Here is a 56,104-nt window from a genome sequence, read left to right as displayed (position 1 = left end):
AGGTCCCTTCCTGCGATGTTCTAATCTCTACTTCCTTAGACATTCCCCTCACCTCCTTCACCTGCTGACGAGATCGGCAGGCTCTTTGCTTTTGCTTTCTGAATCTCGTCCATCAAATCAATGTTCACATAGTTTAAACTCATGTAACGGTTGTCCCCATTTGGTATTGGCTCGTAACCATACTCAGCCAGGGCATTATTGAGAGAGAAAATACCGTTTTGCAGCAAGGCAATAACGTTCTCACGCTTTGTTTTCGCATCTGTTTCTCTAAATCGCCGTGTGTCGAATTGAAATTTCAGTTGTAGGTTTAAAGGATACGGCAGCATTTTGAAATTCAGTTCTGAGGCAATGGCCGTGAAATAGTTTGATAATGTATTTGTCAGATAGTCCAGGTTAGCTTGTTCCAGCGATGTATTGACTTGTTCAATACCCAGCTTATGGGCGGGCAGGCCAAACACTTTGGCGATCTGCTTTGTTGAATGCGTGTAATTATTAACAACCTCAAGCACTTTCGTATTAATTTCTAACTGGCTGAACTCCATATTTTCGTCGAGCACAACCACGCGCTGCTGATTTTTTATCCCTGAGTTTGCTTTTTCAAATTCATCACGAATCTTGTCCTTTGCTTGAGGAGACAAATGACCTTTTTTCATGTTGACAATACCGCTTAAATTGACGCCTCTTCTAAAAAAATCCGTAACAAGCCGTTTTCCAGCCTCTTGGCTTTCAATCTCATGCTTTAGACTGGAAAGAGGGCTCATCCCCGTTATACCGTCCAGGCTGAAAAATTTAATGTGCAGTACATTTTCAGGCTTCAAAACTCTTTCTTTGCCGCCAGACGGATAATACCGGTACAGTATTTCATTCCGGTCCTGCAGCTGCTCGGCATAGACTTCACTGTTCCGCATATGGATAAGCTCCAAGGGCGTTCCTTCTTTGTCCCGGATGATTTCGGCGTATGATTGTCCATTCATTAGTGCGTTAGCCACAAGAATGAATTTGAAAAAGTACCCCGAATAATAATCATTGGGTTTCTCATTCAGCAGCCTGAATAGATCAGAGTTCTTTTCTTCTACACCATTATGAGAAACCATAATTGGAGACGCCGCAATATCAGAAGATAGTGTAAGAATCGCAGTGAACACATCGCTGTTTTTTATTGCACTTACAGACGTGTAAGACAGGCCGTCCAAACCAACAATAATTTCATTGAACTCTCGTGCTCCTGGGCTCTGCTTATCTAACGATCGAAAGAATGCCACTTAATCACCTCCCTTCCTCTTCTTTTGGATTCAGTAAGAAGGCAATAAGAACGAGAAAAAGACCTGCCACAATAAAGCCGGCTACTGGATGGAGAAAGAAAACTCCATAGTCGATAACAAACAAGCCTGCCAAAAATAAAAGAGTATGCAAGTTCAACTTAATAAACTGACATACTCCCAACAAAAAGGTATTTATTTTTCCGATTTTCATGGCGCCCCCTCCTTCCCTAAAGAGTAAATTCTTCGCTTTCGTAATAAGAGTTCCAATCAAATTCCTCTTGTTTGTAATGGTACATAGCGCCCGTGTGTGCGTTCATCATTGCCGCTGCAGGGTCAATCTTTTCCCTGTATAGCGCTTTGTCAATTTGAATCGTATCATTCACTTTTTTCAGCATTGCATTGTGCATCGCCGTATCAAGTAATGGGTTCTTGCTGTGTATGATTTTTCCGTCGAATACATTCAAACGAAAATCTTTTGTTGGTTCAGATAATGTGCGAGGACCTTGACGAACTTCAATCAGCACATCTTCATAGCCATATTTCTCAATTTCATTTAAGAATAAAGAGATATTGTAAGGGTCAAAGAAGATTCCCTTTACTTGTAAATCAAATTCTTTAATATGATTGATCATATAATCCACAACCTGCTGCAGATTAATGATTCCAGACTTTTTGTCCGTAATTGTACAGTATCCGGCTTTCGCAAGAGTGCGATAATCCAGTTTGTCCCGCTCAATTTTATTATCTAGTCCGCCTTTTGTTCCAACAAACGAGTGACTGTCCACATAAAACGTCTCATTTTCATCCTCTAACGGATAAATGAAACTGAGAGCAGATAAATCATCTGTTCGTGATAAGTCAACCCCTATGTAGACCGGCTTTCCTGTAATGTCTGGGACCTCATCTACACCGCGCTTTTTCCAATCGTTCCCGTTGATAAAACTTTCAGAGGAAGCAGACTGCCATATATTAAAGTTTTTTACGAGTGTGCCGTTTAAATCATCTTTATCAAGAGCCTCTTTTAGTTTTTTGCGCAGATTGGTCAGAAGTTTCTTTTGAAGGCCCTCGACCTCAAGTAAAGGATTGCTTTTTATCCAAGTGCTTTCGTCGTAAATTTCTTCTTCGTCATCTTGTTCATAGACAATTGCAAAATAGTTTTCATTTTCCTTACGGCCACTTAAAATATCGTCAACATAAGGGTACTCCTGCGAATACATGGGGCCGTTCAGCTTAAAGCCGGCTGTACTAATGATTAAGATAAGCCCCTGGTCCTGCTGCCCTTGTGAAGACTCCAGGACTTCCATCATTTTTGTGTTGGACGCTGTGTGGTACTCGTCGAGAATTCCAATCAGAACGTTCAAACTGTCCAGGTTATCAGTATCCCTTGATAAAGGCATAATGACGCAGTCATCTTTCAGGTACCGGATTTCATTTTGTATGATCTTTGTCCATTTTCTAATTGCCTTTGACTGGCTTCTTATCTTTTTCAATTGCATGGAGATCATTTTAAAAACAGTTTTTGCTTGGCCTCTTGAGTTAGCTGTCGCATAAATTTGCCTGTCAAACTTAGGGGATTCTCCGTAAATCAATTCGTACAACGCAAGACCTGCTACAAGGACGGATTTTCCGCCCTTCCTTGCCATGCTTATATAGGCTTTTGTGAAACGGCGAAATCCTGTCTCCTTATTTCTCCAAGCGTAAAGCATGTATACGATGAATTTTTGAAATAGGGCCAGTTTCGTGGGCTTCCCCGTTGATATGTCCGGCAGTATTTCAAGAAATTTGATGACCTTTTTTGCCTTTTCAGGTCTGTACTCATACTCAAAAGACGGGTCAGCCGCCCTTTCTAAATCTCTAAGATGACGCTGACAGGCTTTTTTTACTTTCTTACACGCCGTTATCTCTCCGTTTACTACCTTTTTTGCATAAAGCGTGCCTGGATCAATTCTCTCAGTCGTCATCATTCATCATGGCACCTAAGAGGTCCTCCTCATCGTCATCGCCGTCAAGCCCTACAATTCGCAGACGTGAATCCAGAGATAAACCGAGCTGACCCGCAATCCCGCGAATTTCCTTTGACATGCTGTTCATGATATCGACGGACGGGTTTTTCTTTTTTACCTCAAACCCTTTACTATTAATTTCAATAATAGTTTGCCCGTCTGTCATTATGTCTTTGAGAGCCATTCTATATTGAGCGTAGCTGTTGCAATAAATGGCTAGTAACGTCGAATCCAGTTCAGAGATTGGCATTTTAATAATATGCGGGTAGATTCGCCTCCACTCATTTTTAGCCATCGTGGACAGCCAGTATGGTGGGTTTTCTTGCAGAGGCGAAAAATCTTTTAATTTTTCTTCCTGCTGCAGACGCTCTTCCCGCTCTTCATTAGTAATTTGTCCTTTTAACGTTTCTGTCAATTGCTTTCGTCTCGCCAATCAAAACCACCACCTTTCGTCCAAAATGCGAACTATAAATTTGAGCGAATTCGGCAAATTAAGAAAATGAAGATCGTCCCATACCTGCCAAGGATTTGACCACCCAAATGAAAGATCAAAAACAAGGCCAAATAAGTAAAAATCAAAATTTCATTTCAACATTTTATACAAAGTTAACGGGGCGCCGATGCCTAAGAAAAATTTTTTGGTACCCGGTTAAAGTTCGGGGGGACCTCAGTCGTCTTTTTTGATATTTATTGTTGTTAATGAGTGAAAACAGCATGCAAACCAGAAAATAAACCACGATGTTAGATACGGATGCTCAAATATTGTCTGCATTACCTTCTCCTTTCCCAAACGTGACTTGGTTATGATGATACTGACAAAGCACCTCAAGATTATTTAAATCAGTACGTGCCTGATCATCGTTTAAAACGTCTCTAAGCTCTTTAAACTTATGATGGACTACTAACCTATGAGACTTATTTAAACGTCCCTGTGAGGCACAGACGGCACAATGATAGTTACTTTCTCTAAGCTTCTGTTCTCGAAGAAGCTTCCACTCTCTCGAATGGTAATAAGAATAGAGCTCATTGTTCTCCCTGTTGTACCTAACATCTTTGTTGTACTGCTTGTCAGCATAGCCCTCGTGCTTCTCACAATAGCGTTGTGTCCAGTCGACATAGTTGCGGCAGGCTGGCGCGTTACATCTTTTCATTGGCAAGAGAAACAGCTCTCAGATGAAAGGGACTTCTCTTCAGCAGGTGGCTCATTAACAATGGTGAAGTCTTCAACTTCAATCGTTGCTAGGTCCAATCCTGCATCAACAATCACAATGCCTGTTTTAATTGCCCCTTCAATTTCCCTGCGTATTTTTTCTTTTGCTCCTCTATCGAGAGGTACATCCGTTTTAACAACTAAAATTTTCAATCTATTCATCCTCCTGACGTTTGAAGTGTCTGTTATAGACAATTGCCTTTGTTCCGAACTTGCATTCTTTATCAAAGTATTCAATGTCTATATGGGTTGGATTGATTGTCGAATCATCATTTGTTAGAAAAGAAAAATTTGCGTTTATAATCGAATCAATCTGTTTCCCTTTGTGAAAAATACGAGGTGCCGAATCAATGTCATCAAGTTCAATTTGTAGCAAAGGCAGTTCTTTAATTTGTTGGACTGTTAGGCTGCTGAAATCCTTTTCTGGAATAGCAAGATCTGCCCCGTATTTACTACTGATATGGGCAATGGCATCGTTGATAACAGCAACAGGAGAAAAAGACTTTTCTTCCGGGAATGGTTTCCGCACAAATCCTGTTAACAATTGACCGAGTCCATGCAATCTCTCAACAACAGATAAAGGCACGCCTTCATCACAAACAACGTTTGTTAGTCCATCTAACGCTATCTCATTTTCATAACTGATGAATGTTAAATCTGGATGTAATTCTTGATAATCTTTTGCGATTCTCGGATCATGCATAAGAACAGGAGAATTGTTTTTTCTCGCAAACTGGATCAATGCACTTGTTTTGCCGAGAAGCCTTTGGTTTGATCTTGTATAAATAATTTCATTGCTCTCTGCTGCCTTTTCCAATAAATCAGAAATGCTCATATATGATAGATTCAAATCCATGAAATGCCGCTCCCTTTTCACAAAATAAAAAGCGCCCTCCCGATTGGGAAAGCGCCTGTCGATTTATTGCCTATTACCATGATACATCACATAAAACAAAATAGTTTGCCGTTATCCTGCCATCTTTCTGCCAAAAAATTAGTCTTGTATCAAGTCACTTACATTTTCGTCTACATTTTTTTCTTCGTAAAACTCTACAAATTGCTCAAACCTGCTTTTATTATTCTTCAATTGACTTACCTCATCATTAGTTAAGAGTTTCTTTTCATTAAGAATACTCAATAAACTATTGATTGTATTTTCTTGTTCGAATAACATTTCCATCATTCTTACCTGATCCCTGTGTTGGAGATCAATATAATTCCTTTGTTCATCAACCTTATCTACAGATTCATCTACCAAAGTGGTTAACAATTTAATATAACCATCATGTTTAGAATAGAACGTTCTGCCAAACCTAATATTCAAATCATAATTCTTTGAATCTGTTAAAAGTGTTATTGGGTAATATCCTTTGCTTTCCCAAAGTAATGTTCTGATTTTTAAAATCTCCTCATATTCATCAAAACTCAGCTCTGTAGCAAATGTAACCGCTATACCCCATTCGTCATCATCCAACCGGTGAGCGTAAGGGGTAATTATCATATCACTTATCTTTAATTGAATACTCATAGGTTATGATACTCCTTCTCTACTTTTAGATTGTTCAGTTTTTAATACATGCCCTTTTGTTCTAAACGTGAAGCTGTTGCACCTCTACTCATAATATTCACCACCTGATATGTAAATTAAAAACGATTAAACCATGCCTTTTTGTTCTTTCTTTGATCCAGAACCTCTACTCATCCCGCTCACCTCCCTTAAAGACTAATAAATATCTGGTTCATCAAAATAATGAAAATCATCTTCTATTTTTTTATTACAATCATTGCAGCAAAACCAATACCCCCACTCATCTTCTATCTGTGTATGTGATCCTGAACTATTTTCACACTTACAAAAATCAAATTCTCTGCTCAAGAAACTTCCTCCTTCTGTCATTTTATACTAATCATATCAGCTGCCTTTCTCACAATCACGAATTAATTATCAGTAACTTTTATACTTATCCCCACAATCCACGGATTACCCATATGTTTTATACTGTGCAACTCGTCGAACTGAGCCAACCCCTTGTCCTCTCTGTTTTTAACCAATATCCCTAAAATGAATTACACACCTGTTATTTTTGAGGAATTGACGAAAAATGCAAAGAAAAAGGCCCATCCTTGTTGTTTTGGATGAGCCTGGTTATATTTTAAATTTCTTCATAGCGTTGTTCATGGCGTCTTGATTGATCCCAATATACCGCAGGGTTGTCCGTTGGTCCGAGTGATTAAATATCTCTTGCAGCATGGCAACGTCCTTTGTTTGTTTGTAAAAGTGATAGCCAAATGTTTTCCTCAATGTATGAGTGCCAATGTCATCTAACCCCACATACTCAGCAGCCGCCCTGAGGATCTTGTATGCCATCGACCGGGATATTGGCTTGTTAATCCCTTCACGGCTTTTAAAGAGAAATTCATGATCCTCTTTCCCTTCGACATAGGCCTTAAACTCTTTTTGAAGAGCCGGCGTCATATCGATTCTCTTTTTCTTTTTCGTTTTCTTCTCTATGAGATTGAAGTATGGCCGTTTAGCGTCTCTCACTCTCAGCTGCAGAATATCTGATATGCGGAGCCCTGAATTGATACCGGTGACGAATAGCATGTAATTCCTCATGTTTTGCTCTTTCAAAAACCTCTTGATATAAAAGATACATTCCGGATCACGTATAGGCTGAACGAAATTCATTAAGAAGCCGCCCCTTTCTTGTAGACTTCTTCTCTTAGAGCAAACGCCAGCCGGTAGAGAGCCTTCGCCTTAACACGATAATAGCTGCGCTGGCTCAGGTCCATTTCTGCATACACTTCATAATCATACATTTCTTCCGGCTGCATATAGAGCATGACGATGATCTGCCGTTCTCTTTGAGAAAGCCGGTTAACAGCCCTTTGAATCCTTTTTAAGAATTTGTCACGCTGAATCTCCCAATCAAGACGCTTTAATGCTGCATCTTCCGTCGATGAATGAAATTCATTCGTAATGCTCGGCGGAACAATGCTATAAGTTGGTGTAACCTTTGGCAAAAAATCATCTGGCACCTGTAAGAGATATAACCGGTATTGATCAAGCAGCTTCTCTGCTTTTAATTTAGTCGCTTCTTCGTCAATCTGAGGAATATTTAATGTTAATTGATTCATATTTTTACCCTCCCGTTTATTTGCGTCTTAAAGCCCCGCCTTTGCCTCTTTTCAATGTTTGCCTATCTTGACCCATCATTTGCCGCCAAAACCGTTCAGAACGCTCCTGTGTGTTTTTATTGGGCTTTTTCTTCCTTTTCTTCATGCCGTCCCTCCGTTCAAATAAAAAACGGACACCAACCAGAGCACAGATATTCTGTACAGTGATTAGTGTCCGCAGGCGTCTCCATCTTGGACTTATTTAATTTTGTTCTGATGCCCATTTCAATTTTTTGAAATCATCAGAGCTTATTGCAATACCCTCCGTTCCACAGTGTGCACAATGAACACCATTGGGGTATTTAAGCACTTCGATATATGTCCATTCTTCACAATCCTCGCAATAGTAGCTGTGCAATTCTTCTTTTGTCACTCCGCGCCCTCCAATAACTCAGGGTTTTGAAAAATATCGCCAACGACTTCTATTTTTATTCCGTTATGTAACGGGATGCAATCGATATTGCTTGAATCTAGTGTTAAAGCATAGTAACCCTCGAAGTAACAGACGGTGTATTTTCTACCAAGAAAATCAGCCAAAGCATAATTGTAAATCTCCCGACCGTTCTTATCCTTCAACCCTGTGCCCCACATGAGGACCGCATTTTTTTGTGTGCTATCCGCAAGCCGAATTGGATGAAGTGATAAGCTGGTATGGCGGTACAAGCTCCATCCCCCGACTGTAATAACGAGACTCAATCCCTCATCATCCCAATAATGCATCTTCTCGCCGTCCCAAACTCTGTATGATGTGTTCATTGTGCATCCTCCTTCAATAATTGAGCCGATACAAGAATCTCTTTAAAATGTGACATTGCATGATCCCACCCGCTATAATGTCGAGAAGAATATAAGCGTTGGATGTTTTCACGTGCAGCCTCCATTTCATTGAATCCTTTGATAATTTGTTTGATATTTTGATTGTCGTCCAGTGATTGGATAGCTGCTTCCAGATAGACTGCATGATCAAGAGTTTCTTCAAGTGCATGTTGCAACCAGCCGCGCAGGTCGTAAGCATTAATGTGGACGGGCTGGCCGTACTTGGCAAGCCCCTTTTCCTGTTGTGCTTTTAGTTTGCTGATAACGGCTGAAATGATCGGGTTGTCTGTGGGGTTCATCAATACCCCTCCTGCTGCCGCTGATGATTGACGGCGTTTTTGTCCATGTATGCGGATTCGATCTGTTCAGGCGTGAATCCGAGTGTTTCCCCCAATGAGTTAAATAAAGAAAATAGATTTTCATAATTATAATGGGCTAATTCGTTATCTATTGTTGTGCATATCACTTCATCATTTAGATATACAATTGCATTGAATACATCCATAAAGGCATGTACACCAGTTCCTTTTGTGGTAGTTCGTTTCAACTCGTCAACGGATTCATTGTTGTAGCCAAGCCGGTTCCCAATGCTCAAGATAAAATGCAGACAGTCCACGTATTCTTCAAGTAGTGGATTTTTATCACGAAAAGCATTTACATAACCTACTCTACAAATAGGACACTCTTCATAATCAGGCTCAAATAAGTTTTTAAAATCTTCTTTGCTTAAAATTTCACCGCAATTGTCATTTTCACATCGGAAAAAGGCTGCATTTTCAGGAGTCGCACCAACAGTTGTTGATAAATTTGTTCTTGGCTTTTGATTATTACTCCAATGCTTAAAGCCGCGCCATTCATTCGCACACTCGGCCAGCTCCACCTGTAAAGCAAGAATGAGGTTTGGCAGCAAGTCCTGACCTTCCAGCCCCTTCTCTTTAATGATCCGTTCATCAAGCACCTTTTGCATTTCGAACATTTTTTGTAGATTCATATGTTTACGCTCCCTTATTTCCGCCCGCCGACGGTTTTCATTAAATTGTCTTGCAGCAGAAACATAAGATAGTTCCTGCCATTGTCACCGTACTTCTGTTCAAATACTTCAATTACTTGCTGGAGAACAGGCTTGTAATCTTGTTTAACTGTCACACGCCGCACATCCCTTCACACTCATTCAGAAAGTGATCAATGTCGAGCTGATCCTCATTGAAATTAACTTCCTCTAACGGCTTCCCGGACTTATGCAAGAAGGCGTTATTTTTGAATCGTGGCAGCTTCCGAATAAGCCGATCTATTTCCACTGCGTCATTCCATGACTCTGGGTCCTTCATCTTCATGTCACGCCATGCGTTATAATCATGAAAAGGGCAGCCGATGCAACTGGACTTCGCCGGCGTTCCAAGTCCCTCACGCTCAACGTATGTAATGCAGCGTGACCGATCTATGAAAGCCACATCAACCAAAGGATGCTCGGCTACTTGCCAGCTTTCCCGGCTCGGCTTAACCCGCTGAATTTCATCGGTACTGATGCCTTTCCATAGGTGAACAACTTCTTTAATGCGCTGCCTCGGCTTGTACCCGAGCAATGAACGGATTTTCCGGTTAACCGGCAATATTTTGTATTCGTTTGTACACTGCCGGCGAGCGATGCCTATTTCACCTTTTGAATCTCGAGTAAAGAATGGAATACTGGCAAACCGATCACCTGTCTCAGCGCCTTGTACAATGTCATCACGAATATTCCCGTTATCTGTGAAGATGATTTCCCGTCCATATGTTGCTTTGATGTGCTCGTTTACTTTATTGACCCAGTTATAAACGTGTTGAGGCTCCCAGCCAGTATCAGAGAAAATGATATAGTCAGGAATAACTCCATTTATTTCACCTTTCAGAGCCATAAGGAGAAGGGCCGTTGATTGTGTGCCCCCTCCGTATGAAAGAACGTGTATATGCTTTTTGCCATCGTCATAATGCTGCTTAATCACGCTGTCATCCCCCTATTCCCAGCCGACTGCGATTGCAAAGAATAAAACCACAACCATCGCCCCAATGAGCCAGCCATTTGTTTTGTCCCTTTTTGCAATAATTGCGTCATTGCCGATCATTCTTAGATCATCAGCCTGAGCAACGATCAAAGGCACTTCCTCGACATTAACCTTTAAGTGTTCGGCCGCCTCGTAAATGGTCATCGCTTCGTCCTTCGTGGATTTGACTGCCCGCTGCAGCTCAACTTGTAAAGGAATCATTTTGCATCACCTACTAATGCTTTTTTTGCGGTATCTCCCCAATCCATATCAATAGCAGGTGGACAGTCTTCAAATTCTTTTGTATATGTTGTTTCTTCCGCGTAAAATTTTAATGCTTCTTTATACCGCCCGTTCTCAGACTGTAGCCGCTGAAGCTCTTCCCGAGTCTGTCGGAACTGATGAACCGTTACCTCCTGCTGACGTTTGTTTTCCTCGATGATTTCCTTTAGCCCAATAACTTCATCAGCAAGAAGGTTTACCGCCTGATCCTTGCCGAGTGGTAGGCTGTTAGAACCCAGCTCGGTATAACAAACCCCTGAAATATCCTTACGAAACATAACGCCCGATAATAAAGTGAATTTATATTGGTTCATGTCCGTTCCTCCCATATCGCAGAGAGGACCGGCCCCTCTGCGTCACATTTTATATCCGATTTCAAAATCAATTCTTGAAAGATTGCCTTTTGACGTTTGCACGATTGTTTTACCGTGCTCCGGCATTTCCGTTAACTTGAATGATCTATTGTTTCCGTCAATCACAATGACGTAATTTTTATCATCTTCAATTTGATTAAGTACCTGTTCCAGATTTTCTATATGTTTTGGACAGTTCACTGTAAACGCCCCCGTATGGTATAATAGAAGTGTCGAGTTTCTATTTTCCATACGGGTGACGTCTACTAATGACTGTCATCACATCCAATCGTTCATTGGGAAAACTTGCAGCTTTGTCTGTGGTTCTTCTGTTGGAATGATTGGATGTTTTTTTATATACTCCAAACGTTCTTCCTCTGTCATAACCCATGTAATGACTTCTCCATGCTGACGTAAGTTTTTATTTTCTGTCATGTCCTCGCCTCCTTACTCTTCGTTCAATTGTTTGATGCGCAGGTTGTAAAGTGTCTCAATTTCATCGTCTGACTGGCGTTCCAGAAATGCTTTTCCGTATCCGCCCAAGATAGTGAGCCACTCAATCAAGTGCTGACGTTCTGTCCATTCCAACGGTCCCCGCTCCCTTCTTGATCAATAATTGCATCGCAGCATTTTTATAGTCAGGCGGACATTCTTCATACCGCACAATGACCATAAGTTGGTGAATGGTTGCTTTCTCAAAAGGGAAGGCGCTGCCTGATAAGATCATGTTCCGTCGCATCCTTTCCGAGAAGTCCGTTCCTTCGTGGCTGAATGAAGTCCCTGCTGGCTTGATCCATAACAAGGAATAGAACCTCGTCTATGTCTCTATCAAGCTCCTCTGAAATACAGATAATAGACTCATTGGCTTCCCACATTTCACGAAACCGCTTGATCTCCGAATCATTCCAGACAAAGTTTTTTTCGATGAATGGTATATACACCGGACTATCCTGCACGAACCGCCGCAGATTATCTTTTTTGCCTTTCAGATGCGTTCTCTTGATTGAAATTCGCTTATTCGCATTTAACCCATAAGGACGTGGCGGAAGCACGCGGCCTCTTGCAAAGTCAACAATGAGCAAAATGATTTCATCCGGCTTTCTATTCAGCAGCTCGGCCATGTCATAAATGGATTTGCCGTCATACCAGTAATCAACAACCTGACGCATTTGCACCAATGACCATTCAAAATTAAGATCAGTCAAAGCGATTTCTAACCGATCAGCAAGAACCGCAACGCTCATGCCAAACACTTCCTTACCGTCCCGGTATACCGATGAACAATGATCAATCTCTGTTCATGCTGCAGGTTTTTAGAAACCAACCAGTTGTTTGGATTTAAACCGTTTTGCTTGATAATGTCCTTTTGCGCGCGTGTTGGGCGTTTACCGTGTTTCAAACTGCATTCCTCCTAAAGTTTTGATAGTCAGCAATTTTCTGATCAATGAGAGCAATAAGTTTATTAATCTCTTTTTTGCGTTCAGCGTCAGTAAGCTTCCGTTCTGGCTTAAGCTCCCAAACGCCGGGCATAATCAGCTGAGCCTTAGTTCCATGCACTGTTTCCACCTCCTTTAGGGATACGTTTATCCTCTCCGGTAAACTTGACAACCTTTGTCCCTTTCATCATTCGAGATATGATGCGGCCGCCGTGAATACCGTATTTCTTTTGGAGATTTTCGACGTTGTAATTGGTGGTAATGATATTGGGCTTGTCCTGCCGAGACTCAATAATTGTCAGGATCAAGTCCGTGGCCCATGATTCCTCACCGTCTTTGTCCTTTTTGACGTACTCTGCGCCCAAGTCATCAATCACAAGTAACTGGCATTCTTCAATGTTTTTGAGAATAAGGCTTTCTGTTTCCGTCTTATCCCCGTATGAGTTTCGGATTTTCCGTAGCAGCATTTTTGTATTGGCGAAGATCACTTTTTTCCGCAGCTCTTTGACATACTGCGCAACGCTGTGAGACAAGTGACTCTTTCCGATCCCGTAATTCCCTTGTAGTAGCAAGGAATCAAAGTCTCCCCAGTTTTCAAAGTTCTCAGCGTACCATTTCAGCTTTCGAAAGGCGTCCATCTGTGAGTCTGATAAGCCTTTCACGTTGAAATTACCGAATGTGGCTTTCTGAATATCCGGAGGGACCAGACTGTTATTCCAGAAGAATGCGTCCGCTGCTGTTTCCTCTTGAAACTCAATCATTTCCTTTTCCAGCGCAAGATTGTCACAAGCTAAACACCGGCTGTACTTCTTGCCATTCTGTAAGTAAATCGGAACCTCGTTACCGCACCCCTCGCACTCTCTAACGCCGATCTTTTTCGGAAACAAGTGCTGCAGGCTTTTAGGAACTGCTTTAGAAAAGGCCTGTGTATTGGTTTGTTTCGTTTGCTGGGCTGGAATCAAACTGACGGCCTCCCTTTTGATTTAAGTAATTTTCAAACTTGGTACCGAATAGCGTTTCTGGACGAATGAATTTGTTCATTTCCGGATCATTTAACCATTCTTGAGTTTTAACAAGGATGACATGTTTAAAATCATTGAATCTAAAACCCTCGTTCCATCTTGCCTTAATAAGACTTCTTGTTTTCTGTGTAGCTGAACGATAGTTTTTACCGGATACTTTGTTCAAAAGGTCGATAATAAGTTTGTAAGGAATCACATCATTTTTGGAAGATGTGTCGTCGAGTTTACTCGACAATATATCTTTTTCTTTTTCTTCTTCTTTTTCTTCTTCTTTTTCTTGTCCACTTGTCGGTAACGTATCGTGATACGTGTCGTTTACGTATCGTGAAAAAGATTCCTTAATAGCATCATTAGGAATATGAGGGAAAATCAGCTCTAGCAATGATCTATCCTCGACCCCTCTCAACTCTTTTTCAATGCAGTCCATCATAGGTTTTCCGGCTCTATTTAGGTTGTATTTCCCCCACTTGATAATCGCAATTTCCCTAGTTTCAGAGTTATATTCGATTAACTTATGATGGTTTTGAAACCGGTCCATAAGACTATTAATCGATTCAATTGAATACCCAATATCAAAAGCAATCTGTTTTTTGGTAATCCGGTAAACTCCTATTTGAGTGGTGTTCGGATTAGTTAAAAGATACAAATAAAAATATTTATCCTCAGGTGTTAATTCCTCTAATACTTTCGGATCTTGCCAGAATTGCACATAGATCTGACGGTACTTAGACATTTGTTTCACTTCCTTGCTCTATTGCTTCTGTTTTAGTCAAGGCCCAAGGCGATCTCTTTCCGTTAACAATGACTGTACCCAACAGATTGTCAGCTCTTTCACTTCGAATAACCTTTCCGCCTTGCGAAAGAAGTTTATTCAAAGCTTTTTGATGAGTTGACTCAGATTCACTGATTACCAAGTGAAACCTGTTATTTTGCCAAACATGACTTACTAAGAACATTTCATCCAATCCTTTCCGCTCTGGTGCAATTTTTTTGAGCAATCCACGCCTCGACTGCACGCCGCGAAAACCTCTGTTGTGTTTTTCCTGAACCGGATCGCCCTGGTAACTCAAAAACCGGAAAATCAGGCTGACTGAAATATAATTCTTCTGCTGTTCTGGCTGTACATTTTAAGATTCCCTCGTAAACTTCTTTTTTAGTCAGAAGTTGATCTTGCGAGGATAAGACCGAAATCATTTCTTGAATTTTAGGAATCAAAGCAGCACTCACATTTGCGATAACGTCGTTTGTAATTCTTTCGATATCAGATTGTTCGAGTTCTATTTTCATACTTACCTCCTGCTTTTGTGTCATAATAGTACACAAAGTGTCTAAAAAAAATATTCCACTGGAACATTTAACACTTGAGAAATTCTATCCAAAGTTTTTAGACTCGGATATATTTTTCCGGTTTCAATCTTACTAATATAAGAGCGAGAAAGCTTTAGCTCTTCAGCTAAACATGTTTGTGTAAGATTATTAGCTTTTCTTTTAGTTTGTATTTTCGATCCCAGCTCTCTCATGACCACTAAAAATCACATCCTCTCTAAAAAATGTTACAAATAAGACCCAAAACAAATATAACACTCTCTCATTTTTTTGGCAACCCTCTAAATTTGTTTTTTGAGACTATATGTCACCATGACATGTTATAATAAGTACACATTGAATATATAGTTAAATAAAAAAATCGAGTTATCTTAATATATGATTTGAAAAAGGTGAGAAAATTTGTCAAACAATACGGGTTTAAAATTAAAAAAGTTAAGGAAAAGCAAAAAGTTAACTTTAAGAGACTTAGCTGATAAATTAGGAGTGACACACAGTTACCTATCAAAAATTGAACGTGGTGTTACGAATCCATCATTGAAAATGATTAATTCGCTTGCTGAATTTTTCGATGTTGATCAGTCTTATTTTTTCACCGAAGAAAAAAACCTCGACAATTTCACTGACGAAGAATTAGAACTCACTTTTGAACGCGACTTATCTATAGAAAACCTGAGAGAAAAATACAATTTAACACTTGGTGGTAAAGAAGTTTCGGATGATGAAATAAAAGTGATGTTAGAAGTATTGAAAGCATATAGAGAATCAAAGGGCGGCTCTCGCTCCGACTGACTCTTTCTCTAATAACTGCTTTAATTTTTCCAAATATTCATCCAGTGAAATTTCTTTTTTCATTGTTAGTAGCCCCTTTTACGAACGTTTGTTCTTATTATAATTGAATACACACTAAAAATAAATGAGTACATAAGGATTTCCTATTTTCTCGTTTTGTCAAAATAGGAAATCCTCTTTAAAAACACGAAAGACGTTGCCTATGTATTTGGCAGCGTCTTTTTAATAAAATATAGCTTTTTCTTTTTTAGGCTTCGGTGCTTCTTTGGATAACTTATAACTCATTCCCACTGGAGGATCAGCCAGTTGTTTAGTTCCAGTTGATGGAACAACTATATTGCTTTTCGAACCCGGAGCATCCTCGTTTTTTGTACTAAAAACAAATGCTAGTGCTATTGCTAAAGTAATCAAAACTCCTATAATTGTCTTTTTCACTAATTTTCACCTCCCTTTTTAATATATTATAATCAACTCCCAATTTTAGCAACTCCATTTTTGGTAGATTTGCTCTAAAGTAATCTTTCTTTTCGCAAAAAACATGTAGCGATAAAAGCAGCTTCTCCTGACTTCTTTCTCTTCTTCCGTCAAAATAAAATGCCAAAGCTGAATAATATTTGTCATCATAGAAATATTTTAAATTAGCTTCATTGACTACGGACTGAATAAAATCAGTCACTACATATTCTTTCGGCACGGATTTGTTCCAGAAAAGGTTTGCTATAGCTAATTGTTCTCTTAAGTCATTAGCTACAAAATATCTTTCTTTCGTGTTGTTTAATTGAATTCCTTTCTTGAGAAAGTTTGAAGTTTTCTCGTATGATTCAAATAAATATGATAAACCCAATATAAAATAACCATTAGTCACAGAGTTAACACTAAAATTTCTTTCAATAAGCTTTTCAGCAGCTCGTCTGGATTTATCTATTTCGTTTTCGAATTTAAGATACATATTGGCGAGAGCTTCGTCTGTGCGGCTTAAAAATGCTTTTTTAATAAATGGGTCTTTAATTTCAGGAAGCATATTGTGAATTTTTTTTATGTAGTGCAGAGATAAGTCATACTTCTCACTGTAATAAAAACAAAGCATCTCAAGAATTTGCAATAGTGTTTTTAAGTCATGAGAATTGGGTTGAAGCTTTTTTAACATTTCGAGGTAATCAACTTCGCTATAAACGCGATTATATTTTGACCATAGTTGCCACTGATAGACTATTGCCCATTCCTTTAATTCTCTGTTATTTCCCTCCAAGGTTTTGTTTAGAAGCATACAAGTGACTGAGTCCAAACTTTTAGAATGAGCATATTCAAAAGCAGTTTTTATATTTTTCTTAGTCGCTTCAAGGCAACATTGCCGCATGATTTCGACCTCGTTATCCTTATCAAGATAACTTACTATCTCGAGTACCATCCAAAGTGAAATTTCTTGCCCATTCAAAAACTTGCTTAAGTGGGCAGCACTAATTCCAATTTTATCGGCAATCTCTTTCTGTTTTTCATCCGACGACTCTATTATACGCTTTAAATGATTTCTAACATCAACTATACCTTCACTCATCATAATCACCATTTCAAAATTAATTTAACATACTGAACAAAAAAAGATTGTCGATTAATGACGAAAGAGTCAAAGAAAGAACAAAAAATCCAAATAGAAATAATTTTCCGATTCTTCTTTATTATACCACAATTCTGACTAAAAAGATATATTTTATATGTTATTTTAGTTCTAAACTGATAGAAACAATCACTATTTGATTCATTGCCTTAGTATCATACTTTGTGGATTTTTTCCTACAAAAACATTATGTAACATTGCATAATAGTATTAGAGTCTATATTTCAGAAAGTAATTGGAGGGAATAGCTGTGGCAAGTTATAGGAAGCGTGGGGATAACTGGGAATATAGAATCACTTACAATGATCCTATTACCAAGAAACGTCGAGAAAAAACAAAAAAAGGCTTCCGAACAAAGAAAGAAGCTATGATAGCAGCTGCAGAAGCTGAATTAAATATTGACCAACAATTTTATGAGAAAAACGATTCCATTACAATTTCGGAGTATTTAGACTTGTGGTTTGACACCTACAAGCACACTGTAAAAGAAAGCTCGTGGAAGGCTCGAAAAGACAGCATGGTCATCATAAAAAAACATATCGGAAGCATCAAAGTGAAAAACATCAATGCGTCTATGTATCAAAAATTTCTGAATGATATTGCACCTAATTATGCAAAGAATACATTAACAGGCGTACACCAAGTTTTTAAGATGATGACTAAAAATGCTATGAGAGATTCATACTTCAAACTTGACCCACTTGTGGGGATTCGTTTGCCTCGTACAAAAGACTCTGAACGAGTCACGGATGATCAGGATCTGAAAGACATAAAATTCTGGGAGAAGGAAGAGATATCCAAATTCCTACAATGTGTAAAAAGGAGAGGACGACCGCAAGATTTAGCTATGTTTGTTCTACTCGTTTATTCAGGGCTTAGAATCGGCGAAGCTGTGGCTTTAAAATGGGACAAGGTAGACTTTGAGGAATCTATCATACGAGTCCGCCATACTTTGTACCAACAAGGCGGTCTGAGAGACAATTATAAATTACTCAGCCCCAAAACTTCGTCATCAATACGAAACGTTCCTGTGCCGCCTCAAGTCATCAACCAATTAAGAATACTGAAACACATACAGAATCACATCAAAATGGAAAATCGCGATCAGTATAAGGATGAGGGATTTGTGTTCACAGACAAAATTGGCCGCCCTATCCCAGCCCGCAATTTCAATTACAAATTAGACACATATATAAAAAAAGCCGGCGTTACCCGGATCACACCTCATAACCTGAGGCACACATATGCATCACTTCTAATTGACGCAGAAGTTAAATTGAAAGAAGCTCAAAAACGTTTAGGACATGCTTCTTCAAAAACAACCTTAGACATTTATTCGCACATCATGAAAGATACAAAAACTGAAGCAATCGTTCAATTTAATGCAGTTGCAAATGATATTTTTTAAAAAAACCGTGGGCAAAAAATGGGCAAGGTCGTTTCTCAGACCTTGCCCATTTGCTCCAAAAGCCTATTATATAAGGTTTTTCTCTAGTATCGTCTGAATCTTTGTGACCATCAGATCAATTGCGACGTGATTCTGACCGCCTTCCGGGATAATAATATCAGCGTATCGTTTCGTCGGCTCGACGAATTGGTTATGCATCGGACGGACCACTGACACATATTGTTCAATGACAGAATCAATAGAGCGTCCGCGCTCATTAATATCTCTCATAATCCGTCTGATGATACGCAAGTCAGCGTCCGTATCAACATAAAGCTTGATATCCATCAGATCACGAAGCCTTTTGTCTTCAAGAACAAGAATGCCTTCAAGGATAATAACATCCTTTGGCTCTACGTGAACCGTTTCTTCTGAACGTGTGTGAAGCTTATAGTCATAAATCGGCTTTTCAATCGGGCGGTAATTCAATAGATCCTGAATATGCTCGATTAAATAGTCATTATCAAACGCAAGCGGATGATCATAGTTTGTGTTCAGCCTTTCTTCAAACGGAAGATGGCTTTGGTCTTTATAATAAAGGTCCTGCTGGATCATTAAAATTGAGTGTCCTTTAAACTGTTCATAAATGGACCGTGTGACACTCGTTTTTCCTGAACCGGAACCTCCTGCGATTCCAATGACTACTGGATTCTTACCCATGGGCTGTTACTTCCCCTTTCTCATCATGTTGCTCGGATAAATCTTTTTGTCTAGTTTGAATTTGACAATTTGCAGGGGATGGCGGGCAGCATCTAGCTCATTTCCGTCTTCGTCCCAAATGGTTTCAATCGTATGTGTAAAGTTTTCGATTTCTGGTCCGAAAAATTCCACTTCGTCGCCTTTTTTGAAGAAATTGCGCTGCTGAAGCGTGACCATTTGTGTATCTTCATCATAATTCAGCACTAAGCCGACAAAATCATATGTCGTTTTCTTGGCGTGTTCGCCGAACATTTGCTCTTCATAGCCTGGCGTTCCTTCAAAGAAAGCTGTCGCAGTGTCCCTGTTGGCGCACTTATCAAGCTCTTCAAGCCATTCTTTTTGAATCACAAAGTTCTCTGGATCAGCGCAATAAGCATCGATTACTTTGCGGTATACGCTGACAACAGTTGCTACATAGTGAATGGATTTCATGCGACCTTCAATCTTTAAGCTGTCGATCCCCATTTCAATCATTTTTGGAATGGATTCAATCAGCTTCAAATCTTTCGGGCTCATCGCAAATGGTGCATCTTCTTCACCATACAAAGCAACGGCGTTGGCACCGTCTGTTTGGTAGAGATCATAATCCCAGCGGCATGACTGGCAGCAGCCTCCGCGATTGGAATCCCGCGCTGTCATGTGATTGCTCAGCACGCAGCGGCCGGAATATGCAATACACATTGCGCCATGAATGAAGGATTCGATTTCGATATCTACCTTTTCTTTCATTTCTCTGATTTCAAGAGCGCTAGTTTCACGTGCCAGCACGACGCGGTCGAGACCTTCTTCCTTCCAGAATTGGACAGCCTTCCAGTTCGAAAGAGACTGCTGTGTGCTCAAGTGAACCTCAACATTCGGCGCCACTCTGCGGCATGTTTCGATAATAAGCGGATCTGCCACAATGATACCGGCAACGTTGGCGTCTCCAAGTGCTTTTAAATAGTCTTCAAGCCCGTCCATATTTTCATTATGGGCGAAAATATTCGTTGTTACGTAGATCTTCGCGCCATATTTCTTTGCGAATTCAACGCCTTCTGCAATTTCTTCGATCGTAAAGTTATCGGCATTCGAGCGCAGCCCGTATTCCTGTCCCCCGATAAAGACCGCGTCCGCTCCGTAATGAACAGCGATTTTCAGCTTTTCAAGATTACCCGCAGGTGCGAGAAGCTCCGGCTTTTTCATAATCACACGCTTTCCATTAACGATTGTGGATATTTTATCATTTACGGCAGTCATAGCTTAACCTCCTTTTGATTAATAAACCGTTTCCTTGAAGAAGAATCCGGTATCAATTTTTCTGTTTACTGGCTGGATGCTTTCAATGTGTTCGATCCAGTCTTCTTTTTTCGCTTCGTATTCGTCACGGTTTTCCACGCACAAATCAATTGCTTCTCTGTACATTTTGGTGACTTCTATTAGGTATTCAGGCGTTTTCAAAACACCATCGATTTTGAAAGAATCAATTCCGGCATCTATCAATTCCTCGAGCTCATCAATGATGCACACATCGTTCGGGCTCATGATGTGAGTGCCGTTTTCATCTTCGAAAATCGGATATTTATTATCGCGTTCTTTATCGTGTAAAAACATGCCTGATTCTTTTTTCTTTCTTTCAATGTCCATGACTTTGCCCTGATATTCAAAATAGTTTCCAATCAAAGAACGCTTCGATTGGAACATGCACGTCATTCCATGCACCTGGATTTCAATTTCGACTTCAGCATTTTCTTTAATCTCAACAATGCTGTCCATGTTTAATTCTCTGGCAAGCACAGAACGCGCCGCACCCTTGCGTCCCCAGTAGTTGCATGTATAATAGTTGGTGCCTGTCGTTTCTGTGCTCCAATGAAGCTTCAGATCAGGCGCAGATTCACGGGCAGCCATCAGCACGGCAGGATCGCCGAATACCGCTGCATCGACACCGGCTTCTGCTAAGAAAGCCAGATATTCGCCAATCTCACCCACTTTATCGTTATGGAAAATTGCATTTACAGCAACGTATATTTTTGCCCCTTGTTTGTGAGCAATCTCTACGGCTTTTGTTACATCTTCACGAGAAAATTCTCCGGCTAATCTCAAGCCGTATCTCTGTTCCCCAACTAAAAACGCAGTTGCCCCAGCCTGTATGAGCGGCAAAATGTCCGCTGTACTCGTCGGCGTCACTAAGAGCTCTGGTTTTTTCATGACGTTCACCTCTTCTTTTTACTAATCGCAAGTCCGTCCCCGACAGGAATAATCGCAGTTTGATAATCCGGATGATTCATCAGCCAATGATTATATTCATCAATTTTTGCTACAAGCCTGCGCCTTCTCTTCGGTTCTATTTTGCTGTAATCCTCTGCCACCAGACCTTTAAACAGCACGTTGTCTGTTATAATCACCCCGTCCGGTGAAAGCATCGGTTCATATAAATGAAAAAAGTTTTGATACTGACCTTTTGCAGCGTCAATAAAAATGACATCGTAAGGCGCGGTTACATGAACGGCGTCGGCTAATTCAAGCGCATCTCCGTAAAAAACATGAATCCGGTCATCAAGCTGAAATTCCTTGATATTGTTTACCGCTTCTTCATGCCGCTTCTCATTGCGTTCAATTGTATATATTTCAGCAGACGGCAGCTCCAGCGCCATCCGAATAGCTGAATAACCAATGGCCGTTCCGATTTCTAGTATTTTTTTCGGCTGTTTCACAGACAAAATTTGAAGCAGCACCTCCATGCCCGCTTTTTCCATAATCGGGACATGATGTTCTTCTGCATATGCTTCAAGCTTCTTCACGTTATACGGCCGAGGCTTTAATAATGCTTCTATATAGTCATTTATTTGTTCATACCGGTCAGTCACTACAAACAGCCTCCCGTTCTAAAAAGGAGTGCCCCAGTCTTATGCGCAGGACACTCTCTGAATACATCATGATACATCGGTAAACAACCCGATATATTTTATCATAAAACCTTGCGGAAAGCGAACAAAAGGAGAGCTTTTTGCTCTCCTTTTATTTCTCGTTTTTTGAGGAAATGTATTTTTCTTTTGCTTTATTATGCTCTTTTAGCGTTTTTGTAAATACGACCTCACCATTTGATTTGGCCAAGAAATACAGATAGTCCGTTTTATCCGGATGCAGCGCCGCTTCCCATGACGACATACCGGCATTGGCAATCGGCCCTGGCGTCAGCCCTGTGTTTTTATACGTATTGTATGGTGAATCGATTTCCAGATCCTTATAAAGAACCCGATCTTTATGCTTGCCTGCCGCGTACAGGACGGTCGGATCTGTTTGGAGCGGCATTTTCTTTTTCAGGCGGTTATAAAAGACGCTCGCAATTTTATGGCGGTCGGCTTTTTCAGTCGCTTCTTCTTCTATCAAAGAAGCCATTGTCAGCAGCTTATGCACAGAAACTTTGTTTTTCTTCATTTCTGATTTATATGTTTCCACATAAGAATTTGTCTGATTAATCATTGCCTTGATAATGTCTTCAAGTGATGTGTCCGGATCGTTAAAAGGGTATGTAGCCGGGAATAGGTACCCTTCAAGCGGGTGCTTAATGTTTTTATTGAAAACATCATTTGTCACAGTGTCCGGGAATTCTTTCTTCAGCTGATTGATAAATGTTTCATCGTCCAGCTTCGCTATGACTTGTTTTTTAGAGTATTTTGTTTCATCAGCAATAGCAGCCGCGATTTGGGTCAGCTGTGCTCCCTCAGTCACTGTGATTTGAAAAGCGTAACCTGTAGCCCCGCTTGTCAGCTTCTGAATAATGGCATCTAAATCCATACCTTTATTCAGATGGTAGAATCCGGCCTGAAACCCGGAAGCACCTTTATATTTCACATAGTACTGAAACGCCTTCTCGCTTTTTATGACATCATTTTTCTTTAATATCGATGCGATGGCTGAAACAGACGAACCGCTCGGAATGTTAATATTAACTGTCGTTTTACTGTCTTTTTCAACAGGTTCAAGCAATGATTTCCCATATAAAAATGCCCCGCCAATGATGAGAAACAGCACAACAATGGAAGACAGTATGATTCTTTTTTTATTAAAAAACGATTTTTTTTGCTGATTGATATACATTAGGTCTCCTCCCATCAGCTCTTATACTACATGATTCATTGTATTTCGGCAATTTATTACAAAAAGAGGCCTGCCATAAAGCAGAAAAAAGCCGGAGCAGTATAGCTCCGGCTTTGGTTTGGCGCGATGTTTTACTCTTCGTCTTCGTCCGCTAAGAATGTGTTTAGTGTTTCTTCGATCATATCCCATTCTTCGTCAGTTTCAATCGGGAATAGCTCACCGTTTTCACCGTCTTCGTTTGGCGTGAAGCTGGAAGCAAGAATTTCTACTTCTTCGTCATCTTTTGATTCGATTGGATAGTACAAGACATAAGACTTGCCAAACTCTTCGTTTTCAAATGTAAACAGCACTTCACAAAGCTGTTCATTTCCTTGATCGTCAACAATTGTAATATTTTTTTCGCCGTGTTCCATTTTCTTCACCTCTGGCTTTAATTTAAGCTGTCAAGATATCCTTGTAAAATCATAACAGCCGCCATTTTATCAATGACTTTTTTTCGTTTCTGCCTGCTGACGTCAGCTGCAATCAGCATTTTTTCAGCCGCCATTGTGGTAAGACGCTCGTCCCACAGCACAACAGGAACATTGTACGTTGTTTCAAGCACTTTCGCAAATGTTTGGCTGGCTTCGCCTCTCGGGCCGACTGTTCCGTTCATGTTCTTAGGAAAGCCGAGCACGATTTTATCTATAGTATAGTCCTTTATCAGTTCAGATAAACGGGATAAACCATAATCGCCTTCTGCTTCATTTATCTTTATGGTCTCAATGCCTTGAGCAGTCCAGCCCATTTCATCGCTCAGAGCTACACCGAGTGTTTTGGTTCCTAAATCGAGTCCTAATATTCTCATTCTTTATTTACGCCTCTTTATGCTGTTCTAAATAAGACTTTACCAATTCCTCGATTAATTCGTCTCTTTCAAGTTTGCGAATTAAATTGCGAGCGTCACGATGCCTAGGAATATAAGCGGGATCACCTGACAGCAAGTATCCGACAATCTGGTTGATTGGATTGTAGCCCTTTTCCTGAAGCGCGTCATACACTGTAATCAGCACCTCATTTACGTTAGTCTCAGCAGAATCATCGGAGAAATTAAATTTCATCGTTTTATCAAACGAGCTCACCGTTTTGCACCTCTTTCCCAAATTCGCAGGCAAAGTTCAGCCTGGGGTCCTAATCTTACCATCATTCTACACTACATGGGCGAATTATAAAACGGATTTCACCCAATCTTCTACAGAAGCCAAAGCTTCTTCTAATTTTTCCGGCTGTTTACCGCCTGCCTGCGCCATGTCCGGACGGCCTCCGCCGCCTCCGCCGCAAACTTCCGCAGCTTGTTTAACCAGCTTGCCGGCGTGAAGTCCTTTCTCAATGAGGTCCTTTGTGACTCCGGCAGAGATATTAACTTTATCGTTTTGTACCGCACCAAGCACGATCACCGCAGAGCCAAGCTTTGCTTTGAGTTCATCGACCATAGTGCGGAGATGATTCATGTCTTTTGCATTTACTTTTGCCGCAAGCACGTTTACGCCGTCAACTTCTTTTACTTTCGACAGGATTGCTCCTGCTTCCACGTTGCCTAGTTTTGCAAGAAGAGATTCATTTTCTCTTTGTGCATCCTTCAGTTCAGCCTGCAGAGCCGCGACCCGTTTCGGCACTTCTTTGATATTTGTTTTCAGCTCGTCAGCGGTCTGCTTCAATACAGAAATCTGGCTGTTCATTTCGACGTAAGCGCCTTGTCCCGTTACAGCTTCAATCCGTCTTGTGCCTGCTCCGATTCCGGATTCAGAAACGATTTTAAACAAGCCGATTTCTGCTGTATTTCTGACATGGCAGCCGCCGCACAGCTCTAAGCTGTAATCTCCAACTTGAACGACACGGACAATATCGCCATATTTTTCGCCGAACAGTGCCATCGCACCCATTTCTTTTGCTTCATCGATCGGTTTCAAATCAATGCTGACCGGGATGCTCGCCCAGATCTTTTCGTTTACGATTCTTTCAATTTGTTCGAGCTCTTCTTTTGTCACTTGGCCAAAGTGCGAGAAGTCAAAACGAAGACGGTTTTCCGTTACAAGAGAGCCCGCCTGATTGACATGAGTTCCAAGAACATCTTTTAGAGCCTGATGCAATAAATGCGTTGCCGTGTGATTTTTAATGACGCCGCTTCTCATATGGTCTTCAACTTCAGCCGTAACATGCAGGCCTTTTTGAACAGTACCGCTCTCTACAACACCTTCATGCACATGCTGGCCGTTCGGCGCTTTTTGAACATCTTTAATTCTTACAACGGCCTGCTCGCTTCGGAGATAGCCTTTATCGCCAATTTGGCCGCCGCTTTCTGCATAGAACGGTGTTTCATCAAGAATGATTTGAACGCTTTCTCCTTCATGAGCCTCTTCGATTAATTGGCCGTCCTGAAGAAGCACAATGATATTGGCATCAGCTTTGGTTTGAGAGTAGCCGACAAATGTGCTTTCATCTGTCACGTCGCGCAGTGCGCCGCCCTGCACCTGCATGCTGCCGACATCCTGGCGGGCGTTTCTTGCCCGTTCACGCTGCTGGTTCATTTCCTCCTCAAAGCCCTCATGGTCAACCGTCATGTTCTCGTCTTCTGCGTATTCTTCAGTCAATTCAACCGGGAATCCATACGTATCATACAGTTTAAACACATCAGCACCTGAGATAACGCTGCTGCCCTTGTCTTTTTCTTTTTTGATCATTTCTGACAGGATCGCAAGCCCTTCATTAAGGGTCTCATGGAAGCGTTCTTCCTCGGTTTTAATGACTTTTGCGATGAAATCCGCTTTCTCTTTCACTTCAGGATAGAAATCAGCCATGATTTCTGCGACAACCGGCACTAAATCAAACATGAACGGACGATGGATGTTGATCGTTTTGGCATAACGCACGGCACGGCGTAATAAGCGTCTTAATACATAGCCGCGGCCTTCATTTGACGGCAGCGCACCGTCACTGACAGCAAAGGCAACCGTTCTGATATGGTCAGCAATCACTTTAAACGCAGTGTCTTTCACATTGTCTTTGCCATATGTTTCACCAGAAATCGATTCTGTTGCTTTAATGATCGGAACAAACAAATCGGTGTCAAAGTTTGTCGGAACATTCTGGATGACAGATACCATTCTTTCAAGACCCATGCCTGTATCAATGTTTTTCTTTGGAAGCGGTGTGTACGTTCCGTCAGGGTTATGGTTGAACTCTGAGAACACAAGGTTCCATACTTCCAGGTAACGGTCGTTTTCCCCGCCTGGGTAAAGCTCCGGATCTTCTGGATCATTACCGTATGCTTCACCGCGGTCGTAAAAGATTTCCGTATTCGGTCCGCTCGGCCCTTCACCGATATCCCAGAAGTTCCCTTCCAGACGGATAATTCTTTCTTCAGGAATACCGATTTTTTTCGCCCAAAACTCATATGCCTCTTCATCTTCAGGATGAACCGTAACAGAGAGAAGCTCTTTGTCGAAGCCAATCCACTTGTCGCTCGTTAAAAACTCCCAAGCCCATGTAATGGCTTCTTCTTTGAAATAATCGCCGATGGAAAAGTTTCCGAGCATTTCAAAGAAAGTGTGATGGCGCGCAGTTTTACCTACATTTTCTATATCGTTTGTTCTGATCGCTTTTTGAGCGTTTACGATTCTTGGATTTTCCGGCACGACACGGCCGTCAAAATATTTTTTCAGTGTCGCAACACCGCTGTTGATCCAAAGCAGTGAAGGATCCTCATGAGGCACTAATGACGCGCTTGGCTCTACCGCATGTCCTTTTTCTTTAAAGAAATCCAAAAACATTTGACGCACTTCCGCAGAAGTTAAGTGTTTCATTGTATTTCCTCCTCTATAAAAATCGAAATTCTCTTCAGTGACAGCAAAAAAGCCCTCCCCCTATGCAAACCAACGTTTACACAGGGACGAGAGCTGTCTCGCGGTACCACCCTGATTACGGGCATTCATGCGCCCGTCACCTTTAACCCTGTAACGCAGGATAAGCGGCAGTGATTAACTGCACTCAGGATTAGCTTCCTCCGATCTTCTGATAAAGCTCCTTTCAGCTTATGGAGCTTCTCTCTTTAACAGGGCTTCGGCGTACTCAGATCCGTCACTCGAGATTCGTATGTATTCTACGAGAAATTATAGACAAGCGGCACGCCGATGTCAATGCTCCGTCCTCATCCGCAAAAAATGGATCATCATTACTTTTAAAACAGCCGTCGCAGGAACAGCCAGAATCATCCCGACGATTCCCGCAAGCTCCCCTCCGGCAAGGAGTGCAAGCATGATAACGACCGGATGCATTTTAAGGCTTCTGCCGACAATGAACGGACTGAGGATATTTCCTTCCATAAACTGCAGAATAAACACCGTAATCACCACAACAAGAACCGCCTTGACTGAGATCGTCATCGCAATTAACAACGCAGGAACAGCTCCGATGAAAGGGCCAAAATACGGGATGACATTCGTTACTCCAGAGATAAGGCCAAGTATCAGCGGATATGGAAGCCCAAATACCCAGAACGAAATGCCTGCAATCACGCCAAGAATCAAGCAGACCAAAAGCTGGCCGCGGATATAATCGCCAAGCGAATCATCCACATCCCGCAAAAAGGCGCTGCCCCGCTTTCTCCACGACTTCGGAGTCAAGTACCATACTGTCTTTTTCATTAACTCAATGTCCTTCACCATATAAAACACGAGAAAAGGGATTGTTGCAGCAATTAAGAAGTAATCAAGCACATTGCGGATCCCGCTGATCGCACCCTCGATCGTTCCCGCAAAAAACGCCTCCGTCTGGCGGATCATTTTATCTATACGGTGATGCATACCATCAGGCCAGTCATCCGTATGGTTATGAACATGAAGAAGAAGCCCGTTATACGTTTCGGCAAACATGGGTATATTTTCTGACAAATCCGTCAGCTGCACGATTAAAACAGGCACCCCTTTATACAACGCCCAGCCAATCCCGCCAAAAAAAAGTACATAAATGATCAAGATGCTCAAAGTCCTAGGCAATCCTTTGCCATGCAGCCATTCCGTGACCGGAAGCAATAAATAAGATATAAAAATAGAAATGATCAAGGGAATAAAGATCGTTTTTATGACGAGCCAAAAGGGTGACCATAACATATCAAGCATAAAAAAGACATAGACTGTTAACAGAACCAGCAAACAAATAGCCACCCACAACAAAAGCTGCACCGGTTTTTGGAGCATCTGCTTTCACCTCACCTATATCTTTTGAGGTTTACACGGAATTATTCTTTATGTTTCTTTAGTTAGTCAGAAGTCATGGACATTTTTTCACATTTAATTCTCAGAAAAGTTTGATCATTTACTTTTTGGTCAAATTTTCTGATAGGAGGATTGCGATGATCACATTTCAAAATGTAAACAAGCATTACGGAGATTTTCACGTGTTAAAACAAATTAATCTTCAAATCGAAAAAGGTGAAGTCGTTGTTATCATCGGCCCATCCGGTTCCGGTAAAAGCACATTGCTCAGATGCATCAACAGACTTGAGACGATCAATGAGGGAGTGCTCACAGTAAACGGCACCGCCATTAACGACAGAAAAACTGATATCAATAAAGTGCGGCAAAATATCGGGATGGTGTTTCAGCACTTTCATTTATATCCGCATAAAACAGTGCTGCAGAACATCATGCTGGCTCCGGTAAAAGTGCTTAAACAATCACCTGAACAAGCAAAGGAAACGGCGCGGTACTATCTTGAAAAAGTCGGCATCCCAGACAAGGCTGACGCCTATCCTTCCCAGCTTTCCGGCGGGCAGCAGCAGCGTGTTGCCATCGCAAGAGGACTGGCGATGAAGCCGGAGGTCATGCTGTTTGACGAGCCGACATCAGCACTTGATCCTGAAATGATCGGCGAGGTGTTAGATGTCATGAAAACACTCGCAAAAGAAGGCATGACTATGGTTGTCGTGACACACGAAATGGGGTTTGCCAAAGAAGTTGCCGACCGAATTGTCTTCATTGACGGAGGAAAAATTTTAGAAGAAGCAATGCCGGCTGAGTTTTACGCGAACCCAAAGGAAGAACGGGCCCGCTTATTCTTAAGCCGTATTTTAAATCATTAAAACAGAATGGGGGAGCTTGTATGAAAAAGATTTTTTCTTTAGCATTGATTTCTTTATTCGCTGTCATCTTGCTTGCCGCTTGCGGCAGCAAGGGATCAAACGGAGAAGCCTCAAAGGAGAGCAAAAAAGATACGCTAGCCGCCATTAAAGACAATGACAAAATTGTCTTCGGCGTAAAAACGGACACTCGACTGTTCGGTCTTAAAAATCCAAGCTCAGGTGAGATTGAGGGTTTTGATATTGATATAGCCAAACAAATCGCTAAAGACATTTTAGGTGATGAGAAAAAAGCTGAATTTAAAGAGGTCACCTCAAAAACAAGGATTCCTATGCTGCAAAACGGGGATATCGACGCCATTGTCGCCACAATGACGATCACTGATGAACGAAAAAAGGAAGTTGACTTTTCTGATGTCTATTTCGAGGCCGGGCAATCGCTTCTCGTGAAAAAAGGCAGCAAAATCAAGAGTGTCGAGGATCTTGACAAAGGCTCAAAAGTTCTTGCAGTAAAAGGCTCCACCTCCTCTCAAAACATTCGTGAAAAGGCGCCTGAAGCATCTGTTTTAGAATTTGAAAACTACGCAGAAGCCTTTACAGCCCTTAAATCGGGGCAAGGCGATGCCCTCACCACAGATAATGCGATTTTATATGGAATGGCCGATGAAAATAAAAATTATCAATTAACAGGAAAGCCTTTTACAGATGAGCCTTACGGGATCGCCGTGAAAAAAGGGCAATCTGCTCTCGCGAAAGAAATCAACGCTTCACTTAAAAAGATGAAGTCGGATGGCAGATACGATGAAATTTATAAAAAATGGATCAAAGAAGACCCAGCTGAATAACAACCATCCCGGGATGAGCAGGCGATGCTCATCCCAATTTGATAAGGAGTGAATAGGCAGATGAATGTGTCAATTCTTTTCGATAACTTCGGCATGTATATGGACGGTTTTTACCATACCTTGCTCGCAAGTGTTATCGCGCTGGCCGGCAGTTTTGTCCTCGGCGTCGCTGTAGCGGTTATGAGAATAACAGTCTTTAAGCCGCTGCAATGGCTAGGGACCGTATATGTAGAATTCATCCGCAACATCCCTCTTCTTTTAATTACCTTTGTTTTCTATTTCGGACTTCCAAACGCAGGCCTGAGGCTTGACGGTTTTCAAGCGGGAACGGTTGCTCTCACCATTTATACCTCTGCGTTTATCGCTGAAGCCATCAGAGCAGGCATCCAGTCTGTTTCAAAAGGGCAGATGGAAGCGGCACGCTCGTCAGGCTTTACCTACAGCCAAGCCATGCTCCATATCATTTTGCCGCAGGCAATCAAAATCGTCATTCCGCCTTTAGGCAATCAATTTTTAAACTTAGTCAAAAACTCTTCGATTCTTGGGGTTGTGGCCGGATTGGATCTTATGTACCAAGCCGATTTAGTTTCGTCGAGCACACTCGTTGTATTTGATGTTTATATTTTTGTGGCGCTTTTTTACTTAGTGCTGACGATTCCGCTTAGCATCGGTGTTAACTATCTGGAAAAACGGCTGGAAAAAAGCTATTGATAAGGAGTGAGTTACATTGGATTTCATCGGTGCTTATTCACAGGAGCATTTAGCGTTTTTATGGGATGGCTTTCTCGTCACCTTGTACGTTGCTTTCATCTCCATCATTCTGAGCTTTTTCTTCGGTTTAATCGCAGGCACCCTGCGATATGCGAAAGTACCCGTTCTTTCTCAATTGATTGCGGTTCTCGTTGAAACGATCAGAAACCTCCCCTTGCTGTTAATTATTTTCTTTACGTTTTTTGCCCTTCCGGAAATTGGTATTAAGCTTGAAATTACAGCTGCTGCAATTACAGCACTAACGATTTTTGAATCCGCTATGCTATCTGAAATTATCCGAAGCGGACTGAAATCAATTGACAAAGGACAAATTGAAGCGGCGCGCTCCTCCGGGCTGAGCTATACACAGACCCTGTTCTTTATCGTTATGCCGCAAGCGCTTCGCCGCATGGTTCCGCCCATCGTAAGCCAGTTTATTTCTTTATTAAAAGATACATCGCTCGCTGTTGTGATCGCCCTGCCTGAACTGATTCACAACGCGCAAATTATTAACGGCCAAAGCGCAGACGGCAGTTATTTTTTCCCGATCTTTTTACTTGCGGCCCTTATGTATTTCGCAGTCAACTACAGCCTTTCACTCGCAGCAAGACGCCTCGAGGTCCGGCAAACATAGAAAAGGATACTCTTTGGAGAGTATCCTTTTTGCATTAAAACATTTTCGTAATTCTTCTTCTCATCCGCTTCATGCTTCGATTATTCAGCATGTCAGATTGAGTCGCCATTCGGTACACGAGAGCTCCGGCTCCCATTGCCAAAAGAGAAGTCATCGTCCGATTCATCCTGCGCATCTCCTTTCATGATTAAAAATTGATGCTGCGTTCATCCTCAGAAAACAAATCATCCAAGCTGCTTAACGTTCCGTCTTCTTCCACCTGATGAGTTGCAATCTTCCCTTTCGCCACTGTCAGTTCAATAAAACAGCCCCAACAATAATATTGGTTCACGCCGATTTTGCCGATATCCTTACTTTTGCAATTCGGGCATATAAGCATACCTCACACCTCTATCCGTTCAGAACGATCTCGTCTTTCCGCACCTCGACAAGCGAATCCGCTCTTTGGATCTGGCGCTTGCTTCCCGCCAGGTCAGAAAAGAAACCGTCCGAGAGTTCATATGCTACGATTATGCCCCTGTCCAAACAAAAGTATACATCTTCCAGCATCCCCAATATATCGCCCTCTTGCGATTTCACAAGCTTCATCTTCATCTGCTCGTATGTGAAGCATGATTTCGGAAGAGGCAAAAGCTGTTCTGAACTGACCGAAGCCAATATGCGGCCATCAAGAATGGAAGAGATATCACACGCCCGTAATAGCGCATGATGATGATGCAAAAAGCGTTTTTGTGCAAGAATAAACCCAAGACAATCTCCTTTCAGAGAAAAACAAATATCGGAAATTGTCCCAAGATAACTAGAAGTTCGTTCTGAGTATACTGGGAATCCTTCTACTTCATGGCATGTTCTCAAAGTGTGATCAACCACCTTTTGTTGAACAGGCTTAGGTTTTGCTTTGCGCCTTAGACTCATACGATGAAATCAATTCCACTGCAAATGAAAAAACTCCCGCTTACACGGGAGCATTTTATTGCTGTTCTTCTTTCATAAAATCGAATGGTGTAATGCCTTCCATGCCAATGTTGGCGTCGTGTACGCTGAACGGGAGCTCTTTTTGGAGAGCCTCAAGCTCGGCATCCATTTCCTCAACCTGTACGGACAGCCTGTTTTTCAAGGAGGTCTGTCTGACAGTTGCATCATTATTTTTTACGCCCCACTCCAGCGCCTCCTCCTCACCGCATAAAATGAGAAATTTCTTCGCTCTTGTAATCGCGGTATAAAGAAGGTTTCTTCTGAGCATTCTATAATAGCCTTTCACAACAGGCAAAACCACAATCGGAAATTCACTTCCCTGCGATTTATGAATAGAACAGCAATACGCATGGGTAAATTGATTAAAATCTTTTTTCGTAAACGTCATTTCATTGCCATCAAAAGAAACAACGGCCATGTCTTCTTTTTCTGTATTTTCCTTTGCATAAAATATCGACGTGATTTCGCCAATATCTCCGTTGAATACATTGTTTTCCGGCTGATTGACAAGCTGCAAAATTTTATCTCCGGTTCTGTAGACAACATCCCCGAACTTCAATTCTCTCCGTTTTTCTTTAGGAGGATTTAAAATGTCCTGCAGCATCACATTCAATTCATTAATGCCGGCTTTTCCTCTGTACATCGGAGCGAGGACCTGAATGTCCTTTGCTGTATAGCCTTTTTTCAATGCATTGGCGACAACCTTCTCAACTACTTCTTTGATTTGCGAGCCGCCGCAGCGAATAAAGGAACGGTCCTTTGTCGGGGCAGTCAAATTGTTCGGCAGCAATCCATTTTTCATCTGGTGGGCAAGCTCGACGATTGATGACCCCTCCGCCTGGCGATAGATGTCTGTCAGTCTCACAGTCGGAATCACCTGGGATGCCAGCAAGTCTCTGAGCACTTGTCCCGGACCGACAGAAGGCAGCTGGTCTTCGTCTCCGACAATGATGATTTGTATATGATCAGGGATCGCCTTGAACAAATGATTCGCCAGCCAAATATCAAGCATACTGGCTTCATCGATAATTAACAGCTTCCCTTCGATCGGCTGATCCTCTGTATGAGTAAAGCCTTCAGCACCGTTCCAGCCAAGCAGCCTGTGTATCGTGACTGCAGGGAGTCCCGTTGATTCACTCATCCGTTTTGCTGCTCTCCCTGTCGGAGCGGCCAAAACAATCGGAAAAGCTTCATCCTTTTTATAAGCTGACGGATCTAGTGACACACCGTGAAGCTCTCCGTAGAGCTCGACAATCCCTCTGATTACCGTCGTTTTCCCTGTTCCAGGACCGCCTGTTAAAAGAAGCATCGGCGAGGAAAGGGCTTTTTGAATCGCTTCCTTCTGGCTGGGGGCATACTGAACGTTCATCCGTTCTTCCAGTTCTCCCAACGCGAGCAAAAACTCTGATTCGGGAAACTGGTTTTCATATTCGGTTTGGCTAGCGATATGTTTCACACGCTTTGCAACGTTTTGTTCTGCGTAAAACAGCGAAGGAAAATAACAGCGGCCATCTTCTATGACAATGTCTTTATTTTCTCCAAGGGCAATAATCGCGTTAGCGGCATCCATTTCTGTGATGCGCTGCCCTTCCCTTGCTGACTGGTTTAACAGTGATTGAGTGTCGATGATCAGCTGTTCCGTTTCTATGTACGTGTGCCCCTCTGACAGACAAGTCGTTTCAAGCGTGTACAAAATAGCAGCTTTTACCCGCTCAGGATGGTTACCCGAAAGACCCATTCTGCTGCCCAGCTCATCCGCTTTCCCAAACCCGATGCCTTCTACATCCTTCACAAGCTGATAAGGATTTTCCTGAATCTTTTCAAGCGTCTCGGATTCATAGGCTTGATAGATTTTCATAGACAGCTGCGGGCCAAAGCCAAACTGATTCAAGGAAATCATGATTTGCTCCAGTCCCTGATGCCGCTGCAATGCGCCAGCCAGCGTGTCGGCTTTCTTTTTTGAGAGTCTGGGAACATCATAAAGCACTGAAGCATCAGCCAATATTTTATTAATGGCGCTGTCGCCCAGCTTTTTCACAATTTCTTCAGCTGTTTTTTTGCCGATCCCCTCGAATAAATCACTCGATAAATATTGAATGATGCCTTCCTTAGTCGTTGGAATCTCCTTTTTGAAATGCTCCGCCTGAAATTGGAGCCCGAACTTTGGATGGGTTACGATCTTTCCGTAAAACGTGTAGGTCTCTTCTTCTTGAAGCGCAGGGAAGTAGCCCGTCACGGATACGGCTTTATCTTCAATGGCTTCGGAGGTCTCTGTGACTTTCACTTTCAGAACCGTATATAAATTGGTGTCATTATGATAGATGACTGTGTTGACTGTCCCTTTTAAATAGGGCTCTTCCTCCAGTTTAAGCTGATCCGGATGCTGCTGCACGAGCTGTCCCTCCTCCTGTGCCTGTTATGATGGATCAATCAGTTTTTTAGCATGAAGCGCAAGCATATGATCTGGCTGGATATCGATTGCCTTGTCCAGCATTTCAAGCGCTTTTTCTCGGTTTTCTTTATAAGCATAAGCGACACCGGCATTATAAAATGCATCTGCATGCCCCGCGTCTTGCTCTGTCACAGCTGCGAATTGGCTGAGCGCTTCGTCCAGCATGCCCTCGTTGGCTAAGCACATCCCGAATTGAAAACGCGCTTCCGTATCGTTTTCATTCAGTTCGACCGCTCTTTGTAAATATGGCAGTGCAAGCTTAGGCTGTTCGAGCTTGACAAGTACCGTTCCGAGCATGTAAAACAGGTCGCCGTTTTCCATCCCCGCACGTAACGCTTTTTCAAACATGTCTTTCGCTTCTTTGTACATTTCTTTTACAACATAGACATTTCCTGCTCCATAATAAGCAGTGGCTGCGCTACTGTCTAATTCAAGCGCTTTATCATAAAACGCAAGCGCACGTTCCAGCTCGTTTACGGATGAAAGCAGGTTGGCAAAATTGATATACGGAATCGCGTCTTCTTTATTTTCTTCAATCGCTTTTGTAAATGCCTCTGCCGCTTTCTCGTAATCGCCTTCCTGCATCGCCTCTATACCGAGTTGATTATAATCCACCGATCATCTTCCTTTCATTAAAAAACCCCAACTCAGTGTTGAGGTTTTTCATCTTTTATACGTACCACAATTTTGTTCCGTCTTTGTACACATCATCAATTGTCCCGCCGCCAAGGCATTCTTCGCCGTCATAGAAGACAACGGCTTGTCCAGGCGTTACAGCGCGGACTTGTTCATCAAAGATGACTTCCGCTTCACCCTCGCCAGTCATGCGCACCGTTACTTTATGATCCTCTTGGCGGTAACGGAATTTAGCCGTGCAGGAAATCTCTTCGCCCTTCATGATATCCGAACGTACCCAGCTGATATTTGTTGCTGTGATTTTGTCGGAATATAAAAGAGGGTTATGGAACCCTTGATCTACGTAGAGGATGTTCTTTTCAAGATCTTTCCCTACCGCAAACCACGGCTCGCCGCTTCCGCCGATGCCAAGGCCGTGACGCTGTCCGATCGTATAGTACATCAACCCGTCGTGGCGGCCTTTTACTTCGCCGTCCATCGTCATCATATCGCCCGGCTGTGCAGGGAGATATTGGCTGAGAAACGTTTTGAAGTTGCGTTCGCCGATAAAGCAGATGCCTGTACTGTCTTTTTTCGTCGCCGTTGCAAGTTCTGCTTCTTTGGCGATTTCACGCACACGGCTTTTTTGAAGTTCGCCGATCGGGAACATGACTTTGCTCAGCGTATCTTCTGTCAGCTGATTCAAGAAGTACGTTTGATCCTTGTTTTCATCAATGCCGCGCAGCATTCTGACTTTTTCGCCGCTTCTGTCTACTCTTGCATAGTGGCCAGTCGCTAAATAGTCGGCGCCAAGTGACAATGCATGCTCCAAAAAGGCCTTGAATTTAATTTCTTTGTTGCACAGTACATCCGGGTTTGGTGTTCTGCCTGCTTTATATTCATCAAGGAAGTATTGAAATACCTTCTCATAATATTGCTTTTCAAAGTTTACGGCATAATACGGAATTCCGATTTGGTTGCAGACGCGGATCACATCTTCATAATCCTCTGTCGCCGTGCAAAAACCGTTTTCGTCCGTATCATCCCAGTTTTTCATAAAGATTCCGATTACATCATAGCCCTGTTCTTTTAACAGCAGGGCCGCCACAGATGAGTCTACTCCGCCGGACATGCCGACGACAACTCTTGTATCCTCCGGCCGTTTTTCCATTTCATTCACTCCAATTACTAAGCCGCCTTATTATGTCAGCCGTTTGACAACGTCGGCCACATGTTTGGCAGCAGTTTTCACTTGCTCAGCCGTATTGCCGAGGCCGAAGCTGATTCGAATAGAGGACGTCAGCCGGTCACTCTCTTCTCCGAACATAGCAGTCAGAACATGTGACGGCAGGACTGAACCGGCCGTACACGCTGAACCGCTGGAGACAGCGACACCCGCCATATCAAGATTGACCAGCAGAGCTTCCACTGACACACCGGGGAAATAAAGATTCAGAACATGCGGCAGACTATGCTCTTTGTCCCCGTTGATCTCGAATGCCACACCTGCATCTCTAAGCGTGTCGGCAAAGATTGCTTTAAACGATTGATACTTCTCGTTTTTTTCGTCCCGTTCTTCACTTGACAGCTTGATCGCTTCTTTCAGCCCGACAATGCCTGGAACATTTTCGGTTCCGGCACGGCGTTTTCTTTCTTGCTCTCCTCCGAATAAAAGCGGTGAAAGCTTCACATCTTTACTAGCATATAAAAAGCCTGTCCCTTTTGGCCCGTTGAGCTTGTGCCCGGAAACAGACAGAAGGTCAATATGGCTGTTTTTCACGTCAATTGGCAGCAACCCGAATGCCTGAACAGCATCGGTATGAAAATAAGCTTTGTGTTCCTTTAACAGCTCACCGATTTCTTCGATCGGCTGCACTGTTCCAACTTCATTATTTCCATACATCACTGTCACAAGGATTGTATCATCACGCAGTGCTTCTATCACCTGTTTTGCACTGACTCTTCCATTTTGGTCAACGTCCAGATACGTTATGTCAAATCCGTCTTCCTCAAGTTTTTCACATGTGTGAAGCACGGCGTGATGCTCAATTTTTGTTGTGATGATATGTCTGCCAAGATCTTTTCTTGCAAGTGCGGTTCCCATGATCGCCAAGTTATCAGCTTCCGTTCCCCCGCTTGTAAAAATGATCTCCTGCTCTGCCGCTCCTATTTCTGCTGCGATCTGCGCTCTTGCTTCATCCACCCATTTTCGAGATTCTCTGCCAAATGAATGAATACTGGAGGGATTACCGAAACTGCCGGAGAAGTGCGGTATCATTTTTTCCAGCACGCGCTCATCCATCGGAGACGTTGCGGCATGATCTAAATAAATCCGTTCCATTATGTTTACACCTCTGATCTAAATATAGAACATATAAGCTTCTTGCTCTCCGTCTGTATAGCTGGCAAGATCCTCTAATGTTGTACTGTCTAAAACCTCTTTTACAGCATCCCGGATGCGAATCCAGAGCTCACGCTTGGCAGGCTCCTCATCTTCCAGCACTTCAACAGGGCTGATCGGCCCCTCAAGCACACGGATAATATCTCCCGCGGTAATGGCATCCGGCTCACTGCCTAATACATATCCGCCATATGCGCCTCTGATGCTTTTCACTAAACCGGCATTTCTGAGCGGCGATACCAGCTGCTCCAAATAATGCTCGGACAAATTATTCGTCTGTGCGATGCTTTTTAATGAAGTCGGGCCTTCACCGTGCTTTTTTGCAAGCTCGATCATAATGGTGAGCCCGTATCTTCCCTTAGTTGATATTTTCAACATGAACACCTCTGTTATTTCATGATTTTCCACATTTATAATGGTAATTTCTATATGTTTCGTCCGTTTATTATCTTATAGACCAACTGTTATTATAACATACCTTCAGCGAATTTTCATTGAGGCAGAAGGAAAGGGGCCTTTACCCTTTTCTAATGTACGGTTTTCCGTTACCCTGTAATTAAGTAAGGAGAGATGATAGATGAAGCCATTGGCATATCGGATGCGTCCGACAAAAATAGAGGATATTATCGGCCAGCAGCATCTGGTGGCTGAAGATAAAATTATTGGCAGAATGGTCCAGGCAAAACATTTGTCATCCATGATTTTGTACGGGCCGCCCGGAATTGGAAAAACATCAATCGCAACAGCAATCGCCGGTTCAACAAGTATTGCTTTTCGAAAGCTGAATGCTGTCATTAACAATAAAAAAGATATGGAAATCGTAGCTCAGGAAGCCAAGATGTCCGGCCAAGTGATTTTGATTCTGGATGAAGTCCACAGGCTGGATAAAGGAAAACAGGATTTTCTATTACCCTATTTAGAAAACGGGATGATCATTTTGATCGGAGCAACGACGGCTAACCCGTATCATGCCATTAATCCGGCGATCAGAAGCCGGACCCAGATTTTTGAGCTTGAACCGTTAACACCTGATCTGATTAAACAGGCACTGGAACGCGCGCTCCATGATGAGCATCGGGGCCTTGGCACCTATTCTGTATCCATTGATGATCAGGCGATGGAGCATTTTGCCCACGGATGCGGAGGAGATGTCCGCTCCGCTTTAAATGCGCTTGAGCTTGCCGTGTTGTCAACGAAGGAGTCAGCAGACGGTGAAATTCACATTACATTAGAAACCGCGGAAGAATGCTTGCAGAAAAAAAGCTTTTCTCACGATAAAGATGGTGACGCGCATTATGATGTACTGTCCGCTTTTCAAAAATCGATCCGCGGCTCTGATGCCAACGCTGCTCTTCACTATTTGGCTAGATTAATTGAAGCCGGTGATCTGGAGAGCATCGCAAGACGATTGCTTGTTATCGCCTATGAAGATATCGGTTTAGCAAGCCCGCAAGCCGGCCCTAGAGTGCTGAACGCTATTCAGACCGCTGAGCGAGTCGGGTTTCCTGAAGCGCGAATCCCGCTGGCCAACGCAGTTATTGAGCTTTGCCTCTCACCGAAATCAAACTCTGCCATTCTGGCAATCGATGAGGCCCTGGCAGATATCAGAGCCGGAAAAATTGGTGATGTCCCGAAGCATTTAAAAGACGCGCATTATAAAGGAGCTCAGGAATTAGGAAGAGGAATCGACTATAAATACCCGCACAATTACGACAGCGGTTGGGTCGAACAACAATACCTCCCTGATTCTCTGAAAAATAAGCAATACTATAAGCCGAAACAGACAGGAAAATTCGAATCCGCCTTAAAGCAGGTGTATGATAAATTAATGAAAAGAAAATAAAACAAAAACAGCCTTGATCATCAAGGCTGTTTTTATACATTATTTATCCTTCACACGTTTGATTTCTATGTCTTTCAAAAGATCCATGACAACATGTCCGCCCATAATCAAACCTGCAACTGACGGCACAAAAGCATTAGAGGAAGGCGGCATTTTTGCTTTACGAATTTTCGCTTCGTCATTTCCCACTTCTTTTCTGACATCTTCCCGAATGACAATCGGGCTTTCATCAGAGAAAATCACTTGGACGCCTTTTTTGATCCCCTCTTTGCGTAATTTCGTACGGACGACCTTCGCAATTGGATCAGTGTGCGTTTTTGAGATATCAGCGATTTGGAAGCGTGTCGGATCCGTTTTATTTGCAGCACCCATGCTGGAGATGAGCGGAATATCCCGTTTTAGACATTCTTTCATTAAATGAATTTTATAACAAATGGTGTCTGACGCATCAATGACATAGTCAAGATCATAGTCAAAAAACTGCTCATACGTTTCCTCCGTATAGAACATTTTTAACGAGATTACTTCACACTCCGGGTTAATGTCTGCGATCCGCGCCTTCATTAAATCAACTTTCGGCTGTCCGACAGTTGAAAGCAGCGCGTGAAGCTGACGGTTTACATTTGTAATGTCGACATCATCTTTGTCGACAAGCAGAATGCGGCCGACGCCTGACCGCGCGAGCGCTTCCGCCGCGAACGACCCAACTCCTCCGACTCCAAGCACAGCAACTGTGCTGTTTTTCAGCGTTTCAAGGCCTTCTTTTCCGATAGCTAATTCATTGCGTGAAAACTGGTGTAACAAGAACCTCACTCCACATTCGTATTCTGGTTTCATCTATAAAATGGCTGATCCATGAGCAGCCGTTTTTCTGCGCACAAAAAATAAAGTCCCAATAGTGCCGTTGCAGCTTTCCTTTGTTTTGAACCCGCTCTCAGCAGGTGGGTGCCCTCTTTTAAATCTTGTAAGTCCTCTTTACCGAATGAAAAGAGGCATGTACGCCATTTAAAAATGCGGGCTCCCAAATCAAAAAAATGTTCGGTCAAAACTAGGTGTACAACTAACACATCAGGACTTTATTTAACTTGTCAAAATCATATCACAGACGATTTTGATTTTCAAGAATCGAACTGCACATTCAGTTCTTAACTTTTTTCTTGATAGAAAGATGAAGCTCGTCAAGCTGAGCGTCACTTACTTCTCCAGGCGCCTCTGTCATCAGGCAGCTTGCACTTGCCGTTTTCGGGAATGCAATCGTATCTCTCAGGTTCGTACGTCCTGCGAGAAGCATAACGAGACGGTCTAAGCCAAGTGCGATTCCGCCGTGCGGAGGAGCGCCGTATTCAAATGCTTCCAGCAGGAATCCGAACTGTTCAGCCGCTTCTTCTGGTGAGAAGCCGAGAAGCGCAAACATTTTTTCCTGAATATCCTTTTCGAAAATACGGATTGAACCGCCGCCAAGCTCATAGCCGTTTAAGACGAGGTCATAAGCTTGTGCTTTCATGTCTTCAGGCGCTGTTTCAATCAGCTCAAGGTCTTCCCGGACAGGCATTGTGAACGGATGGTGCGCTGCGTAGAAACGGCCTTCTTCCGGATCATGCTCTAATAGCGGCCAGTCAATGACCCATAAGAAATTGAACAGGTTTTCGTCAATCAGCCCACGCTCTTTCCCAAGCTTTAAACGCAGCGCGCCGAGTGATGCGGCCACAACTTCAAATTGATCCGCTCCGAACAGCAACAAATCACCTTCAGCAGCATCAAGTGCTTCAATTAGCTTAGACTGCTTTTCTTCATCAAAGAATTTAGCGATCGGTCCTTTCACTCCGTCTGCTTCAACTTTCACCCAGGCAAGTCCTTTCGCCCCATAGTTTGCAGCAAAAGCGCCAAGAGCATCGATGTCTTTTCTGGAGTAATCGCCGGCACCGCCTTTTACGTTGATGGCTTTGACCACACCGCCGTTTGCTACAGCTGATGAGAATACTTTAAATTCCGTATCCTTCACAATGTCAGACACATCTGTCAAAAGCATGTCAAAACGCGTATCAGGTTTATCAGAACCGTACTTGTTCATTGCTTCGTCATACGTCATTCGAGGAAGAGGAAGCTTAATTTCCACGCCTTTTGTTTCACGCATAATCTTTGCCATCATATCCTCAGCCAATGACATAATGTCTTCCTGGCTCATAAAGGACATTTCAATATCAATTTGCGTGAACTCAGGCTGGCGGTCCGCACGCAAGTCTTCATCACGGAAACAGCGGGCAATCTGATAATACCGTTCAATGCCTGATACCATCAGAAGCTGTTTAAATAGCTGCGGAGACTGCGGCAGCGCGTAGAACTCACCTTCGTGCACACGACTCGGCACCAAGTAGTCACGTGCGCCTTCAGGCGTGCTTTTTGTTAAAATCGGCGTTTCAATATCAAGAAACCCGTTTTCATCTAAAAAGCTGCGGACAGCTTTCGTCACATTATGACGCATCTGCATCGTTTGAAACATAGCCGGTCTGCGCAAATCTAAGTAACGGTGTTTTAAACGAACGTCCTCTGACACTTCTTCTGCTTGATCAGAAATCGCAAATGGAGGCGTCTTTGCAGCACTTAGTACTGTCACTCCGTCAGCGTGAATTTCGATCGCACCTGTCTTCAAATTCGGATTGACTGTTCCTTCTTCCCGCGCCACTACTTTTCCTTGAACATCAAGCACGTATTCATTTCTGATGCCTTCCGCAACAGCAAGCGCTTCTTTTGACACATCGGGGTTGAAAACGACTTGAACAATTCCCGTACGGTCACGCAAGTCAATAAAAATCAATCCGCCGAGGTCTCGTCTTTTTTGGACCCAGCCTTTCAGCGTTACAGATTCGCCAATTGCTTTTTCAGTTATATCACCGCAATAATATGTTCTTCCAAACAATGCGTTTCACTCCTTATCCCTTTTGGTTTGCCTTCATCACATGTATAAATTCATCAAGTGCCACTTCAATCTGTTCGCCCGTCTGTGCATCCTTTACATTGATTTTGTTTTGGGCAAGCTCATCTTCACCCAAAATCGCAATAAATCTGGCATTTAAGCGATCAGCTGTTTTAAACTGGCCTTTCATTTTCTTATTTTCATAATCGATTTCACTGGAAATGCCTGCTTCTCTCAGTTTGTACACCAATGAAACAGAATAATCCTTTGCTTTTTCGCCGAGTGTGACGATATAGCAGTCGATTCCCTTATCAACAGGCAGCTCTCTTTTTTCAGCATCAATTGCGGCAAGCAAGCGTTCGATGCTCATCGCAAATCCGATGCCCGGTGCTTCAGGTCCGCCGATCTGTTCGACAAGCCCGTCGTAGCGTCCGCCGCCGGCAAGTGTCGTAATCGCGCCAAAGCCTTCCGCATTGCTCATAATTTCAAATGCGGTGTGGTTGTAATAATCCAGCCCTCTCACAAGGTTCGGATCGATTTCATACGAAATGCCAAGATCATTTAAGTATTGTTTCACTTTGTCAAAATAAGCGGCTGATTCTTCATTTAAATATGTCAAAATCGAAGGTGCCGATTTCATCAGCTCATGATCTCGGTCTTTTTTGCAGTCCAAGATTCTAAGCGGGTTCGTGTGCAGCCGGGACTGGCAGTCTGAACAAAATTCTTCGATGCGAGGCTCGAAGTGTTTCACAAGCGCTTCTCTGTAGCTTTTGCGGCTATCTTGATCGCCGAGACTGTTTATGACAAGCTTAACGTTTTCTAAACCTGCTTTTTCATAAATACTCATCGCAAGCGCCATTACTTCAGCGTCGATTGCAGGGTCTTTCGAACCAATCGCTTCAATTCCAAACTGATAAAACTGGCGGTAACGGCCCGTCTGAGGACGTTCATAACGGAACATCGGCCCGACATAATAAAGCTTTGTCGGCTGTACAGGATTTGCGAACAGCTTGTTTTCATTAAAAGCGCGAACCGCAGCAGCTGTTCCCTCCGGACGAAGCGTCAGGCTTCTGCCTTTGCGGTCCTCGAAGGTATACATTTCTTTTTGTACGATATCCGTTGATTCTCCGACGCCTCTGGCAAACAGTTCTGTATGCTCAAAAATCGGTGTGCGAATTTCTTTATATTGATAAGTGCGGCAAGTGTCTCTCATAATTTGTTCAACATACTGCCAGCGATCTGATTCTCCAGGCAGAATATCCTGTGTTCCTCTCGGAATGTTATATCCCATAGGTAGACCTCCTTATGTATTCCTTATAAAATATCCAATGATCGTTAATGATGAAAATGAAAAAAACTCTCGCCCCTACTATACATGATAGTAGGGACGAGAGTTATACCCGTGGTGCCACCCTAGTTGGAATACGTTCATATTCCCGCTCGATCCTTTAACGCAGGTTCACGTTCACTGCCTAATGGCGTTATTCACGCGTTCAGCAGGAAACCTCCGGAGTGTTGTTTCGAGAAAGACGCAATGGGATCCGCTTTCAGCCTGGGGCGGGTTCCTCTCTAATCATGCAATCTGACCTACTCTTCTCCATTATTGGTTCAAATCTTTCATCATTTGCTATGTACTCAATTTCTATTATAATAATGGGATTGGGGTTCTCTGTCAAGCTTTATTCCGGTTGTTTTTCCTCAGCGCTGCTTCTTTGGACATAAGACCAAATTCAGATGCTGTTTCCGTAAGATAACCAGTCGTATCGGGATCTGCGTGATCGCTGTAATGCAGATTCGCTTCACCGTCGTGAAATGCACGTCCCATTTTTGGATGATATTTCATGATTTGCACACCTTTTTGATTGTATTTACGCTTAGTATAAACAAATCATTTTATTTTTATTTAAAAATCAGAAAGGACTTTACGATATTAAACAAGAATGCTTTTTTAATGATCATCAGAAAGGAGGACACAATGAACAAGAAATACTTTGTCCTTATTGTATGTATTATTTTCACCGCAGCGCTATTCCCGACCTCTTCATCCGTTACAGCTGCTCAAGGAGAAGCGGTCATCGCAACAGATGAAATGAACGTCAGAAGCGGCCCTGGGCTTAGCTACGGCATTACAGCGGAAGTAAAAAAGGGAGAACGCTATCCGATTTTAAAGGAAGATGGAGACTGGGTGCAGATACAGCTTGGTTCCGGAGAAAAGGGCTGGGTAGTCTCCTGGCTTATTACAAAGGAAGACCAGGCCAGCACAAGCTCCTCAGGAAGCAGTGACACTGTGACATCAACAGACCCCGATCTGCGGATGAGAAGCGGCCCGGGCACTTCCTACGAAGTCATCGGCAAATTCCCGCAAGGCAGCCAAGCATCTGTCATTGATAAAGATTCGGGCTGGATCAAGATATCCTATCACAGTGCCACCGGATGGGTATCATCTGAATATGTCACTTCAGGAGGCAGCAGTTCAGCGTCTGATGAGAGTGACCAAACCGAGGATTCCGGTGCGTCAACGACGGGCACAGTCGGTGTTTCTTCGCTAAATGTAAGAGCCTCCGCCTCACATGACGCGGCAATTATAACAAAACTTGATCGCGGAACGAAACTGACGGTTCTCAACGAGAAAAATGGCTGGGCTCACATTGAGGTGAACGGGCTAAAAGGCTGGGTTGCAAGCCATTACCTTTTGACTAGTTCTGTTCCAGCTGATGATTCAGCAAATGCCGGCAGTTCATCCTCCGCTAAAAAAGCCTATATCATGTACGGAGGAACGAATCTAAGAAGTGATGCGTCAACATCAGCTTCAATCGTTGAGCGTGCTGCCAAAGGAGATTCATACACCATTACCGGTTCAAAGGGAAGCTGGTATGAAATAAAGCTTGATAACGGGCAAACTGCTTATGTAGCCAATTGGGTGGTCCAAACGTCTAAAAGCGCAGAAGAAGCAGGTGAACCGCCAGTCTCTGATTCCCCGTCTGGAAACGGCTCTCTAAACAATAAAACGATTATTGTTGACCCGGGACATGGAGGAAAAGACAGCGGAACGATCGGGTATTCGGGGAAATTCGAGAAAAACCTGACGATCAAAACGGCAAAACTGCTCGCAAGCAAACTTAGATCGGCTGGAGCGGATGTATATGTGACACGCCAGGATGATACCTTTGTCAGCCTGCAGTCACGGGTCTCTACCTCTCACTACCGTAACGCTGACGCCTTTATCAGCATTCATTATGACAGCTATGCGGATACCTCTACAAGAGGCAGTACAGCATATTACTACAGTCCTGCCAAAGATCAGGAACTCGCATCAGATGTCCACTCAGAAGTGGTGAAGCGTTCTTCCATTCCAGACCGCGGCGTATTATTCGGAGATTATTATGTGCTCCGGGAAAACAGACAGCCCGCTATGCTGTACGAGCTGGGATATGTAAGCCATCCGCAGGAAGAAGCCATTGTACATAGCAATTCATACCAAGAAAAAGTAACAGATGGGATCGAAAGCGGATTAGAGAAATACTTCCAATAAAAAAAGCTGCCTTTTGGCAGCTTTTTTTATTTTGAATCCATAATGAGCGTAACCGGTCCGGAGTTTGTAAGCTGAACATCCATCATTGCTCCAAACGTTCCGGTCTCCACTTTGATTCCTTTTTCACGAAGCAGGTCATTCCATTTTTCATAAAGACCTAAAGCTTTATCAGGTTTGGCCGCGTTCATGTAGTTCGGCCGGCGCCCTTTTTTCGTATCTCCATAAAGCGTAAACTGTGAGACGGATAAAATCTCTCCTCCTATATCTACAAGAGACAGATTCATTTTTCCTTCACTGTCATCGAAAATACGGAGATTGACAACTTTATCGGCTAAATAAGCTGCATCATCTTCTGTATCATCATGAGTGATGCCGACCAGCACCATGAGGCCTTGTCCAATTTGGCCGACGACCTCTTCGTCCACTGTAACGCTTGCTTCTGTTACTCGCTGAACAACTAATCTCATTTTCTAACCCCTTTAGTTCATGACGCGGCGCACAGAGTAGATATCTCTAATCTGTTTAATACGCTCGACGACTTTGTGCAAGTGATTGATATTCTGAATAAAAATCGCCATATGAATGGTTGCCACTTTATTGCGATCCGATTTGCCAGAGACAGATGAAATATTTGTTTTCGTTTCATTCACTGCCTGCAGCACCTCGTTCAGCAATCCGCGGCGGTCATACCCAAGAATCTCTATCTCAACATTGTATTCCTTGCGCTTTTGAACCTGTGACTCATGCTCCCACTCTACCGGGATCAGCCGCTCTTGGGCTTCATTCGTTTTGACATTCGGACAGTCTTCGCGATGGACCGAAACCCCTCTGCCTTTTGTGATAAAGCCGACAATATCATCACCTGGCACAGGATTGCAGCATTTTGATAAACGGACAAGGAGGTTGTCGATGCCCTTGACACGAACGCCAGCTTCCCGTTTTCTTCCTTGCGGGTACGGCTTAGGTTCCCCAGTAACTTCCTGAACGATCTTTTCCTGTTCTTCCTGATCGCGCTGCTTTCTCTCTTTTTCTGTTAGGCGGTTCGCCACCTGCAGAGCCGTAATGCCGTTGTAACCGACCGCCGCGTACATATCCTCTTCATTTGAGAAATTAAATTTGTCAGCAACCTTTTGAATATTCTCCGGCGTTAAAACATCCTTCAATTCAAAATCCAGGTTTTTAATTTCTTTTTCGACCAACTCACGGCCTTTTTCGACATTTTCTTCACGCCGCTGTTTCTTAAAGAATTGACGGATTTTATGCTTCGCTTGGGATGTTTGGGCAAGCTTCACCCAATCCTGGCTCGGACCGTAGGAATGCTTAGAGGTGAGAATTTCAACGATATCACCTGTCCGAAGCTTATGGTCAAGCGTAACCATTTTTCCGTTTACTTTGGCACCGATTGTTTTATTGCCGATTTCAGAGTGAATCCGGTAAGAAAAATCAATCGGAACAGAACCGGACGGAAGCTCGATTACATCTCCTTTTGGCGTAAAGACATACACCATATCAGAGAACAAATCAATTTTGAGCGATTCCATAAATTCTTCTGCATCTGTCGATTCATTTTGAAATTCTAAAATTTCACGGAACCAAGAAAGCTTTTTCTCAAAGGTTGCACCTTCATTGGCTGCTTTCCCTTCTTTATAAGCCCAGTGAGCGGCAACCCCGTATTCCGCTATTTCATGCATTTCAAAGGTGCGGATCTGCACTTCAAGCGGATCGCCTTTAGGCCCAATAACCGTTGTATGAAGCGATTGATACATATTCGGCTTCGGCATTGCGATATAATCTTTGAATCTGCCGGGCATCGGTTTCCAGCATGTGTGAATGATGCCAAGCACCGCGTAGCAGTCCTTTATGCTGTTCACAAGAATACGGACAGCCAGCAAATCGTAAATTTCATTGAATTGCTTATTTTGCAGCACCATTTTTCGATAAATACTGTAAATATGTTTCGGGCGTCCCGAGAAGTCAGCCTTGATATTTACTTCTTCGACACGTTTCTTCACTTCATTAACAACCTCATCGACATAAAGCTCACGTTCTGCACGTTTCTTCTTCATGAGGTTGACAATTCTGTAATATTGCTGAGGGTTCAAATAACGGAGCGCCGTATCTTCCAATTCCCACTTAATTTTTGAAATCCCGAGACGATGCGCCAAAGGAGCAAAAATTTCCAGCGTTTCATTGGAGATTCTCCGCTGTTTTTCCTGAGGCAGATGTTTCAGTGTCCGCATATTGTGAAGACGATCCGCCAGCTTGATCAATATGACCCTGATATCTTGAGCCATAGCGACAAACATTTTGCGATGATTTTCCGCCTGCTGTTCCTCTTGAGATTTATATTTAATTTTGCCGAGTTTCGTTACGCCGTCTACAAGCATTGCCACTTCTTCAGAAAATGCTTCTTTCAGGTCATCGAGCGTCACATCTGTATCTTCCACGACATCGTGCAAAAATCCGCCCGCGATTGTGGAAGGGTCCATTTCAAGATCAACGAGAATCCCCGCAACCTGAATCGGATGAATAATATATGGCTCGCCCGATTTGCGGTATTGCTCGCGATGAGCATCTTCAGCGTACAGATATGCTTTTTCGACAAATGCGATATGCTCATCAGATAGATAGCTGCGCGCTTTATCTATAACTTGCTCGGCAGTCAATACTTGTTCGTTCGCCATGGAATCACCTTTTTTAAAATGTAAACTGTATTGTAGTTTATTATCAAGAAAAAAACGAAAGATGTAAAGAGCAGAAGTTCAAATAGCCAAATATTATATAAAATAAATGCAAAACAATAGGAAAAAAGCACCCTGACATGGAGTGCTTTTTCGTTATGCGGTTATCCTTAGTATTTCATCAATGTTAAGATGTCGTAATCTTCGAGCTTATTTCTGCCGTCAAGGTAAGAAAGCTCGATTAAGAAAGCGATACCAGCAACAACGCCGCCAAGTTCTTCAACAAGTTTGATTGTCGCTTCAATTGTGCCGCCTGTCGCAAGCAGGTCATCTGTAATAAGCACACGCTGACCAGGCTTAATCGCATCTTTGTGGATCGTTAATACGTCTTTTCCGTATTCCAAGCCATAATCCACTTTGATTACTTCACGAGGCAACTTGCCTTCTTTGCGGACCGGCGCAAAACCTACGCCAAGCGCGTAAGCAACGGGACAGCCGATAATAAAGCCGCGCGCTTCAGGGCCAACGACCAAATCAATTTGCTTTTCTTTCGCATATTCAACAATTTGATCTGTGGCATAGCGGTATACATCGCCTTTATCCATCAGTGTCGTAATATCTTTAAATTGCACGCCCTCTTTCGGGTAATCCGGTACAATTGTTACGTATTGTTTTAAATCCATCTGTTTTATGTCCTCCTCGTACTTTCATAAGCCTCTGAATCTTGTTTCATCAGCTTATTCAGCCATTCCTTCAGCTCTTCAGCAGAAGAATAATTCAGCTTTTGATCCAGTTCCATCAGCTGCTGTTTCGCCTGATATGTTTGTGAGTCTGTTAAGTCGCGTTTCTTTGCTCCGCTCACAACAGACAGCACACCATTCTCTATTTTAACAAAACCGAGATCAAAAAACACCTTTGTCATGAAATTGATTGTTTCAACGGACCAGCCTTTATGTTTTGCAAGCTCTGAACCGTGTTTTTTCACGTCAAAAGCGCCTCTTTTCAGCAAGAACGCATAATACCATTTAAAGTGGTCTCTTGCGGGAAAAGTTGATAAAAAGTGGTCCTCATGATTGAGAAAAATAAAATATATCCGCTCAGGCGCCTTGCCTTCCAGCAAACGTGCGAGCATGTCCAGCGAAGGCGGCGGATCCAGTAATACAATATATACACCATCGAGGTCAAACGCCTTTGCTTGATCTTTAGAACTGATGACGTGCACTTCTCGGCGAAGGTCTTCAGTTTGAAGTAATGTTGTTGAGTCTTCTTTGAAAGAGACAATGGCCCGTTTAGCAGATGGAAGGGCGGAAACTGTGTCTTCCCACGTCCGTTTTCCCCTTAAATCAAACAGCTGCCATTCAGAAACAGCGGCATCCTTTATCATAAGCTGCGGCTTTTTTCGATTGTTCCATTCGTTGATTGACATCTCACCGACAATGGAAATTCTTGAACCCGGTACGATGCCTTCTTGAAGCTCGCCTTTATTAAAACCGACGCAATCAAGCTGGGACGACTCGTTTCTGATCGTCATTTTGACATGAGTTTTATTTGCCCCTATCTTGCGGACATCTTCCAGTACTGCGTTTTCTACGAGAACGTGCGGTTTCGGGTTCAGCATGCCAAAAGGAGACAGCATGTTCATTTCTGCGATGCTTTCAACTGTAATGTCTTCGACGCTGCAGACAAGGTCGACTTCCTGTACGGGAATAAAATCCTCTTCCGTAAGCGTATTGTCCGCTATTTCGTTCAGCCTGCTTCGCAAATCCGGCACATCTTCGGCTTTCAGCGTCATCCCCGCAGCCATTGGATGGCCGCCGAAATGAGGAAGAATATCTCTGCATTCAGAAAGGCTCTCAAATAAATTAAAGCCTCTGATGCTTCGGGCCGAACCTTTAGCGATTCCCTTTTCTTCATCAATGCCAAGAACAATGGCCGGTCGGTAGAAGCGGTCCACAAGCTTTGAAGCCACAATCCCGACGACTCCCGGGTTCCATCCGGCTTTGGCCACGACAATTGCAGTTTGATCGAGCCCTTGCTGTTCAACCATTTCAATCGCTTCATCCGTCATTTTGCTGACCATTTTTTGGCGCTCTTTGTTCAGCTGGTCAATTTCTTCGGCAAGCTCTTCCGCTTCAAACGAATCCTCTGACATAAGCAAATGAACAGCGGGATCCGCCTGTTCGATTCTTCCGACGGCATTCAGCCTTGGTGCGAGCTGAAATCCGACTGTTTCTTCGTTCGCTTCTCCGATGTCTCCGCCTGACAGCTTAATCAGCTCTTTTAAGCCGAGCCGATTTGTCCGTCGAAGCCTTTCAAGTCCTAGTGTTGCAATTAATCTGTTTTCGTCATGCAGCGGGACTAGATCGGCAATGGTGCCGATAGCCGCCAGGTCAAGCAGTTCATCAGGAAGTTCACCCAATAGAGCGTGGGCAAGCTTAAACGCGACTCCAACCCCGGCAAGCTCCTTAAACGGGTAAGTGCAGCCAGGTTGCTTCGGGTGGACGATCGCATGGACATCTGGAAGCTCCGGTCCCGGTTCATGATGATCAGTAATGATGACATCCAGTCCGAGTTCCTTTGCCACCTTCGCTTCATGCACAGCGGCAATTCCTGTATCAACCGTAATGATCAAAGAGAAGCCCCGTTCTTTAATCGAACGAAACGCCTGTTCATTAGGTCCATATCCTTCTTTAAAACGGTCAGGTATATAAAAATCAACTTGAGCCGACAGTTTTTGCAGCGTGTGAAGCATCACTGACGTACTTGTAACCCCATCGGCGTCATAATCGCCATATATCATAATCTTTTCTTGTTGTGAAATCGCCTGTTTTATTCGATCTGCCGCTTCTTTCATGCCTTTCATTTCAAAAGGATCATAAAAATCGGCATCCTTTGTATGTAAAAACAGCCTAGCGCTTTCTGCCGTATCAAAGCCTCTTTTTACAAGCAGGGACGCAACAAGAGGTGTTATATGCAATTGTTCTGTGAGTGATTTGACCTTATCCTGATCTGGTCGCTGGATTTCCCATCGCATTTTTGACGCTAACATAAATTCACCCCTCAACCACCCTATTATACTAGAGCAGGCTGAGGGGTTTCAAATAATATTCGAAAACTAGTCTTTTTTCTCAATCATGGCTGATGCATCCTGTGTGTCAGTCTGATTAGGAAGATGAGTATCCTCTTGTTTATGTATTGCTGTTCTATTTTCTTTCCGCAAGGTTTTTATTTCCCGCTTCAATTTCATTACCTGAAAAATGCCGACAGAAAATACGATCAGCGCTCCCATTAAAACTGAGCCCAAAATAACAAGAATGAGCGGCCATTCTGATCTTCCAAACAGGTAATCAACTTCTACGGATCGAACATTAATGACTGCGAAAATAGCGACAATTAAGGTGAAAATAAGTGCGAAAATAATGGTCCATTGTTTATTCATTCTCTTTTCCCCCAAACTTCTTATTGAGGTAACTTTCCCCATCAAGACTGGTTTTAAACATGGCTTAACACTAGGTTAAGCTCCCTTTGCTGTTAATTTTTCCCAGATCAGCCTCTTCAGTCCGGTTCCCTCACCGGAAATCACAAGTGTATCGCCTTCGTCAATGACTGTTTCAGAGCTCGGATTCAGTTGTTTATCCTGATTCTTTTTAACAATTGCAATGACCGTTACATGATATTCCTGACCCACATTCAAATCACCAATCGTCTGATGAATGGCAGGCGCTCCCGCCTCTGCTTTACACCACTCTATAATCAAATCATCAAGGGCTGACTCGACCTGTTCTAACGCTTTCGGTTTATATGCCATTCCGCCAAGAATTGCAGACATTTGCCTTGCTTCAGCGTCATCAAACTGCACGGAGGCAACACATTCCTCATGGTCGTTTTCGTCAAAATAGTAAAGCTCTCTTCGTCCGTCATGATGAATGATAATTGAAATTTTATCACGGTTTCTAGTAATCATTTCAACTTTTTGTCCTATGCCCGGCAGCTCTGATTCGCGAACCCTCATATATAAACCCTCCTACATATCTGAAAACCAGTCATAAACACTTTTAACACCATATATATGTTTAAATGTAAGCGTATGTCATTATAGCAAATGTCTATTTTAAGTTCAATGAAACTTCAAAAAACAGGCTGCCCTGCAGAGGACAGCCTGATATTTTTTATTGCGCCGAATCTTTTTTCAGTTCTCTTCCTTTCCATGCAAGCCAAATTTGTGCGGCAATGTATAGAGAAGAATAAACGCCTGTTAACAGCCCGACCAATAAAGCAATTGAGAAGTTAGTAATAGAAGATGCTCCAAAGATCAGCAATGTCACAACAACAATCACAACAGTTAATACAGTGTTAATTGAACGTGTAAAGGTTTGCTGCAGGCTCAGGTTTACAATATGGTTCAGATCGGCAAATGTTTTCGGCTTGCGCTTTTTCATATGCTCGCGGACCCTGTCAAATGTAACGATTGTATCGTTAATGGAATACCCGATTATCGTCAAGATGGCCGCGATGAATGTAACATCTACCTCAAGCCTTGTAATACTGAAGAACGTGACGATAAAGAATGCGTCATATAGCAATGAGGCGATGGCAGCAATCGCCATTTTGTATTCGAATCGGATTGAAACGTAAATAATGATGCCAATAGAAGCTATAGCAACTGCGTACAGCGCATTTCTTGCCAGCTCCTTACCGACTGTCGGTGAAACTGTGCTGACATTTGGCTCTGATCCGTATTTGTCTTTAAAATACGTTTTTACTTTTGCTATGGTTTCTTTATCTGGCACCCCGACAAAACGGGCAACACCGATATTGCTCTTTTCGCCTGACAGAACTACAGTATCAGGGTCCATACCCAGAGATTCAAAATCCTTCTCAACTTGCTCTGTCGTCAGCTTATGGTCGCTTTGTACTTCAATCCGTGCACCGCTAGCAAAGTCAATGCCAAGATTCAGCCTGAACACAAGCAGGATAATAATCCCGGCAACCGTGACTGCACTGGAGAAAATAAAGAAGTATTTGCGTTTGCTCGTGAAATCCCATTTTTGGAATGGCGTATGCGGCTCTGTATTTTCATCCGTATCCTGAATATCCATGATATGTTTCTTATTGACACCAAACCAGCCTTTTTTCCGATCAAGCCATCTGCTTTCCACAAGGAGAGCGAGGAGAAATCTCGATAAGAAAACGGCAGTGATAAAGCTTGTCAAAATCGATAGGATCAGCATTGTCGCAAACCCTTTAACAGAGCTTGTCCCAAAGATAAAGAGCACAACCGCTGCAATAATGGTTGTAATATTCGCATCAAAAATCGTCGCAAATGACCGTCTGTTTCCTGAACGGAAGGCAGAGCGGACTGACTTTCCTAGCTTGAGCTCTTCTTTAATCCGCTCATAGGTAATAATGTTGGCGTCAACAGCCATCCCGACACCTAAAATGAGAGCGGCAATTCCCGGAAGCGTGAGTACGGCATTCATCCAGTCAAAGATCTGGAGTGTAATGTAGATATAAACAGATAGCGTAATCACCGCGATTAATCCCGGCAGACGGTAATAGAAAAGCATAAATAAGAAAATAATTGCAATACCGACAATACCGGCAAACACCGTATCATGGAGAGCCTGCTGGCCGAATTGTGCGCCTACTGATGTCGAATACTTTTCAGTCAGTTTCACAGGAAGTGCGCCTGCATTTAAAATGCTGGCTAAATCTTTTGCTTCTTGAGCTGTGAAATGACCTTCAATTTTTACATCAGTTGTATTTAGCTCCTGACTTACATTTGGAGCGGATACAAATTTAGGATGCTCTTTTTGAACTTCTTTCTTAAAGGAATCACCTTTATCATAATCCAGCCAAATGACAAGCTGGTTGTTTGGCGCCATTTTCATGACCTTCTTGGTCACTTCACCAAATTTATCAGCGTCTTTCAGCTTAATCGTGACAATTGGCTCATTTGTTGTGCTGTCATAAGTTTGTTTAGCGCCGTTTTCGACTAGATCAGCACCGTTTAACAGTTCCTTATCATTTGCATCTCTGAAAGAAAGCTGCGCTTCAGTCGCCAAAATTTCACGCGCTCTGTTTTGGTTTGTCACACCAGCGAGCTGAACGCGAATCCGGTTATTCCCTTCAATTTGGATGTTCGGTTCGCTGACACCGAGAACATTGGCCCGGCGGTTCAATGCCTCTACTGTGCTGACCAGAACGTCTTTTGTGATTTTGTCACCTTTTTTTACAGGCTGTACATCATACAGCACCTCAAATCCGCCTTGCAAATCCAATCCTAACGTAATATTGTTAGCGGCAGGCTTCGTAAAGTAGCCCAAGCCCGTGCCGATCAATAGAACGAAAAGGAAAAACGCAATCAAGCGTCCTTTTTTCATTATGTATATCCTCCCTTAAACCTGTGCGAATCAACCTGCTATCTCAGCAGTTCTTCCAATGCTTCCTGGCCCTCTTCACTGCCCAGCCAATTAGACGTTTTAAATGACTCAACGGTTGCATAGTTCATAAATTCGCCAATTTTCACTGATAAAATATCACTCGCCAGTTCATAAATGTTCAGTTCCGTTTTCTTTTTCCACTTCTTATCTGTTAAGTATGACCACAAACTTTCGAGTTCAACATCATCATACCCGAGAATCTTGAACTCTTCCAGTTTGCTGTAAAGAAACGGCCTGACGTGGTCTTTATATAGATCGGCTGGATGCTTCTCCACGAATTCCACGCTCCTTTTTTATTGTTTTTCAAGAAGACTTGTCATGCTTGGACGATATATACGCATATCTTTATTGTATATGATTCCAGGT

71 protein-coding genes, 1 other RNA gene and 1 other annotated feature (1 of these 73 running past the window's edge) are annotated in these 56,104 nt (G+C 42.8%); of the genes, 8 read left to right on the top strand and 64 right to left on the bottom strand.

The annotated features are described in order from the left end of the window. The 31 genes from M1D94_RS07725 to M1D94_RS07575 all read right to left on the bottom strand — a co-directional run. A protein-coding gene (locus M1D94_RS07725) for an HK97 family phage prohead protease (RefSeq protein WP_014479869.1) crosses the window boundary here: on the bottom strand, positions 1-43 show its beginning. The gene continues 554 nt to the left of window position 1, outside the view; 43 of the gene's 597 nt are visible here — the first part of the coding sequence; its start codon is at positions 41-43; its stop codon lies off the left edge, out of view. Further along, positions 36-1,262, bottom strand: a complete 1,227-nt coding sequence (locus tag M1D94_RS07720; RefSeq protein WP_010329623.1) for a phage portal protein — start codon at positions 1,260-1,262, stop codon at positions 36-38. The genes M1D94_RS07725 and M1D94_RS07720 overlap by 8 nt, the downstream gene beginning before the upstream one ends. 4 nt (positions 1,263-1,266) lie before the next feature. After that, positions 1,267-1,473, bottom strand: coding sequence for a hypothetical protein (locus tag M1D94_RS07715; RefSeq protein WP_014479867.1), 207 nt, complete (start codon positions 1,471-1,473; stop codon positions 1,267-1,269). Between the two features lie 16 nt (positions 1,474-1,489). After that, positions 1,490-3,226, bottom strand: coding sequence for a terminase large subunit (locus tag M1D94_RS07710; RefSeq protein ID WP_250621306.1), 1,737 nt, complete (start codon positions 3,224-3,226; stop codon positions 1,490-1,492). Beyond that, on the bottom strand, positions 3,213-3,698 hold the full coding sequence (locus tag M1D94_RS07705; protein ID WP_013353510.1) for a phage terminase small subunit P27 family: 486 nt from the start codon (positions 3,696-3,698) through the stop codon (positions 3,213-3,215). The genes M1D94_RS07710 and M1D94_RS07705 overlap by 14 nt, the downstream gene beginning before the upstream one ends. 322 nt (positions 3,699-4,020) lie before the next feature. Next, positions 4,021-4,416 carry an HNH endonuclease gene (locus M1D94_RS07700; RefSeq protein WP_456270490.1) on the bottom strand — a complete coding sequence of 132 codons (396 nt, stop codon included), beginning with the start codon at positions 4,414-4,416 and terminating at the stop codon, positions 4,021-4,023. Next, a complete protein-coding gene (locus M1D94_RS07695) occupies positions 4,413-4,628 on the bottom strand; it encodes a hypothetical protein (protein WP_456270489.1) in 216 nt (71 codons plus the stop codon). The genes M1D94_RS07700 and M1D94_RS07695 overlap by 4 nt, the downstream gene beginning before the upstream one ends. A 1-nt stretch (position 4,629) precedes the next feature. Next, positions 4,630-5,331 (bottom strand): hypothetical protein, encoded by a 702-nt coding sequence (locus tag M1D94_RS07690; RefSeq protein WP_456270488.1) that lies wholly within the window; start codon positions 5,329-5,331, stop codon positions 4,630-4,632. 138 nt (positions 5,332-5,469) lie between these two features. Further along, positions 5,470-6,003 (bottom strand): hypothetical protein, encoded by a 534-nt coding sequence (locus M1D94_RS07685; protein WP_456270487.1) that lies wholly within the window; start codon positions 6,001-6,003, stop codon positions 5,470-5,472. Between the two features lie 195 nt (positions 6,004-6,198). Beyond that, positions 6,199-6,351: a hypothetical protein gene (locus tag M1D94_RS07680; RefSeq protein WP_164972540.1), complete on the bottom strand. Its 153-nt coding sequence runs from the start codon at positions 6,349-6,351 to the stop codon at positions 6,199-6,201. Positions 6,352-6,621: 270 nt separating this feature from the next. Then, positions 6,622-7,164, bottom strand: coding sequence for a tyrosine-type recombinase/integrase (locus M1D94_RS07675; protein WP_213419983.1), 543 nt, complete (start codon positions 7,162-7,164; stop codon positions 6,622-6,624). Continuing rightward, entirely contained in the window at positions 7,164-7,613 is a 450-nt protein-coding gene (locus tag M1D94_RS07670; RefSeq protein ID WP_003220267.1) for an ArpU family phage packaging/lysis transcriptional regulator, read from the bottom strand. Before M1D94_RS07670 ends, M1D94_RS07675 begins: the two co-directional genes overlap by 1 nt. A 16-nt stretch (positions 7,614-7,629) precedes the next feature. Further along, entirely contained in the window at positions 7,630-7,758 is a 129-nt protein-coding gene (locus M1D94_RS07665) for a hypothetical protein (RefSeq protein WP_048217672.1), read from the bottom strand. A gap of 96 nt (positions 7,759-7,854) precedes the next feature. Further along, positions 7,855-8,025, bottom strand: coding sequence for a hypothetical protein (locus tag M1D94_RS07660; protein ID WP_193386862.1), 171 nt, complete (start codon positions 8,023-8,025; stop codon positions 7,855-7,857). After that, complete coding sequence (locus tag M1D94_RS07655; RefSeq protein ID WP_048217673.1) at positions 8,022-8,408, bottom strand: YopX family protein; 387 nt, start codon at positions 8,406-8,408, stop codon at positions 8,022-8,024. Before M1D94_RS07655 ends, M1D94_RS07660 begins: the two co-directional genes overlap by 4 nt. Beyond that, a complete protein-coding gene (locus M1D94_RS07650) occupies positions 8,405-8,767 on the bottom strand; it encodes a hypothetical protein (RefSeq protein ID WP_456270486.1) in 363 nt (120 codons plus the stop codon). The genes M1D94_RS07655 and M1D94_RS07650 overlap by 4 nt, the downstream gene beginning before the upstream one ends. Next, a complete protein-coding gene (locus M1D94_RS07645; RefSeq protein ID WP_456270485.1) occupies positions 8,767-9,459 on the bottom strand; it encodes a dUTP diphosphatase in 693 nt (230 codons plus the stop codon). The genes M1D94_RS07650 and M1D94_RS07645 overlap by 1 nt, the downstream gene beginning before the upstream one ends. A 14-nt stretch (positions 9,460-9,473) precedes the next feature. After that, a complete protein-coding gene (locus M1D94_RS07640; protein ID WP_456270484.1) occupies positions 9,474-9,614 on the bottom strand; it encodes a hypothetical protein in 141 nt (46 codons plus the stop codon). Then, positions 9,611-10,450 (bottom strand): phosphoadenosine phosphosulfate reductase domain-containing protein, encoded by an 840-nt coding sequence (locus M1D94_RS07635; protein ID WP_456270483.1) that lies wholly within the window; start codon positions 10,448-10,450, stop codon positions 9,611-9,613. Before M1D94_RS07635 ends, M1D94_RS07640 begins: the two co-directional genes overlap by 4 nt. A gap of 12 nt (positions 10,451-10,462) precedes the next feature. Then, positions 10,463-10,711, bottom strand: a complete 249-nt coding sequence (locus M1D94_RS07630) for a hypothetical protein (RefSeq protein ID WP_456270482.1) — start codon at positions 10,709-10,711, stop codon at positions 10,463-10,465. Continuing rightward, on the bottom strand, positions 10,708-11,085 hold the full coding sequence (locus tag M1D94_RS07625; RefSeq protein WP_456270481.1) for a hypothetical protein: 378 nt from the start codon (positions 11,083-11,085) through the stop codon (positions 10,708-10,710). Before M1D94_RS07625 ends, M1D94_RS07630 begins: the two co-directional genes overlap by 4 nt. A gap of 42 nt (positions 11,086-11,127) precedes the next feature. Beyond that, positions 11,128-11,325, bottom strand: coding sequence for an XtrA/YqaO family protein (locus M1D94_RS07620; protein WP_046160674.1), 198 nt, complete (start codon positions 11,323-11,325; stop codon positions 11,128-11,130). A 78-nt stretch (positions 11,326-11,403) separates the two neighbouring features. Then, positions 11,404-11,559, bottom strand: coding sequence for a hypothetical protein (locus tag M1D94_RS07615; RefSeq protein WP_014480890.1), 156 nt, complete (start codon positions 11,557-11,559; stop codon positions 11,404-11,406). Between the two features lie 12 nt (positions 11,560-11,571). Then, the gene (locus tag M1D94_RS07610; protein ID WP_003237439.1) at positions 11,572-11,712 is read right to left on the bottom strand and encodes a BH0509 family protein; all 141 of its coding nucleotides are present in this window, start codon (positions 11,710-11,712) and stop codon (positions 11,572-11,574) included. Between the two features lie 107 nt (positions 11,713-11,819). Beyond that, complete coding sequence (locus M1D94_RS07605; RefSeq protein WP_046160675.1) at positions 11,820-12,368, bottom strand: hypothetical protein; 549 nt, start codon at positions 12,366-12,368, stop codon at positions 11,820-11,822. After that, the gene (locus M1D94_RS07600) at positions 12,365-12,523 is read right to left on the bottom strand and encodes a DUF6906 family protein (protein WP_003220291.1); all 159 of its coding nucleotides are present in this window, start codon (positions 12,521-12,523) and stop codon (positions 12,365-12,367) included. The genes M1D94_RS07605 and M1D94_RS07600 overlap by 4 nt, the downstream gene beginning before the upstream one ends. After that, positions 12,520-12,681 carry a hypothetical protein gene (locus M1D94_RS07595; RefSeq protein WP_153952969.1) on the bottom strand — a complete coding sequence of 54 codons (162 nt, stop codon included), beginning with the start codon at positions 12,679-12,681 and terminating at the stop codon, positions 12,520-12,522. The genes M1D94_RS07600 and M1D94_RS07595 overlap by 4 nt, the downstream gene beginning before the upstream one ends. After that, a complete protein-coding gene (locus M1D94_RS07590) occupies positions 12,668-13,522 on the bottom strand; it encodes an ATP-binding protein (protein ID WP_326146987.1) in 855 nt (284 codons plus the stop codon). The genes M1D94_RS07595 and M1D94_RS07590 overlap by 14 nt, the downstream gene beginning before the upstream one ends. Next, positions 13,473-14,315 carry a conserved phage C-terminal domain-containing protein gene (locus M1D94_RS07585; protein WP_456270480.1) on the bottom strand — a complete coding sequence of 281 codons (843 nt, stop codon included), beginning with the start codon at positions 14,313-14,315 and terminating at the stop codon, positions 13,473-13,475. Before M1D94_RS07585 ends, M1D94_RS07590 begins: the two co-directional genes overlap by 50 nt. A 224-nt stretch (positions 14,316-14,539) precedes the next feature. Next, entirely contained in the window at positions 14,540-14,869 is a 330-nt protein-coding gene (locus tag M1D94_RS07580; RefSeq protein ID WP_456270479.1) for a hypothetical protein, read from the bottom strand. A gap of 41 nt (positions 14,870-14,910) precedes the next feature. Then, a complete protein-coding gene (locus M1D94_RS07575; RefSeq protein ID WP_032731973.1) occupies positions 14,911-15,102 on the bottom strand; it encodes a helix-turn-helix domain-containing protein in 192 nt (63 codons plus the stop codon). 208 nt (positions 15,103-15,310) lie between these two features. On the opposite strand from M1D94_RS07575, the gene M1D94_RS07570 reads away from it, so the two are divergent. Further along, complete coding sequence (locus M1D94_RS07570) at positions 15,311-15,700, top strand: helix-turn-helix domain-containing protein (protein WP_041850162.1); 390 nt, start codon at positions 15,311-15,313, stop codon at positions 15,698-15,700. A gap of 222 nt (positions 15,701-15,922) precedes the next feature. Here M1D94_RS07570 and M1D94_RS07565 read toward each other — a convergent pair whose 3' ends face one another. Continuing rightward, a complete protein-coding gene (locus M1D94_RS07565; RefSeq protein WP_144414559.1) occupies positions 15,923-16,135 on the bottom strand; it encodes a hypothetical protein in 213 nt (70 codons plus the stop codon). After that, positions 16,074-17,258 (bottom strand): AimR family lysis-lysogeny pheromone receptor, encoded by a 1,185-nt coding sequence (locus tag M1D94_RS07560; protein WP_250540212.1) that lies wholly within the window; start codon positions 17,256-17,258, stop codon positions 16,074-16,076. The genes M1D94_RS07565 and M1D94_RS07560 overlap by 62 nt, the downstream gene beginning before the upstream one ends. A 307-nt stretch (positions 17,259-17,565) precedes the next feature. Here M1D94_RS07560 and M1D94_RS07555 point away from each other — a divergent pair, with 307 nt between their 5' ends. Then, positions 17,566-18,723, top strand: a complete 1,158-nt coding sequence (locus M1D94_RS07555; protein WP_456270478.1) for a tyrosine-type recombinase/integrase — start codon at positions 17,566-17,568, stop codon at positions 18,721-18,723. Between the two features lie 66 nt (positions 18,724-18,789). Here the strand turns inward: M1D94_RS07555 and udk are convergent, their stop codons facing one another. The 10 genes from udk to M1D94_RS07505 form a co-directional block, all read right to left on the bottom strand. Beyond that, positions 18,790-19,422 (bottom strand): uridine kinase, encoded by a 633-nt coding sequence (gene udk / locus M1D94_RS07550; protein ID WP_041850165.1) that lies wholly within the window; start codon positions 19,420-19,422, stop codon positions 18,790-18,792. A 6-nt stretch (positions 19,423-19,428) separates the two neighbouring features. Continuing rightward, a complete protein-coding gene (locus M1D94_RS07545) occupies positions 19,429-20,697 on the bottom strand; it encodes a peptidase U32 family protein (protein WP_064670987.1) in 1,269 nt (422 codons plus the stop codon). Between the two features lie 18 nt (positions 20,698-20,715). Then, a complete protein-coding gene (locus M1D94_RS07540; RefSeq protein WP_041850166.1) occupies positions 20,716-21,645 on the bottom strand; it encodes a peptidase U32 family protein in 930 nt (309 codons plus the stop codon). A 5-nt stretch (positions 21,646-21,650) separates the two neighbouring features. Next, positions 21,651-22,304: an O-methyltransferase gene (locus tag M1D94_RS07535; protein ID WP_187001827.1), complete on the bottom strand. Its 654-nt coding sequence runs from the start codon at positions 22,302-22,304 to the stop codon at positions 21,651-21,653. Positions 22,305-22,455: 151 nt separating this feature from the next. Continuing rightward, a complete protein-coding gene (gene mltG, locus M1D94_RS07530; protein WP_187001828.1) occupies positions 22,456-23,538 on the bottom strand; it encodes an endolytic transglycosylase MltG in 1,083 nt (360 codons plus the stop codon). Between the two features lie 131 nt (positions 23,539-23,669). Further along, a complete protein-coding gene (locus M1D94_RS07525; RefSeq protein WP_003246199.1) occupies positions 23,670-23,951 on the bottom strand; it encodes a DUF1292 domain-containing protein in 282 nt (93 codons plus the stop codon). 17 nt (positions 23,952-23,968) lie between these two features. After that, positions 23,969-24,385 carry a Holliday junction resolvase RuvX gene (ruvX, locus tag M1D94_RS07520; RefSeq protein ID WP_003229795.1) on the bottom strand — a complete coding sequence of 139 codons (417 nt, stop codon included), beginning with the start codon at positions 24,383-24,385 and terminating at the stop codon, positions 23,969-23,971. 7 nt (positions 24,386-24,392) lie between these two features. Further along, positions 24,393-24,659, bottom strand: coding sequence for an IreB family regulatory phosphoprotein (locus M1D94_RS07515; RefSeq protein WP_003225903.1), 267 nt, complete (start codon positions 24,657-24,659; stop codon positions 24,393-24,395). Positions 24,660-24,743: 84 nt separating this feature from the next. Then, positions 24,744-27,380, bottom strand: a complete 2,637-nt coding sequence (gene alaS / locus M1D94_RS07510; RefSeq protein ID WP_124072899.1) for an alanine--tRNA ligase — start codon at positions 27,378-27,380, stop codon at positions 24,744-24,746. 330 nt (positions 27,381-27,710) lie between these two features. Further along, a complete protein-coding gene (locus M1D94_RS07505; RefSeq protein WP_456270477.1) occupies positions 27,711-28,772 on the bottom strand; it encodes an AI-2E family transporter in 1,062 nt (353 codons plus the stop codon). A 155-nt stretch (positions 28,773-28,927) separates the two neighbouring features. Between M1D94_RS07505 and M1D94_RS07500 the strand changes: the two genes are divergently transcribed. Genes M1D94_RS07500 through M1D94_RS07485 form a run of 4 tightly spaced genes read left to right on the top strand, consistent with a single transcriptional unit; the run spans position 28,928 to position 31,882 of the window. Next, entirely contained in the window at positions 28,928-29,656 is a 729-nt protein-coding gene (locus M1D94_RS07500; RefSeq protein WP_172850097.1) for an amino acid ABC transporter ATP-binding protein, read from the top strand. 20 nt (positions 29,657-29,676) lie between these two features. Further along, positions 29,677-30,498: a glutamine ABC transporter substrate-binding protein GlnH gene (gene glnH / locus M1D94_RS07495; RefSeq protein WP_015251575.1), complete on the top strand. Its 822-nt coding sequence runs from the start codon at positions 29,677-29,679 to the stop codon at positions 30,496-30,498. Between the two features lie 60 nt (positions 30,499-30,558). After that, positions 30,559-31,209 carry an amino acid ABC transporter permease gene (locus M1D94_RS07490; RefSeq protein WP_015714433.1) on the top strand — a complete coding sequence of 217 codons (651 nt, stop codon included), beginning with the start codon at positions 30,559-30,561 and terminating at the stop codon, positions 31,207-31,209. A 16-nt stretch (positions 31,210-31,225) separates the two neighbouring features. Beyond that, the gene (locus M1D94_RS07485) at positions 31,226-31,882 is read left to right on the top strand and encodes an amino acid ABC transporter permease (protein WP_003229784.1); all 657 of its coding nucleotides are present in this window, start codon (positions 31,226-31,228) and stop codon (positions 31,880-31,882) included. A gap of 34 nt (positions 31,883-31,916) precedes the next feature. Here M1D94_RS07485 and M1D94_RS07480 read toward each other — a convergent pair whose 3' ends face one another. The 8 genes from M1D94_RS07480 to cymR all read right to left on the bottom strand — a co-directional run bounded on the left by M1D94_RS07480 (position 31,917) and on the right by cymR (position 38,700). After that, on the bottom strand, positions 31,917-32,048 hold the full coding sequence (locus M1D94_RS07480) for a YrzQ family protein (RefSeq protein ID WP_003229780.1): 132 nt from the start codon (positions 32,046-32,048) through the stop codon (positions 31,917-31,919). A 21-nt stretch (positions 32,049-32,069) separates the two neighbouring features. Beyond that, positions 32,070-32,261, bottom strand: coding sequence for a hypothetical protein (locus tag M1D94_RS07475; RefSeq protein ID WP_003225893.1), 192 nt, complete (start codon positions 32,259-32,261; stop codon positions 32,070-32,072). 11 nt (positions 32,262-32,272) lie between these two features. Then, positions 32,273-32,797 carry a PRC-barrel domain-containing protein gene (locus M1D94_RS07470; RefSeq protein WP_456270476.1) on the bottom strand — a complete coding sequence of 175 codons (525 nt, stop codon included), beginning with the start codon at positions 32,795-32,797 and terminating at the stop codon, positions 32,273-32,275. Positions 32,798-32,852: 55 nt separating this feature from the next. Next, positions 32,853-35,249 carry an SF1B family DNA helicase RecD2 gene (gene recD2, locus M1D94_RS07465; protein WP_014477509.1) on the bottom strand — a complete coding sequence of 799 codons (2,397 nt, stop codon included), beginning with the start codon at positions 35,247-35,249 and terminating at the stop codon, positions 32,853-32,855. 24 nt (positions 35,250-35,273) lie between these two features. Next, the gene (locus tag M1D94_RS07460; RefSeq protein WP_205764506.1) at positions 35,274-35,894 is read right to left on the bottom strand and encodes a tetratricopeptide repeat protein; all 621 of its coding nucleotides are present in this window, start codon (positions 35,892-35,894) and stop codon (positions 35,274-35,276) included. An 85-nt stretch (positions 35,895-35,979) separates the two neighbouring features. Continuing rightward, positions 35,980-37,095: a tRNA 2-thiouridine(34) synthase MnmA gene (gene mnmA / locus M1D94_RS07455; protein ID WP_014480424.1), complete on the bottom strand. Its 1,116-nt coding sequence runs from the start codon at positions 37,093-37,095 to the stop codon at positions 35,980-35,982. A 30-nt stretch (positions 37,096-37,125) separates the two neighbouring features. After that, entirely contained in the window at positions 37,126-38,265 is a 1,140-nt protein-coding gene (locus tag M1D94_RS07450; protein WP_041850172.1) for a cysteine desulfurase family protein, read from the bottom strand. A gap of 18 nt (positions 38,266-38,283) precedes the next feature. Further along, complete coding sequence (gene cymR, locus M1D94_RS07445; RefSeq protein WP_003225879.1) at positions 38,284-38,700, bottom strand: cysteine metabolism transcriptional regulator CymR; 417 nt, start codon at positions 38,698-38,700, stop codon at positions 38,284-38,286. A gap of 202 nt (positions 38,701-38,902) precedes the next feature. On the opposite strand from cymR, the gene M1D94_RS07440 reads away from it, so the two are divergent. Further along, on the top strand, positions 38,903-40,168 hold the full coding sequence (locus M1D94_RS07440) for a replication-associated recombination protein A (protein ID WP_014480427.1): 1,266 nt from the start codon (positions 38,903-38,905) through the stop codon (positions 40,166-40,168). A 39-nt stretch (positions 40,169-40,207) separates the two neighbouring features. On the opposite strand, the gene M1D94_RS07435 is transcribed toward M1D94_RS07440, so the two are convergent. The 5 genes from M1D94_RS07435 to M1D94_RS07415 all read right to left on the bottom strand — a co-directional run bounded on the left by M1D94_RS07435 (position 40,208) and on the right by M1D94_RS07415 (position 44,925). Continuing rightward, positions 40,208-40,972, bottom strand: a complete 765-nt coding sequence (locus M1D94_RS07435) for a tRNA threonylcarbamoyladenosine dehydratase (RefSeq protein ID WP_014480428.1) — start codon at positions 40,970-40,972, stop codon at positions 40,208-40,210. Between the two features lie 81 nt (positions 40,973-41,053). Beyond that, positions 41,054-41,246, bottom strand: a non-coding RNA gene (gene ssrS, locus M1D94_RS07430) — 6S RNA. Between the two features lie 60 nt (positions 41,247-41,306). After that, positions 41,307-43,085 carry an aspartate--tRNA ligase gene (gene aspS, locus M1D94_RS07425; RefSeq protein ID WP_015714438.1) on the bottom strand — a complete coding sequence of 593 codons (1,779 nt, stop codon included), beginning with the start codon at positions 43,083-43,085 and terminating at the stop codon, positions 41,307-41,309. 13 nt (positions 43,086-43,098) lie between these two features. Next, a complete protein-coding gene (gene hisS, locus M1D94_RS07420) occupies positions 43,099-44,373 on the bottom strand; it encodes a histidine--tRNA ligase (protein WP_014480430.1) in 1,275 nt (424 codons plus the stop codon). A gap of 89 nt (positions 44,374-44,462) precedes the next feature. Further along, positions 44,463-44,695: a binding site (T-box leader), on the bottom strand. 59 nt (positions 44,696-44,754) lie between these two features. Continuing rightward, positions 44,755-44,925, bottom strand: a complete 171-nt coding sequence (locus M1D94_RS07415) for a YrzK family protein (protein ID WP_004399157.1) — start codon at positions 44,923-44,925, stop codon at positions 44,755-44,757. A 132-nt stretch (positions 44,926-45,057) separates the two neighbouring features. Between M1D94_RS07415 and M1D94_RS07410 the strand changes: the two genes are divergently transcribed. Beyond that, positions 45,058-46,614, top strand: coding sequence for an SH3 domain-containing protein (locus tag M1D94_RS07410; RefSeq protein ID WP_015714439.1), 1,557 nt, complete (start codon positions 45,058-45,060; stop codon positions 46,612-46,614). Between the two features lie 26 nt (positions 46,615-46,640). On the opposite strand, the gene dtd is transcribed toward M1D94_RS07410, so the two are convergent. From dtd to comN, 8 genes are all read right to left on the bottom strand, one after another. Next, entirely contained in the window at positions 46,641-47,081 is a 441-nt protein-coding gene (gene dtd, locus M1D94_RS07405; protein WP_004398689.1) for a D-aminoacyl-tRNA deacylase, read from the bottom strand. A gap of 12 nt (positions 47,082-47,093) precedes the next feature. Then, positions 47,094-49,298, bottom strand: a complete 2,205-nt coding sequence (gene relA, locus M1D94_RS07400) for a GTP diphosphokinase (protein ID WP_003229747.1) — start codon at positions 49,296-49,298, stop codon at positions 47,094-47,096. A 167-nt stretch (positions 49,299-49,465) separates the two neighbouring features. Then, a complete protein-coding gene (locus tag M1D94_RS07395) occupies positions 49,466-49,978 on the bottom strand; it encodes an adenine phosphoribosyltransferase (RefSeq protein ID WP_003229745.1) in 513 nt (170 codons plus the stop codon). A gap of 5 nt (positions 49,979-49,983) precedes the next feature. Then, on the bottom strand, positions 49,984-52,344 hold the full coding sequence (gene recJ / locus M1D94_RS07390) for a single-stranded-DNA-specific exonuclease RecJ (protein WP_097080586.1): 2,361 nt from the start codon (positions 52,342-52,344) through the stop codon (positions 49,984-49,986). Positions 52,345-52,410: 66 nt separating this feature from the next. Continuing rightward, complete coding sequence (locus M1D94_RS07385; RefSeq protein ID WP_153256948.1) at positions 52,411-52,734, bottom strand: LapA family protein; 324 nt, start codon at positions 52,732-52,734, stop codon at positions 52,411-52,413. 75 nt (positions 52,735-52,809) lie between these two features. Next, a complete protein-coding gene (locus M1D94_RS07380; protein WP_015714441.1) occupies positions 52,810-53,307 on the bottom strand; it encodes a cation:proton antiporter regulatory subunit in 498 nt (165 codons plus the stop codon). 157 nt (positions 53,308-53,464) lie between these two features. Next, the gene (secDF, locus tag M1D94_RS07375) at positions 53,465-55,678 is read right to left on the bottom strand and encodes a protein translocase subunit SecDF (RefSeq protein WP_015251564.1); all 2,214 of its coding nucleotides are present in this window, start codon (positions 55,676-55,678) and stop codon (positions 53,465-53,467) included. A 38-nt stretch (positions 55,679-55,716) separates the two neighbouring features. Next, positions 55,717-56,013 (bottom strand): post-transcriptional regulator ComN, encoded by a 297-nt coding sequence (gene comN, locus M1D94_RS07370; RefSeq protein ID WP_003229735.1) that lies wholly within the window; start codon positions 56,011-56,013, stop codon positions 55,717-55,719. Between the last annotated feature and the right edge of the window lie 91 nt (positions 56,014-56,104).

Source organism: Bacillus sp. JZ109, from assembly GCF_053903135.1.
The sequence above is the reverse complement of the archived record's forward strand: the minus strand, read 5'-3'. Positions and strand labels throughout refer to the sequence as shown.

What these genes read in the sequence shown, in the direction of transcription:
- M1D94_RS07480 (WP_003229780.1), bottom strand. Translation starts at nt 32,048, where the DNA reads ATGAATCGGACGATGACTTCTCTTTTGGCAATGGGAGCCGGAGCTCTC.
- M1D94_RS07540 (WP_041850166.1), bottom strand. Translation starts at nt 21,645, where the DNA reads ATGAAAAAACCAGAGCTCTTAGTGACGCCGACGAGTACAGCGGACATT.
- M1D94_RS07585 (WP_456270480.1), bottom strand. Translation starts at nt 14,315, where the DNA reads ATGTCTAAGTACCGTCAGATCTATGTGCAATTCTGGCAAGATCCGAAA.
- alaS (WP_124072899.1), bottom strand. Translation starts at nt 27,380, where the DNA reads ATGAAACACTTAACTTCTGCGGAAGTGCGTCAAATGTTTTTGGATTTC.
- M1D94_RS07415 (WP_004399157.1), bottom strand. Translation starts at nt 44,925, where the DNA reads ATGAAATATCATCCAAAAATGGGACGTGCATTTCACGACGGTGAAGCG.
- M1D94_RS07690 (WP_456270488.1), bottom strand. Translation starts at nt 5,331, where the DNA reads ATGGATTTGAATCTATCATATATGAGCATTTCTGATTTATTGGAAAAG.
- M1D94_RS07605 (WP_046160675.1), bottom strand. Translation starts at nt 12,368, where the DNA reads ATGAGCGTTGCGGTTCTTGCTGATCGGTTAGAAATCGCTTTGACTGAT.
- M1D94_RS07665 (WP_048217672.1), bottom strand. Translation starts at nt 7,758, where the DNA reads ATGAAGAAAAGGAAGAAAAAGCCCAATAAAAACACACAGGAGCGTTCT.
- dtd (WP_004398689.1), bottom strand. Translation starts at nt 47,081, where the DNA reads ATGAGATTAGTTGTTCAGCGAGTAACAGAAGCAAGCGTTACAGTGGAC.
- glnH (WP_015251575.1), top strand. Translation starts at nt 29,677, where the DNA reads ATGAAAAAGATTTTTTCTTTAGCATTGATTTCTTTATTCGCTGTCATC.
- M1D94_RS07560 (WP_250540212.1), bottom strand. Translation starts at nt 17,258, where the DNA reads ATGATGAGTGAAGGTATAGTTGATGTTAGAAATCATTTAAAGCGTATA.
- M1D94_RS07650 (WP_456270486.1), bottom strand. Translation starts at nt 8,767, where the DNA reads ATGAACCCCACAGACAACCCGATCATTTCAGCCGTTATCAGCAAACTA.
- M1D94_RS07630 (WP_456270482.1), bottom strand. Translation starts at nt 10,711, where the DNA reads ATGATTCCTTTACAAGTTGAGCTGCAGCGGGCAGTCAAATCCACGAAG.
- M1D94_RS07675 (WP_213419983.1), bottom strand. Translation starts at nt 7,164, where the DNA reads ATGAATTTCGTTCAGCCTATACGTGATCCGGAATGTATCTTTTATATC.
- mnmA (WP_014480424.1), bottom strand. Translation starts at nt 37,095, where the DNA reads ATGGAAAAACGGCCGGAGGATACAAGAGTTGTCGTCGGCATGTCCGGC.
- M1D94_RS07475 (WP_003225893.1), bottom strand. Translation starts at nt 32,261, where the DNA reads ATGCTTATATGCCCGAATTGCAAAAGTAAGGATATCGGCAAAATCGGC.
- hisS (WP_014480430.1), bottom strand. Translation starts at nt 44,373, where the DNA reads ATGGGATATAACATTCCGAGAGGAACACAGGATATTCTGCCTGGAGAA.
- M1D94_RS07670 (WP_003220267.1), bottom strand. Translation starts at nt 7,613, where the DNA reads ATGAATCAATTAACATTAAATATTCCTCAGATTGACGAAGAAGCGACT.
- M1D94_RS07505 (WP_456270477.1), bottom strand. Translation starts at nt 28,772, where the DNA reads ATGCTCCAAAAACCGGTGCAGCTTTTGTTGTGGGTGGCTATTTGTTTG.
- M1D94_RS07380 (WP_015714441.1), bottom strand. Translation starts at nt 53,307, where the DNA reads ATGAGGGTTCGCGAATCAGAGCTGCCGGGCATAGGACAAAAAGTTGAA.
- relA (WP_003229747.1), bottom strand. Translation starts at nt 49,298, where the DNA reads ATGGCGAACGAACAAGTATTGACTGCCGAGCAAGTTATAGATAAAGCG.
- M1D94_RS07715 (WP_014479867.1), bottom strand. Translation starts at nt 1,473, where the DNA reads ATGAAAATCGGAAAAATAAATACCTTTTTGTTGGGAGTATGTCAGTTT.
- M1D94_RS07655 (WP_048217673.1), bottom strand. Translation starts at nt 8,408, where the DNA reads ATGAACACATCATACAGAGTTTGGGACGGCGAGAAGATGCATTATTGG.
- M1D94_RS07615 (WP_014480890.1), bottom strand. Translation starts at nt 11,559, where the DNA reads ATGACAGAAAATAAAAACTTACGTCAGCATGGAGAAGTCATTACATGG.
- M1D94_RS07385 (WP_153256948.1), bottom strand. Translation starts at nt 52,734, where the DNA reads ATGAATAAACAATGGACCATTATTTTCGCACTTATTTTCACCTTAATT.
- M1D94_RS07450 (WP_041850172.1), bottom strand. Translation starts at nt 38,265, where the DNA reads ATGGAACGGATTTATTTAGATCATGCCGCAACGTCTCCGATGGATGAG.
- M1D94_RS07440 (WP_014480427.1), top strand. Translation starts at nt 38,903, where the DNA reads ATGAAGCCATTGGCATATCGGATGCGTCCGACAAAAATAGAGGATATT.
- M1D94_RS07545 (WP_064670987.1), bottom strand. Translation starts at nt 20,697, where the DNA reads ATGACTGCCGTAAATGATAAAATATCCACAATCGTTAATGGAAAGCGT.
- M1D94_RS07580 (WP_456270479.1), bottom strand. Translation starts at nt 14,869, where the DNA reads ATGAAAATAGAACTCGAACAATCTGATATCGAAAGAATTACAAACGAC.
- M1D94_RS07700 (WP_456270490.1), bottom strand. Translation starts at nt 4,416, where the DNA reads ATGAAAAGATGTAACGCGCCAGCCTGCCGCAACTATGTCGACTGGACA.
- ruvX (WP_003229795.1), bottom strand. Translation starts at nt 24,385, where the DNA reads ATGAGAATATTAGGACTCGATTTAGGAACCAAAACACTCGGTGTAGCT.
- M1D94_RS07685 (WP_456270487.1), bottom strand. Translation starts at nt 6,003, where the DNA reads ATGAGTATTCAATTAAAGATAAGTGATATGATAATTACCCCTTACGCT.
- M1D94_RS07470 (WP_456270476.1), bottom strand. Translation starts at nt 32,797, where the DNA reads ATGAGTCTAAGGCGCAAAGCAAAACCTAAGCCTGTTCAACAAAAGGTG.
- M1D94_RS07460 (WP_205764506.1), bottom strand. Translation starts at nt 35,894, where the DNA reads ATGCAGGAAGGCGATTACGAGAAAGCGGCAGAGGCATTTACAAAAGCG.
- M1D94_RS07410 (WP_015714439.1), top strand. Translation starts at nt 45,058, where the DNA reads ATGAACAAGAAATACTTTGTCCTTATTGTATGTATTATTTTCACCGCA.
- M1D94_RS07500 (WP_172850097.1), top strand. Translation starts at nt 28,928, where the DNA reads ATGATCACATTTCAAAATGTAAACAAGCATTACGGAGATTTTCACGTG.
- M1D94_RS07710 (WP_250621306.1), bottom strand. Translation starts at nt 3,226, where the DNA reads ATGATGACGACTGAGAGAATTGATCCAGGCACGCTTTATGCAAAAAAG.
- M1D94_RS07490 (WP_015714433.1), top strand. Translation starts at nt 30,559, where the DNA reads ATGAATGTGTCAATTCTTTTCGATAACTTCGGCATGTATATGGACGGT.
- M1D94_RS07525 (WP_003246199.1), bottom strand. Translation starts at nt 23,951, where the DNA reads ATGGAACACGGCGAAAAAAATATTACAATTGTTGACGATCAAGGAAAT.
- secDF (WP_015251564.1), bottom strand. Translation starts at nt 55,678, where the DNA reads ATGAAAAAAGGACGCTTGATTGCGTTTTTCCTTTTCGTTCTATTGATC.
- M1D94_RS07395 (WP_003229745.1), bottom strand. Translation starts at nt 49,978, where the DNA reads ATGGATTTAAAACAATACGTAACAATTGTACCGGATTACCCGAAAGAG.
- udk (WP_041850165.1), bottom strand. Translation starts at nt 19,422, where the DNA reads ATGGGTAAGAATCCAGTAGTCATTGGAATCGCAGGAGGTTCCGGTTCA.
- M1D94_RS07575 (WP_032731973.1), bottom strand. Translation starts at nt 15,102, where the DNA reads ATGAGAGAGCTGGGATCGAAAATACAAACTAAAAGAAAAGCTAATAAT.
- M1D94_RS07645 (WP_456270485.1), bottom strand. Translation starts at nt 9,459, where the DNA reads ATGAATCTACAAAAAATGTTCGAAATGCAAAAGGTGCTTGATGAACGG.
- M1D94_RS07625 (WP_456270481.1), bottom strand. Translation starts at nt 11,085, where the DNA reads ATGAACCAATATAAATTCACTTTATTATCGGGCGTTATGTTTCGTAAG.
- recJ (WP_097080586.1), bottom strand. Translation starts at nt 52,344, where the DNA reads ATGTTAGCGTCAAAAATGCGATGGGAAATCCAGCGACCAGATCAGGAT.
- mltG (WP_187001828.1), bottom strand. Translation starts at nt 23,538, where the DNA reads ATGTATATCAATCAGCAAAAAAAATCGTTTTTTAATAAAAAAAGAATC.